At 47.0% G+C, this 57,671-nt stretch carries 60 protein-coding genes (2 of these 60 only partly in view); all 60 read right to left on the reverse strand.

All coding sequences use genetic code 11. The features are described 5' to 3' along the window. Nucleotides 1–66, reverse strand: partial view of a translation initiation factor IF-2 gene (gene infB / locus M1E03_RS12465; protein WP_020451432.1) — the 5' end (the start) only. Its footprint begins 2,091 nt before the window's first position; the window shows 66 of its 2,157 coding nt (coding positions 1–66); the start codon lies at nt 64–66; its stop codon lies beyond the left edge, outside the window. Between the two features lie 19 nt (nt 67–85). After that, nucleotides 86–388, reverse strand: a complete 303-nt coding sequence (locus M1E03_RS12470) for a YlxQ family RNA-binding protein (RefSeq protein WP_020451431.1) — start codon at nt 386–388, stop codon at nt 86–88. A 4-nt stretch (nt 389–392) separates the two neighbouring features. Beyond that, complete coding sequence (gene rnpM / locus M1E03_RS12475; protein ID WP_020451430.1) at nt 393–665, reverse strand: RNase P modulator RnpM; 273 nt, start codon at nt 663–665, stop codon at nt 393–395. Between the two features lie 13 nt (nt 666–678). Further along, nucleotides 679–1,797 carry a transcription termination factor NusA gene (nusA, locus tag M1E03_RS12480; RefSeq protein WP_020451429.1) on the reverse strand — a complete coding sequence of 373 codons (1,119 nt, stop codon included), beginning with the start codon at nt 1,795–1,797 and terminating at the stop codon, nt 679–681. A 31-nt stretch (nt 1,798–1,828) separates the two neighbouring features. Continuing rightward, a complete protein-coding gene (gene rimP, locus M1E03_RS12485; protein ID WP_023857195.1) occupies nt 1,829–2,302 on the reverse strand; it encodes a ribosome maturation factor RimP in 474 nt (157 codons plus the stop codon). A 360-nt stretch (nt 2,303–2,662) separates the two neighbouring features. Then, nucleotides 2,663–6,979 carry a PolC-type DNA polymerase III gene (locus M1E03_RS12490; protein WP_020451423.1) on the reverse strand — a complete coding sequence of 1,439 codons (4,317 nt, stop codon included), beginning with the start codon at nt 6,977–6,979 and terminating at the stop codon, nt 2,663–2,665. A gap of 87 nt (nt 6,980–7,066) precedes the next feature. After that, nucleotides 7,067–8,785, reverse strand: a complete 1,719-nt coding sequence (locus M1E03_RS12495; RefSeq protein WP_458110464.1) for a proline--tRNA ligase — start codon at nt 8,783–8,785, stop codon at nt 7,067–7,069. Nucleotides 8,786–8,893: 108 nt separating this feature from the next. After that, nucleotides 8,894–10,159, reverse strand: a complete 1,266-nt coding sequence (rseP, locus tag M1E03_RS12500) for an RIP metalloprotease RseP (RefSeq protein ID WP_096748095.1) — start codon at nt 10,157–10,159, stop codon at nt 8,894–8,896. 6 nt (nt 10,160–10,165) lie between these two features. Then, on the reverse strand, nt 10,166–11,317 hold the full coding sequence (gene dxr / locus M1E03_RS12505) for a 1-deoxy-D-xylulose-5-phosphate reductoisomerase (protein WP_025811397.1): 1,152 nt from the start codon (nt 11,315–11,317) through the stop codon (nt 10,166–10,168). Nucleotides 11,318–11,363: 46 nt separating this feature from the next. Next, nucleotides 11,364–12,167, reverse strand: a complete 804-nt coding sequence (locus M1E03_RS12510) for a phosphatidate cytidylyltransferase (RefSeq protein ID WP_020451419.1) — start codon at nt 12,165–12,167, stop codon at nt 11,364–11,366. Between the two features lie 12 nt (nt 12,168–12,179). Then, complete coding sequence (locus tag M1E03_RS12515; RefSeq protein ID WP_020451418.1) at nt 12,180–12,962, reverse strand: isoprenyl transferase; 783 nt, start codon at nt 12,960–12,962, stop codon at nt 12,180–12,182. A gap of 129 nt (nt 12,963–13,091) precedes the next feature. After that, nucleotides 13,092–13,634 (reverse strand): ribosome recycling factor, encoded by a 543-nt coding sequence (gene frr, locus M1E03_RS12520; RefSeq protein WP_154495759.1) that lies wholly within the window; start codon nt 13,632–13,634, stop codon nt 13,092–13,094. A gap of 16 nt (nt 13,635–13,650) precedes the next feature. After that, nucleotides 13,651–14,373 carry a UMP kinase gene (gene pyrH / locus M1E03_RS12525; RefSeq protein ID WP_020451416.1) on the reverse strand — a complete coding sequence of 241 codons (723 nt, stop codon included), beginning with the start codon at nt 14,371–14,373 and terminating at the stop codon, nt 13,651–13,653. A gap of 149 nt (nt 14,374–14,522) precedes the next feature. After that, entirely contained in the window at nt 14,523–15,404 is an 882-nt protein-coding gene (tsf, locus tag M1E03_RS12530) for a translation elongation factor Ts (RefSeq protein WP_020451415.1), read from the reverse strand. A 100-nt stretch (nt 15,405–15,504) separates the two neighbouring features. Further along, nucleotides 15,505–16,245 carry a 30S ribosomal protein S2 gene (rpsB, locus tag M1E03_RS12535; RefSeq protein WP_025811393.1) on the reverse strand — a complete coding sequence of 247 codons (741 nt, stop codon included), beginning with the start codon at nt 16,243–16,245 and terminating at the stop codon, nt 15,505–15,507. 153 nt (nt 16,246–16,398) lie between these two features. Further along, a complete protein-coding gene (locus M1E03_RS12540) occupies nt 16,399–16,908 on the reverse strand; it encodes a DUF6115 domain-containing protein (protein ID WP_145608117.1) in 510 nt (169 codons plus the stop codon). 95 nt (nt 16,909–17,003) lie between these two features. Next, entirely contained in the window at nt 17,004–17,768 is a 765-nt protein-coding gene (locus M1E03_RS12545) for a FliA/WhiG family RNA polymerase sigma factor (protein ID WP_003181822.1), read from the reverse strand. Nucleotides 17,769–17,790: 22 nt separating this feature from the next. After that, complete coding sequence (locus M1E03_RS12550) at nt 17,791–18,297, reverse strand: chemotaxis protein CheD (protein WP_003181820.1); 507 nt, start codon at nt 18,295–18,297, stop codon at nt 17,791–17,793. Then, nucleotides 18,294–18,923 (reverse strand): chemotaxis protein CheC, encoded by a 630-nt coding sequence (locus tag M1E03_RS12555; RefSeq protein ID WP_149169453.1) that lies wholly within the window; start codon nt 18,921–18,923, stop codon nt 18,294–18,296. The genes M1E03_RS12550 and M1E03_RS12555 overlap by 4 nt, the downstream gene beginning before the upstream one ends. 10 nt (nt 18,924–18,933) lie before the next feature. After that, nucleotides 18,934–19,410: a chemotaxis protein CheW gene (locus M1E03_RS12560; protein ID WP_003181816.1), complete on the reverse strand. Its 477-nt coding sequence runs from the start codon at nt 19,408–19,410 to the stop codon at nt 18,934–18,936. A 23-nt stretch (nt 19,411–19,433) separates the two neighbouring features. After that, a complete protein-coding gene (locus M1E03_RS12565; RefSeq protein WP_095290479.1) occupies nt 19,434–21,455 on the reverse strand; it encodes a chemotaxis protein CheA in 2,022 nt (673 codons plus the stop codon). 5 nt (nt 21,456–21,460) lie between these two features. Continuing rightward, nucleotides 21,461–22,534: a protein-glutamate methylesterase/protein-glutamine glutaminase gene (locus M1E03_RS12570; protein WP_020451410.1), complete on the reverse strand. Its 1,074-nt coding sequence runs from the start codon at nt 22,532–22,534 to the stop codon at nt 21,461–21,463. Beyond that, on the reverse strand, nt 22,531–23,418 hold the full coding sequence (locus M1E03_RS12575) for a MinD/ParA family protein (RefSeq protein WP_020451409.1): 888 nt from the start codon (nt 23,416–23,418) through the stop codon (nt 22,531–22,533). The genes M1E03_RS12570 and M1E03_RS12575 overlap by 4 nt, the downstream gene beginning before the upstream one ends. A 2-nt stretch (nt 23,419–23,420) precedes the next feature. After that, the gene (gene flhF / locus M1E03_RS12580) at nt 23,421–24,533 is read right to left on the reverse strand and encodes a flagellar biosynthesis protein FlhF (protein WP_144497633.1); all 1,113 of its coding nucleotides are present in this window, start codon (nt 24,531–24,533) and stop codon (nt 23,421–23,423) included. Then, nucleotides 24,530–26,566 (reverse strand): flagellar biosynthesis protein FlhA, encoded by a 2,037-nt coding sequence (gene flhA, locus M1E03_RS12585; RefSeq protein ID WP_020451407.1) that lies wholly within the window; start codon nt 26,564–26,566, stop codon nt 24,530–24,532. Before flhA ends, flhF begins: the two co-directional genes overlap by 4 nt. Nucleotides 26,567–26,599: 33 nt before the next feature. After that, nucleotides 26,600–27,679 (reverse strand): flagellar biosynthesis protein FlhB, encoded by a 1,080-nt coding sequence (gene flhB / locus M1E03_RS12590; RefSeq protein ID WP_101560840.1) that lies wholly within the window; start codon nt 27,677–27,679, stop codon nt 26,600–26,602. Further along, nucleotides 27,679–28,455: a flagellar biosynthetic protein FliR gene (gene fliR, locus M1E03_RS12595; RefSeq protein WP_101560839.1), complete on the reverse strand. Its 777-nt coding sequence runs from the start codon at nt 28,453–28,455 to the stop codon at nt 27,679–27,681. The genes flhB and fliR overlap by 1 nt, the downstream gene beginning before the upstream one ends. Before the next feature lie 7 nt (nt 28,456–28,462). Further along, nucleotides 28,463–28,732 carry a flagellar biosynthesis protein FliQ gene (gene fliQ / locus M1E03_RS12600; protein ID WP_020451404.1) on the reverse strand — a complete coding sequence of 90 codons (270 nt, stop codon included), beginning with the start codon at nt 28,730–28,732 and terminating at the stop codon, nt 28,463–28,465. A 15-nt stretch (nt 28,733–28,747) separates the two neighbouring features. After that, nucleotides 28,748–29,413, reverse strand: coding sequence for a flagellar type III secretion system pore protein FliP (gene fliP, locus M1E03_RS12605; protein WP_020451403.1), 666 nt, complete (start codon nt 29,411–29,413; stop codon nt 28,748–28,750). Further along, the gene (gene fliZ / locus M1E03_RS12610) at nt 29,406–30,080 is read right to left on the reverse strand and encodes a flagella biosynthesis regulatory protein FliZ (protein WP_079289134.1); all 675 of its coding nucleotides are present in this window, start codon (nt 30,078–30,080) and stop codon (nt 29,406–29,408) included. The genes fliP and fliZ overlap by 8 nt, the downstream gene beginning before the upstream one ends. 12 nt (nt 30,081–30,092) lie before the next feature. After that, nucleotides 30,093–30,455 carry a response regulator gene (locus M1E03_RS12615; RefSeq protein ID WP_003181796.1) on the reverse strand — a complete coding sequence of 121 codons (363 nt, stop codon included), beginning with the start codon at nt 30,453–30,455 and terminating at the stop codon, nt 30,093–30,095. A gap of 26 nt (nt 30,456–30,481) precedes the next feature. Continuing rightward, nucleotides 30,482–31,618, reverse strand: a complete 1,137-nt coding sequence (gene fliY, locus M1E03_RS12620; protein ID WP_020451401.1) for a flagellar motor switch phosphatase FliY — start codon at nt 31,616–31,618, stop codon at nt 30,482–30,484. Further along, the gene (gene fliM / locus M1E03_RS12625; protein ID WP_020451400.1) at nt 31,608–32,606 is read right to left on the reverse strand and encodes a flagellar motor switch protein FliM; all 999 of its coding nucleotides are present in this window, start codon (nt 32,604–32,606) and stop codon (nt 31,608–31,610) included. The genes fliY and fliM overlap by 11 nt, the downstream gene beginning before the upstream one ends. A gap of 35 nt (nt 32,607–32,641) precedes the next feature. Further along, entirely contained in the window at nt 32,642–33,073 is a 432-nt protein-coding gene (fliL, locus tag M1E03_RS12630; RefSeq protein WP_020451399.1) for a flagellar basal body-associated protein FliL, read from the reverse strand. Further along, nucleotides 33,070–33,285: a flagellar FlbD family protein gene (locus M1E03_RS12635; protein ID WP_003181786.1), complete on the reverse strand. Its 216-nt coding sequence runs from the start codon at nt 33,283–33,285 to the stop codon at nt 33,070–33,072. The genes fliL and M1E03_RS12635 overlap by 4 nt, the downstream gene beginning before the upstream one ends. Before the next feature lie 42 nt (nt 33,286–33,327). Beyond that, complete coding sequence (flgG, locus tag M1E03_RS12640; RefSeq protein ID WP_458110465.1) at nt 33,328–34,119, reverse strand: flagellar basal body rod protein FlgG; 792 nt, start codon at nt 34,117–34,119, stop codon at nt 33,328–33,330. Between the two features lie 27 nt (nt 34,120–34,146). Further along, nucleotides 34,147–34,614, reverse strand: a complete 468-nt coding sequence (gene flgD, locus M1E03_RS12645) for a flagellar hook assembly protein FlgD (protein ID WP_023857206.1) — start codon at nt 34,612–34,614, stop codon at nt 34,147–34,149. After that, nucleotides 34,614–35,996, reverse strand: a complete 1,383-nt coding sequence (locus M1E03_RS12650) for a flagellar hook-length control protein FliK (protein WP_458110466.1) — start codon at nt 35,994–35,996, stop codon at nt 34,614–34,616. The genes flgD and M1E03_RS12650 overlap by 1 nt, the downstream gene beginning before the upstream one ends. A 1-nt stretch (nt 35,997) precedes the next feature. Beyond that, nucleotides 35,998–36,612 carry a MotE family protein gene (locus tag M1E03_RS12655; RefSeq protein ID WP_020451395.1) on the reverse strand — a complete coding sequence of 205 codons (615 nt, stop codon included), beginning with the start codon at nt 36,610–36,612 and terminating at the stop codon, nt 35,998–36,000. Between the two features lie 13 nt (nt 36,613–36,625). Next, a complete protein-coding gene (gene fliJ / locus M1E03_RS12660) occupies nt 36,626–37,069 on the reverse strand; it encodes a flagellar export protein FliJ (RefSeq protein WP_020451394.1) in 444 nt (147 codons plus the stop codon). A gap of 2 nt (nt 37,070–37,071) precedes the next feature. Further along, the gene (gene fliI, locus M1E03_RS12665; RefSeq protein WP_065644130.1) at nt 37,072–38,385 is read right to left on the reverse strand and encodes a flagellar protein export ATPase FliI; all 1,314 of its coding nucleotides are present in this window, start codon (nt 38,383–38,385) and stop codon (nt 37,072–37,074) included. Then, nucleotides 38,385–39,152: a flagellar assembly protein FliH gene (gene fliH, locus M1E03_RS12670; protein ID WP_318602050.1), complete on the reverse strand. Its 768-nt coding sequence runs from the start codon at nt 39,150–39,152 to the stop codon at nt 38,385–38,387. The genes fliI and fliH overlap by 1 nt, the downstream gene beginning before the upstream one ends. Then, nucleotides 39,136–40,152 (reverse strand): flagellar motor switch protein FliG, encoded by a 1,017-nt coding sequence (fliG, locus tag M1E03_RS12675; RefSeq protein WP_020451391.1) that lies wholly within the window; start codon nt 40,150–40,152, stop codon nt 39,136–39,138. Before fliG ends, fliH begins: the two co-directional genes overlap by 17 nt. Before the next feature lie 13 nt (nt 40,153–40,165). Beyond that, on the reverse strand, nt 40,166–41,767 hold the full coding sequence (fliF, locus tag M1E03_RS12680; protein WP_411202486.1) for a flagellar basal-body MS-ring/collar protein FliF: 1,602 nt from the start codon (nt 41,765–41,767) through the stop codon (nt 40,166–40,168). 50 nt (nt 41,768–41,817) lie between these two features. Further along, complete coding sequence (fliE, locus tag M1E03_RS12685; RefSeq protein ID WP_020451389.1) at nt 41,818–42,135, reverse strand: flagellar hook-basal body complex protein FliE; 318 nt, start codon at nt 42,133–42,135, stop codon at nt 41,818–41,820. Nucleotides 42,136–42,148: 13 nt separating this feature from the next. Beyond that, nucleotides 42,149–42,601 carry a flagellar basal body rod protein FlgC gene (gene flgC, locus M1E03_RS12690; protein ID WP_020451388.1) on the reverse strand — a complete coding sequence of 151 codons (453 nt, stop codon included), beginning with the start codon at nt 42,599–42,601 and terminating at the stop codon, nt 42,149–42,151. Continuing rightward, nucleotides 42,601–42,990: a flagellar basal body rod protein FlgB gene (gene flgB, locus M1E03_RS12695; protein ID WP_020451387.1), complete on the reverse strand. Its 390-nt coding sequence runs from the start codon at nt 42,988–42,990 to the stop codon at nt 42,601–42,603. Before flgB ends, flgC begins: the two co-directional genes overlap by 1 nt. Before the next feature lie 350 nt (nt 42,991–43,340). Further along, complete coding sequence (gene codY / locus M1E03_RS12700; protein WP_003181756.1) at nt 43,341–44,120, reverse strand: GTP-sensing pleiotropic transcriptional regulator CodY; 780 nt, start codon at nt 44,118–44,120, stop codon at nt 43,341–43,343. Between the two features lie 38 nt (nt 44,121–44,158). Continuing rightward, nucleotides 44,159–45,562 carry an HslU--HslV peptidase ATPase subunit gene (gene hslU, locus M1E03_RS12705; protein ID WP_020451385.1) on the reverse strand — a complete coding sequence of 468 codons (1,404 nt, stop codon included), beginning with the start codon at nt 45,560–45,562 and terminating at the stop codon, nt 44,159–44,161. Nucleotides 45,563–45,578: 16 nt separating this feature from the next. After that, nucleotides 45,579–46,124, reverse strand: coding sequence for an ATP-dependent protease subunit HslV (hslV, locus tag M1E03_RS12710; protein WP_020451384.1), 546 nt, complete (start codon nt 46,122–46,124; stop codon nt 45,579–45,581). Between the two features lie 13 nt (nt 46,125–46,137). Further along, nucleotides 46,138–47,052 (reverse strand): tyrosine recombinase XerC, encoded by a 915-nt coding sequence (gene xerC, locus M1E03_RS12715; protein ID WP_035338771.1) that lies wholly within the window; start codon nt 47,050–47,052, stop codon nt 46,138–46,140. A gap of 66 nt (nt 47,053–47,118) precedes the next feature. Further along, entirely contained in the window at nt 47,119–48,423 is a 1,305-nt protein-coding gene (gene trmFO / locus M1E03_RS12720) for an FADH(2)-oxidizing methylenetetrahydrofolate--tRNA-(uracil(54)-C(5))-methyltransferase TrmFO (RefSeq protein ID WP_020451382.1), read from the reverse strand. Nucleotides 48,424–48,498: 75 nt separating this feature from the next. After that, a complete protein-coding gene (topA, locus tag M1E03_RS12725) occupies nt 48,499–50,574 on the reverse strand; it encodes a type I DNA topoisomerase (protein WP_020451381.1) in 2,076 nt (691 codons plus the stop codon). A gap of 204 nt (nt 50,575–50,778) precedes the next feature. After that, a complete protein-coding gene (gene dprA / locus M1E03_RS12730; RefSeq protein WP_096748092.1) occupies nt 50,779–51,681 on the reverse strand; it encodes a DNA-processing protein DprA in 903 nt (300 codons plus the stop codon). A gap of 112 nt (nt 51,682–51,793) precedes the next feature. Beyond that, a complete protein-coding gene (gene sucD, locus M1E03_RS12735; protein ID WP_020451379.1) occupies nt 51,794–52,696 on the reverse strand; it encodes a succinate--CoA ligase subunit alpha in 903 nt (300 codons plus the stop codon). Nucleotides 52,697–52,714: 18 nt separating this feature from the next. Next, complete coding sequence (gene sucC / locus M1E03_RS12740) at nt 52,715–53,875, reverse strand: ADP-forming succinate--CoA ligase subunit beta (RefSeq protein ID WP_026579739.1); 1,161 nt, start codon at nt 53,873–53,875, stop codon at nt 52,715–52,717. A gap of 175 nt (nt 53,876–54,050) precedes the next feature. Next, complete coding sequence (locus M1E03_RS12745) at nt 54,051–54,335, reverse strand: FlhB-like flagellar biosynthesis protein (RefSeq protein ID WP_020451377.1); 285 nt, start codon at nt 54,333–54,335, stop codon at nt 54,051–54,053. Then, complete coding sequence (locus tag M1E03_RS12750; RefSeq protein ID WP_195258054.1) at nt 54,332–56,029, reverse strand: hypothetical protein; 1,698 nt, start codon at nt 56,027–56,029, stop codon at nt 54,332–54,334. Before M1E03_RS12750 ends, M1E03_RS12745 begins: the two co-directional genes overlap by 4 nt. A 24-nt stretch (nt 56,030–56,053) precedes the next feature. Then, nucleotides 56,054–56,821, reverse strand: coding sequence for a ribonuclease HII (locus M1E03_RS12755; protein ID WP_025811379.1), 768 nt, complete (start codon nt 56,819–56,821; stop codon nt 56,054–56,056). Nucleotides 56,822–56,898: 77 nt separating this feature from the next. After that, nucleotides 56,899–57,671, reverse strand: the 3' portion of a protein-coding gene (ylqF, locus tag M1E03_RS12760; protein WP_020451374.1) for a ribosome biogenesis GTPase YlqF. Its footprint extends 79 nt past the window's final position; only the last 773 of its 852 coding nucleotides appear in the window; the start codon falls outside the window, past its right edge — the gene reads right to left on this strand; it ends in the stop codon at nt 56,899–56,901.

The following is a 57,671-nucleotide window of genomic DNA, read 5'->3' on the forward strand; positions in this document are numbered from 1 at the left end:
CGCGATAATATCCTTACTTGAAACATTTATGGCTTTTGCATATTCATAAACTCTCATTTTAGCCATTCGTTCACCCCCAAAAAAATTAATCGAGCTTTCGGAGCAACGTATTCGCAAAACCTTGATCAGTGACAGCAACAACCACACGGGATTCTTTGCCGATTGAACGGCCCAAAAGCATACGATCTCCGACTTTTTTCACCGGTACATCGTAGTGCCTGCATTTGTCGGTTACTTTTTTCTCCGTGTTAGCCGATGCGTCGTCTGCAAGCAAAACAAGCTTTGCGCGCGAATGCCTGATTTCTTTCACAACCAGGTCTTCTCCGGACACGACCTTTCGAGCTCGATTCGCCAGACCCAGCAAGGAAAACCATTCTGATTCCGACATTTATCTAATTCTCCTTTTCCGCCAGTTCCAGCAGTTCATCAAAAATCTGATCATCAATCTGTGCTTGAAGCTGATTTGCTAAGCTGTTTTTCTTTTTTGCAGTTAAAATGACGTCTTTATCAAGAGTAAGGTAGGCTCCCCGGCCGTTTTTCTTGCCGGTCGGGTCTACGGAAACTTCCCCTTCTTTCGAACGGACGACGCGGATGAGCTCCTTTTTAGGCTTCATTTCCCCTGTTACGACGCATTTTCTAAGCGGGATCTTCTTTCGGCTTTTCACCAAAGGTCACCTCTTATTCATCCGATTCTGGAGTTTCGCTTTCAAAGAAAAGCTCTTCCGGCTCCTCTTCTTCAAGCTCCCTTGGATAAATTCCAAGCTCTCTTGCATCTGTTTCGCTTTTAATATCGATCTTCCAGCTTGTCAACTTAGCTGCCAAGCGGGCGTTTTGACCTCTTTTTCCGATGGCGAGCGACAGCTGGTAGTCAGGAACGACAACCGTTGTCGCCTTATCCTCTTCATTGACGATGACGTCGAGCACTTTTGAAGGGCTCAGCGCATTGGCGACGAATTCAACCGGGTCGTTTGACCAGTGAACAATATCAATTTTCTCGCCTTTCAATTCATTGACGATCGCCTGAACGCGCTGACCCTTCGGTCCGACGCAGGCGCCGACGGGATCGATGTCGGGATTATCCGTGCGCACGGAAATCTTCGAGCGGTCTCCCGCTTCTCTCGCCACGGATTTGAGCTCGACCGTTCCATCGTAAATTTCCGGGACTTCGATTTCAAAGAGACGTTTTAATAAACCTGGATGAGTTCTTGAAACGTAAATCTGCGGACCCTTCGTCGTTTTTTCGACTTTTGTAATGAACACTTTGATCCGGTCATGGGGCTTGTAGACTTCATTCGGCATCTGTTCTGAAACCGGCAGAAGCGCCTCGATTTTTCCTAAAGAGACATAGATGAACTTATTGTCGATCCGCTGAACGATGCCTGTCATGATATCTTCTTCGCGATCGATGAATTCAGAATAGATGACGCCGCGCTCCGCTTCGCGGACGCGCTGAGTCACGACCTGCTTTGCCGTCTGGGCAGCGATGCGGCCGAAATCCTTCGGCGTCACTTCGATTTCCACGACATCTCCGACAATGTAGTTCGGATTGATGTTTACGGCATCTTCAATCGAGATTTCAAGGCGCGGATCATACACTTCATCCACGACATCTTTGCGGGCGAAAACGCGGATTGAACCAGTGTCGCGATTTAAATCTACCCTGACGTTCTGCGCCTGGTTGAAGTTCCGCTTATAAGCGGAAATGAGCGCAGCTTCAATTGCTTCAATAATAATGTCCTTACTGATTCCCTTTTCTTTTTCAAGAACAGTCAGGGCATCTAACAACTCACTACTCATGTTTATGGTTTCCCCCTTAAACAGTCAAAAATTAATTGAACGAAACAGCCAGCCTTGCTTTGGCTACTTTATCATATGGAATATTGATCGTTTTCCGGCGCGTTTTGATCATCACCGCGACTTCCACGTTTTCACCGTCAAATGCGGAAAGCTCGCCTTCAAACTCTTTATTGCCTTCAATAGGTTCGTACGTTTTAATATATACGTTTTTTCCGAGCGCTTTCATGAAATCGGCTTCTTTCTTTAAAGGCCTCTCAGCTCCAGGTGACGATACTTCAAGAAAATAGTTTTGCTTGATCGGATCAGCCTCGTCGAGCTTTTCACTAAGAGCTTCGCTAACCTTGGCACATTCCTCGATGTCCACGCCGTCATCTGAATCAATAAACACGCGAAGAAACCAGCTCGGACCTTCCTTGACAAATTCGATGTCAACGAGTTCAAGCTGAAGATTGTCTAGTATAGGCTGGACCATTTCGCTGACGGTATCGATCACTTTGTTACTCATACTTTTCCTCCTTGTGCAGGCTCCCATTCATCAGCTCCCTCGTAAAAACCCTGCTTCAAAAGCAGGGGATTTTAGAAAAAACGATGAACATGTCGAGACAAAATTGCCTGTTCAATACAAAAGAGCGGGTTTCCCCACTCTTCGCCTCGGCTATCGTTAGCATTTCCAATAAAACTATACCATAACCATATTTTTATTGCAAATCATGACAGCGTTAGTTCAAGCTTTTTGCAGAACCTGGCTGAGACCCGGTTGATATTTCGTCATCCGGTTTTTTGTATGGGCATCAGATATACGATTCGAAAGCCGGCGATAATTCCTGTTAAAATCAGCTGCCTGCTTGAGCAGGCAGCATTAGAATTAGAATAATGACAGCTGGTTCTGATCTGGGAGCGACTCGAGACAGCCGTGGCGCTCCAAGTATTCCATGATCGTTTTTGACACCTTGCCTCTTTTTTGCAAATCTTCTTTGGAAAGAAATTCGCCTTCTTCCCTTGCTTTGACAATATTCAAAGCGGCGTTTGTTCCAAGCCCCGGTATTGAATTAAACGGCGGAATCAAGCTGTTTCCGTCAATGATGAATTCGGAAGCGCTCGATCTGTATAAGTCGACTTTTTGGAAAGAGAAGCCCCTTTCGCACATTTCAAGCGCCAGCTCAAGCACCGTGAGCAAACTTTTCTCTTTCGGAGAAGCGTCAAGGCCTTTAGAGTTGATGTCATCCATGACGGCTTTAATCGCTGTCGACCCTTTGATCATCGTTTCGATATCAAAGTCATCGGCCCGCACCGTAAAGTATGCTGCGTAGTAGAGCAGCGGATGATGGACTTTAAAATAAGCGATTCTGACCGCCATCAAAACATATGCCGCAGCGTGGGCTTTCGGGAACATGTATTTGATTTTTTTACACGAGTCGATATACCAGTCCGGAACATTATTATTCTTCATTTCTTCTTCCCACTCAGGTGTCAGTCCCTTACCTTTACGGACAAATTCCATAATCTTAAAGGCGAGGGATGGCTCAAGCCCCTGGTAGATTAAGTACACCATAATATCATCACGGCAGCCGATCACTTCGCTCAGCTCACAAATATTATTGTGAATCAGCTCCTGCGCGTTGCCGAGCCATACGTCCGTACCGTGTGACAGGCCGGAAATCTGAACGAGCTCGGAAAATGTCGTCGGCTTGGTGTCTTCGAGCATCTGTCTGACAAAGCGGGTTCCGAATTCAGGGATGCCAAGCGTTCCGGTTTTACAGCCGATCTGCTCCTCGGTTACCCCTAAAGATTCTGTCCCTTGGAAAATTTTCATCACTTCGGGATCATCGGTCGGAATCGTCTTCGGATCAATCCCGCTCAGATCCTGGAGCATACGGATGACCGTCGGATCATCGTGTCCGAGAATATCCAGCTTCAGCAGGTTGTCATGGATGGAATGGAAGTCAAAGTGCGTCGTCTTCCATTCGGAATCGGTGGCATCCGCCGGAAACTGGATTGGTGAAAAGTCGTAAATATCCATGTAATCAGGCACAACGATGATTCCGCCCGGGTGCTGCCCTGTTGTCCGCTTGACGCCTGTACAGCCTTGGACAAGGCGGTCGATTTCCGCCCCGCGCATATGCAAATTGTTGTCGTTAGCATACCCTTTGACATACCCGTAAGCCGTTTTTTCGGCGACTGTGCCGATCGTTCCCGCACGGTAGACGTTATCCTCTCCGAACAGGACTTTCGTGTAGTTGTGGGCGTGCGGCTGATATTCGCCCGAGAAGTTCAAGTCGATATCAGGAACCTTGTCCCCTTTAAACCCCAGAAACGTCTCGAACGGTATGTCGTGGCCGTCTTTTCTGTAGGCCGCTCCACACTTCGGACAGTCTTTGTCAGGCAAATCAAATCCCGAACCGACCGATCCATCGTTGAAAAACTCGGAATGGCGGCAATCCGGACAGACGTAATGCGGCGGCAGCGGGTTGACCTCGGTAATTTCCGTCAATGTTGCGACAAGGGAAGAACCGACCGATCCCCTTGAACCGACAAGATAGCCGTCATCAAGGGAGCGTTTTACAAGCTTATGAGAGATCAGATAGATGACGGCGAATCCATGGCCGATAATGCTTTTCAGCTCTTTTTCGATCCGCTTTTCGACGATTTCCGGAAGGTCGTCGCCGTAAATGCTTTTTGCTTTCTCATAGCTCATGCGGCGGATTTCGTCATCTGCGCCTTCGATCTTCGGTGTGTAAAGATCGTCTTTGATCGGCTTGATTTCTTCGATTCGCTCGCTGATCAAACGGGTGTTCTTGACGACGATTTCTTTCGCTTTTTCCTCACCCAAAAATGAAAAGGCCTCAAGCATTTCATCCGTCGAACGGAAATGAACGTTCGGCAGTTCGTGCCTGTTGAGCGGATTTGCGCCGCCTTGTGAGGAAACCAGAATCTTGCGGTAAATTTTATCCTCAGGGTTCAGGTAATGAACATTCCCCGTAGCTACTACCGGAATATTCAGTTTCTCGCCGAGCTTTGTGATGTTGGCGATGATTTCTTTTAACGCTTTTTCATCCCTGACGAGTTCAAGCTGGAGCAGGTGCCGGTAGACTTCAGGCGGCATGACTTCAAGATAGTCATAAAATGAAGCGATGTCTTCGACCTCTTCCGGCGATTTCTGCATCATGCCTTCGAATACTTCGCCTTTGTCGCATGCCGAACCGATTAAAAGGCCTTCTCTGTACTTTTCAAGCTGTGACCTTGGGATCCTCGGCACCCTGTAAAAATAATGGATATGTGAAAGCGACACGAGTTTGAAAAGGTTTTTCAAACCTGTCTCATTGACCGCCAAAAGGGTCGCGTGATATGGCCTTGAACGCTGATAGGCATTGGACTGCCCCATATTTTCATTCAGCTGATCGTGGTACATGATATTTTTTTCGGCCGCGTCTTTCAGCATTTTCACAAGGAGATAGCCCGTCGCTTCGGTATCATAAATCGCCCTGTGGTGCTGGGTGAGCTCGATGTCAAACTTTTTACAAAGCGTATTCAGCCTGTGGTTTTTGAATTCCGGATAAAGAAAACGGCCCAGCTCAAGTGTGTCAATGACCGGGTTCTGCACTTTCTCCGAATTCAGCAGACGCTTGTAGGCGACATTGATGAAGCCGATGTCAAAGCTTGCATTGTGAGCGACAAGCGTGTGATCTCCGACCCATTCTTTAAAATCTCGGATGACCTCTTCGGCTTCAGGCGCATCTTTCAGCATATCATCGGTAATCCCAGTCAGCTCGATGATCGTAGCCGATAAAGGGCGATGCGGGTTTGCAAACCTTTCAAAGCGTTCGATGATCTCCCCGCCTTTTACTTTTACGGCGGCCAGCTCGATGATCGTATCATAGACGGCCGACAGCCCCGTCGTCTCGACGTCGAACACGACATATGTCTCCTCTTCAAGCAGACGATGCACCGGATTGTAGGCAATCGGCACGCCGTCATCGACGAGATTGGCTTCAAGTCCGTAGATCATTTTCACGCCATGCTTTTTGCTCGCCGCGAATGCATCAGGAAACGATTGGACAACAGCGTGATCAGTGAGCGCGATAGCCGGATGCCCCCATTTTTTCGCCTGTTCGACAAGCTTGCCGATACTTGATACGGCATCCATCTGGCTCATCGGTGAATGGAGGTGGAGCTCGACACGTTTTTCGTCCTCCGGTGCTGTATCCTCACGGGTTTTCCCTTTGATTTCATTGACATCGTTGGCGATCATCACCAAATCGCGGACGAATGTATCGTTTTGTATGCTTCCTCTCGCCTTTACCCACATCCCTTTTTTCAGGGACTTCATCAAAACAGCGTCCTCTTTTTCACGTGCGAACATTTTGACGAGAATGCTGTTTGTATAGTCGGTTATCTTAAAGATACAAAGCGTTCTGCCGCTTTTCAGCTCTCTTGTTTCAGCGTCGAATACATAGCCTTGCACCGTAATTCTCCGCTCTTCATCCATGATGCTGTCAAGCGTTCTGATCTCTTCAGAGTCTTTAATCTGGTAGCCGATCTGAAGAGGGCCTGACGGCGCTTCATCGTCTTGGGCTTCCTTATCCTGCTTTTCCATTTCGATTAAAGCCTGAAGGGCTCTCTCTTGATCTTCGGCCATTTTTTGCTCTCTGAATTTCTGAATCTCTTGATCTGACACAAAGATTTCTGTGTCGAGCTGGAGCTCAGGAAAACCGAATGTGCAGTAGCTTGACTGGATGAGTGAGCTGTATTTCTTTTTTAAAGCGGATGCTTCTGTATCTGTTTTCGTTTTAAGCAGGATTTTGTTCCCTGTAAGCTTGGGCTTTTGGTCGTTCAAAAGCGTCAAAATCGGCGGGGAAATACCATCGAGTTCCTGGATGCAGCGCGTCCAGTAATCCTGAACAAGCTGCTCGTCAATCGAAGGGTTTTCCGCCTCGATGGAACAGGTGACCTGAGCGATATGGGAAAAGGTGCGGGTCAGCTGGGTGTGAAACCGTTCGAAGATTTGATAAGGCAGGACATTTTTCAATTTAAAGTGAAAGTGCCATGTCTTCTTGTTTTTATGAACGGTCAGCTTTATGATTTGTCCGCCTTCAAGGTGACGGATCATCGTATCTTCCGTTACATTCAGCTGCTGCAGAAGAATTTGAAACTGTCTTCTGTTGACAGAAAGCTGGTCTTCCAAGACAGATTCCTCCCTAAAAGAAAATCATAATTGAAGGTACCTTGGGACGATCCCCGAGGTACCTTCCTTTACTCTAGTTTAACATCTTTAAGAGTGAGAAGATAAGCTCTTGACTTGTTTTTCGATAAAGTCCAAAAGCTCTTCAGCGGCGACTTCAAATGATTCTCCGGTTTTGCGGATCTTCACTTCGACAACGCCTTCATCAGCTCTTTTTCCGACCGTGATGCGGATCGGCAGACCGATCAAATCGGAATCTGCAAATTTAACGCCGGCCCGTTCAGCACGGTCATCAAACAATACGTCATAGCCGTTCGCTTTAAAATCTTCATACAGCTTTTCGGCAAGCTGAACCTGCGCGTCATTTTTCATGTTAAGCACGAGGATGTGCAGGTCATACGGCGTCACTTCCAGCGGCCAGATCAAGCCTTTATCGTCATGATGCTGCTCAACGATGGCCGAAAGTGTCCGGGAAATCCCGATTCCATAGCAGCCCATCAGCATCGGCTGAGCGCGTCCGTTTTCGTCAAGGTATGTTGCGTCCATCGCTTCAGAATAGCGGGTGCCGAGTTTAAAAACTTGTCCGACTTCGATTCCTTTTGCAAAACGGATCGTTCCGTTTCCATCCGGTGAAGGGTCTCCTTCCTGGATCAAGCGGAGATCGGCGAATGTCACATTGTGCGCATCCCTACTGATATTCACGTTTTGATAATGGTAATCTGTTTTATTCGCTCCTGCAGCTGCGTTTGCCATCGCCTTCACAGCAAAGTCTGCAAAGATTTCGATTTCACGGTCGAGCCCCACCGGTCCGACAAAGCCAGGCTCAGTACCTGTTATCTCAGCAACCTCTTCGGCGCTCGCGAATTCGATCGTTTCTGCTTGAAGCAGGTTCTTCACCTTAACATCGTTGACTTCATGATCCCCTCTCGTCAACACGAGGACAAATCGTCCGTCTGCTTTCATCAGCATTGATTTCATGCAGTCTGACGGGGATATGCCAAGAAATGCGGCAACTTCTTCGATCGTTTTGACCGAAGGTGTGTGAACTTCCTGGAGCTCTTTCATTTCAGCCTGCTCGCCAGCACCTGCTTCCTTCACTTCAGCCATTTCGATGTTGGCAGCGTATGAAGACTGATCAGAATACGCAATTGTATCTTCACCGACATCTGACAGTGCCATAAATTCATGGGTATCCTTTCCGCCCATCGCGCCTGAATCTGCAATGACCGGTCTGAAATTCAAGCCGCAGCGCGTAAACACATTCGTATACGCCTGGTACATATCATTGTACGTTTCATCAAGGCTTTCGGCGGAAGAATGGAAGGAATACGCATCCTTCATGATGAATTCCCGGCCTCTCAACAGACCGAAGCGCGGGCGCTTTTCATCGCGGAATTTCGATTGGATCTGGTAAAGGGTCAGCGGAAGGCGCTTGTACGATTTCACTTCATCTCTGACGATGCTTGTGATGACCTCTTCGTGTGTCGCGCCAAGGGCAAATTCGCGGCCGTGGCGGTCTTTCAGCCTCATGAGCTCAGGACCGTACGTGTACCATCTTCCCGATTCCTGCCAAGTTTCCGCCTGCTGGAGCGCAGGCATCAGCATTTCGACGGCATTGATTTTCTCCATTTCTTGGCGGACAATGCTCTGGATTTTATGAATGACTTTATTGGCAAGAGGCATATAGCTGTATACACCGCTTGTGTTTTGTCTGATAAACCCCGCTCTGAGAAGAAGCTGATGGCTTTTTGCTTCAGCATCAGTCGGTACTTCGCGGAGCGTAGGAATTAAAGTCCTGCTCTGTCTCATTCGTTCGCACCTCATTTGTTTCAGTTGGTTACTTTTTGAGTCGGGAACGGCGTCCCTAAAAAAGAGCCTTTTAAAAGGCTTGGCTGCACTTAAAAAAGGCAATTGGTTTTACAGAAATAAGCGCTGGATATCGTTCCATGTGACGACAAGCATTAAGAGCATCAAAAATGCGACGCCGACAAAGACGACAAACGCTTCTTTTTCTCGGTTGATCGGCTTTCCGCGGATCGCTTCAATAAACAGGAACAACAGTCTGCCGCCGTCCAGCGCAGGGATTGGCAGAAGGTTGACGATCCCGAGGTTAATGCTTAAAAATGCGGCCAGCTTCAGCAGATTGATAATGCCTGTCTTGGCCACTTGGTCTGTCATGTCATAAATGCCGACAGGACCTGCCAGCATGTCGATTGAGAATTGTCCCGTGACGAGCTTTCCGAGATTGGTCACGATGCTCTGCGCTACTGTCGCCGTTTCGGTCGCACCGTAGGAAATTGATGTCAGGATTCCTGTTTTCATCGGGTTGTAAGCGCCGAATCTGCCGACGGTTTCGTCCCCTGCCTTGACTGCTTCAGGTGTTACGTATTTCGTCACCTTGACGTTGTCGCGCATCACCACGATTTTCAGTTCTTTTTCAGGGTGTTCCTTGACCGTGTTGACAATATCCGTCCACGATCTCATGTTCTCCCCGTTGATCGTTTGAATGCGGTCTCCTTCCTGGAGTCCCGCTTCCGCCGCCCGTCCGTTGTCTATCAACTTGCCGAGCACCGGCTCGTCAGACGGCACTCCCTGCATCAGGCCGAGCATTACGAGAATGACATAAGCCAAAATAAAGTTCATGATCGGGCCGGCCGCAATCGCCTTTATACGCTGCCAAACCGTTTTTGAATGGAATTGGCGGTTGTAAGGAGCGATCTGGACTTCTTCCCCGTCTACGATGAAAAAGGACGTTTCACTGACAGAAAAGGATGAGAGATGATCTTCATTGCCGTGCTCATAGCCCGTAATCCTCATCTGATGCTCCAGGTCAGCCTGCTCCACTTCGATGACCAATGCGTCAGGATACTTTTCTTTTTGGTTGATAATGATCTTTTCGACTTTGTTTTCACTGTCGAACAACAGCCCGACCGTATAACCGGGCTTCACTTCAATCATCTCAGGATCTTCGCCGGCCATTCTGACAAAGCCGCCGATCGGAAGAAGCCTGATCGTATAAACGGTCTCATTTTTCTTAAACGAAAAGATTTTCGGACCGAAGCCGATAGCAAACTCCCGGCACAGTATTCCGGCTCTTTGAGCAAGGATGAGATGACCAAGCTCATGGAAAAATACGAGCGTTCCAAAAATAAGAATAAACGCGATCACAGTATTCACGAACATACCACCTTATGTGAGTAATGTTTGGACAAACTTTCTGGCGTCTTTGTCCACTTCACGGATCTCTTGAAGGCTCGGCTTTGCGATCACCTGATGGCGTTCCAAAGCTTTTTCAATGATGTCTTCAATCCTGAGAAAGGAAATCCTGCCTGAAAGAAATGCCGCAACGGCTTCCTCGTTGGCCGCGTTTAAAACAGTCGGCATTGTACCGCCTATTTTACCTGATTCATAAGCGAATTGTAAGCAGCGGAACCTTTCAAAATCAGCTTGGGCAAAATTCAGCTGTCCGACTTCCCAGAGTTCGAGTGATTTGGCTTCATCAAACGGCAGGCGTTCCGGATAGCTGAGCGCGTATTGAATCGGCACTCTCATATCAGGTGTGCCAAGCTGGGCGATGACGCTTCGGTCGTGGAATTCCACCATTGAATGAATGATGCTTTCTTTGTGAAGGAGGACATCGATCCGGTCATAAGGCAGATCAAACAGCCAGTGCGCTTCAATGACCTCGAGCCCTTTATTCATCATTGTAGCCGAATCGATCGTAATTTTTGCACCCATCGACCAATTTGGATGATTGAGAGCTTCTTCCACTGTGACGCCTTCAAGTTCCTGTCTTGTTCTGTCCCTGAAGCTGCCGCCTGAAGCCGTGACGATCAGCCGTTTAATATGCTTCGGATTTTCCCCCTGGAGCGCCTGGAAAATCGCAGAATGCTCGCTGTCGACTGGCAAGAGCGGGACATCGTATGTTTGGGCGTGTTCTTTCACTATATGACCGGCTGTCACGAGAGTTTCCTTATTTGCAAGCGCGACTGTTTTTTTATGCTCCATCGCCTTTAAAGTCGGCAGAAGACCGACGCTGCCGACGAGAGCATTGACGACGACATCCGCTTCCGGACTAACGGCCGCTTCGATTAAAGATTCCTCCCCGATCCCTGTTTTAAAGGTGTAAGAAAAAGAATGCTGTTTTAATGCTTCATATGTATGCTCATCCCCTACGGATACATACTTCGGTTTAAATGTTTCAATGATTTCTGCCGCTTTTTCGGCGTTTTTTCCGAAAGACATGGCGGTCAGCTGAAACTTATCGTCATGCGCTTTGATCACATCAAGCGTCTGTTCTCCTATGGAGCCTGTCGCCCCCAATAGACATATGTTCTTCAAAATTGCCGCACCTCTGTTTCTTTCTAGCTATCAGTACCCTTTTCTATCATAGCCCGAACGGCTGAAAAAGAACAAGCAGGAAGTATAGAACCGGCATGACAAATAAAAAGCTGTCAAAGCGGTCCAGCATTCCGCCGTGTCCCGGAAGGATCCGGCCCGAGTCTTTCACTTTGTAGTGTCTTTTGAACGCAGACTCGGCCAAATCGCCGATCTGACCGACGATTGATAAAAGCACGGTAATGATCAGCACAAACAGATAAGCGTGCGGAAAACCTGTGGCAGCCTGATAAATCGCGGAAAAAACGACCGCTGTCAAAATCCCGCCCCAAAAGCCTTCAACCGTTTTGTTAGGGCTGATTTCAGGCCAGAGCTTCCGCTTTCCAAACGCCTTTCCGATAAAATAAGCGCCGGAATCCGTTGACCAGACGACACCGATTGCAAAAAAGACGTAGCTGAGTCCGATGTTTCTGATTTCAATAAAGTAATAAAACCCGAATCCGATATAAACTGCTGCCAGCGCCACGAATGCCGCTTCGTCAAAAGTAAACGAGTTTTTGCTGAGCACCGTGTATGCCAAAAGCAAAAGGACGGCCAAAAAGACGACCTCCCCTTTGGTTATGCCCAGCCCCGCGTCTTCCGCATATTGGCTTGGATACAGCAAAACCGCCAAAAGCAGCAGGCTGATGATACCCGGAGCGCTGATAAGCTTCAGGCCTTTCATTCTTAAAAGTTCAAATAGAGCGAGTATACCTATTGCATAAACTAGCAGGGTGAACGGCAGTTTGCCGAAAATCACGAGCGGCAGAAAAACCGCTGCCGCGATCACACCCGTCAATATTCTCTGTTTCATCTGCACCATCCTCTAAATTCCGCCAAACCTTCTCCCGCGACGCTGATATTCTCCGATAGCCTGAAGCAAGTGAACGTCTTTAAAATCAGGCCACAATACATCGGTAAATAAAAATTCGCTGTAGGCAAGCTGCCAAAGCATGAAGTTGCTCAGCCTGATCTCGCCGCTTGTGCGAATCAGCAAATCAGGGTCCTGCAAAGCTTCTGTCATTAAATAATCGGAAAATAGCTTTTCGTCGATTTCCTCGGTATTCAATGTGCCTTTTTTCGCTTCTTCGGCAATTCTCTTTGCGGCTCTGACGATTTCTGCACGTCCCCCGTAATTCAATGCAAAATTAAGAATAAGTCCGTCATTGTTCTCCGTATCACGGATGGCTTTTTCAACCGCGCGGATCGTGTGGGGCGGCAGTCCTTCCCTATCGCCTGTCAAGCGGACCCGGACATTTTCTTCGACCAGCTCCGGGAGATACGTTCCCAGGAACTCTTCAGGCAGCTTCATCAGAAAGTCAACCTCAAACTTAGGACGCTTCCAATTTTCCGTCGAAAAGGCATACAGCGTCAACGCTTTGACACCGAGCTCATTGGCAAGCTTTGTCGTCTGTCTGACTACCTTCATGCCTTCGTGATGACCCGCGATGCGGGGCATCGCCCGTTTCTTTGCCCAACGGCCGTTTCCGTCCATTATAATGGCGATATGTTCAGGAATTTCTCCTTTTAAAATATTTTCTTTTGTGTAACATTCCATGTTGGAAGCAGCTGAATGCTGATTCTTCCAATTTTTGAGTATATTGAGCATGAGAGTCCTCCATCACCCAAAAGGTTGCTTTCCTGTTATATCGTTCTTGATAACAACAGTATTAACAAAAAAACCCCCTGTAAACATGAGAGGGTCTTTTCACTATTATCTATTGTACAGAGTTTTTCATTAAACTTCCATGATTTCTTTCTCTTTATCTTTTGTGATCTCATCAATTTTTGACACATATTCATCTGTCAGCTTTTGTACGTCTTCCGTTGAAGAGCGCAATTCATCCTCAGTCATTTCACCATTTTTCTCTAGTTTTTTCAGATCGTCATTGGCATCGCGGCGGATGTTGCGAACCGCGACTTTAGCATCTTCCGAATATTTTTTCACGAGCTTGGCAAGCTCTTTTCTGCGCTCCTCAGTTAGAGGAGGGATCGTGATCCGGATGATGTTGCCGTCGTTTGATGGAGTTATGCCGAGGTCGGCTTTTTGAATCGCTTTTTCAATATCGCCGAGCGCTGTTTTGTCATACGGTGTGATGAGAAGCATGCGCGCTTCCGGAACCGTAATGGACGCGATCTGGTTTAAAGGCGTCTGCGCTCCGTAGTATTCAACTGTCACTTTGTCCAGTAAAGACGGATTTGCACGTCCTGCACGTACAGTCGCCAATTCGCGCTGATAAGCGCCTATCGCTTTTTCCATCCGTTCTTTTGTTTCATTCATCACTTGAGTTGACACGTTATTTCCCCCTTACGATTGTACCGATTTGTTCGCCTAAAACGGCTTTTTTAATATTTCCTTCTTCCATAATAGAAAAGACGATCAGCGGGATGTCGTTATCCATACAAAGTGAAGAGGCGGTTGAATCCATGACGGCCAAACCGTCTTTTAACACATCGAGATAAGACAATTTTTCATATTTTACGGCTGTTTCGTCAGTTCGAGGATCGGCATTGTATACACCGTCGACATTATTTTTAGCCATTAAGATGACGTCGGCTTCGATTTCAGCCGCTCTGAGCGCTGCTGTCGTATCCGTTGAGAAGTATGGATTGCCTGTACCGGCAGCGAAGATGACGACGCGCTTCTTTTCAAGATGGCGAATCGCTTTTCTTCTTATGTATGGCTCAGCGACCTGCCGCATTTCGATGGATGTCTGAACTCTTGATTGAATGCCGAGCGTTTCAAGGCTGTCTTGCAGCGCAAGGGAATTCATGACCGTTGCAAGCATTCCCATGTAGTCCGCTGTTGCGCGGTCCATTCCGAGATCGCTGCCCGTTTTTCCGCGCCACAGGTTGCCGCCGCCGACGACGACTGCCACTTCAACATCAAGCTCGGCGATTTCTTTCACCTGTTTGGCGATGGACTGGATCACTGTCGGGTTGATGCCGTTTCCCTGTTCACCCGCAAGGGCTTCTCCGCTAAGCTTTAATACGATACGATTATACTTTGGTTTTTCCATATTAACCTCCAAGTGCATGCTTGCCGTTATTTATTATGCAAGAGAAAAAAAGGTTTGTAAACTGTTTTAAAAATAGGGACACAAATTGTGTCCCCTATTTTCTTTGAAAAGATCCTGCCGTGTGTTTTAAGGCAAGCGGCTTTTCAATCTTATTTTTTCACTTGGTTCATAACTTCTTCAGCAAAGTTTTCTTGGCGTTTTTCGATACCTTCTCCAACTTCGTAGCGGACGAATGTTTCAACTGTTGCATTTTTCGCAGCAACGACCTGTTTCACTTTTTCATCCGGGTTTTTAACGAATGCTTGATCAAGCAGGCAGATTTCTTCGAAGTATTTGTTCAGGCGGCCTTCAACCATTTTTGCGACGATGTTTTCAGGCTTTCCTTCTTGAAGCGCCTGCTGAGTCAAGATTTCGCGCTCGCGGTTCGCTTCTTCTTCTGACACTTGGTCACGGGAAATGAAGCGAGGGTTTACAGCTGCAACGTGCATCGCGATGTCTCTTGCTGTTTCTTCGTCAGTTGTGCCGTTAAGGACAGTCAATACGCCGATTTTTCCGCCCATGTGCAGGTATGCGCCGAATGCAGCGTCATCGCCTTTTGTCAGGACAGTGAAGCGGCGAAGCGTGATTTTTTCTCCGATTTTAGCAACCGCGCTTGTGATGTATTCTTCTACAGTTGAACCGTTAGCCATTTTTTGAGCCATAGCAGCTTCAACGCTTTCAGGCTTTTCAGCAAGAATGTGGTCAGCAAGGTCGTTCAAAAGCTCTTTGAAGCCTTCGTTTTTCGCAACGAAGTCCGTTTCGGAGTTCACTTCAAGAATAACGCCTGTGTTGCCGTCGGTTTTGATCAAAGTCAAACCTTCAGCCGCGATGCGGTCAGCTTTTTTGGCAGCCTTTGCGATTCCTTTTTCTCTTAGAAGATCGATCGCTTTATCCATGTTGCCGTCAGTTTCAGTTAACGCTTTCTTGCAGTCCATCATGCCTGCGCCAGTTTTTTCACGAAGCTCTTTTACCATTTGTGCAGTAATTGCCATTTTTGATTTCCTCCTTATATATCAAACAAAATATGTAAGTGTTGATCTGGTGAAAAAAAAGGTGATAAAAGGCAGACCCCCTTATCACCTTTTGACCAGGTTAAGCAGTTGTTGTTTCAGTTGTTTCTGCTTCTTTCGCTTCTGTTTCAGCTGCTTCTTCACCTTGTTTTGCTTCAAGGATGGCATCTGCCATTTTAGAAGTCAGCAATTTAACAGCGCGGATGGCGTCATCGTTCGCAGGGATGACAACATCGATTTCATCAGGATCACAGTTTGTGTCAACGATTCCGATGATCGGAATGTTCAGCTTGCGCGCTTCTGCAACCGCGATGCGCTCTTTGCGAGGATCGATGATGAACAGTGCGTCAGGAAGCTCTTTCATTTCTTTGATTCCGCCGAGGAATTTTTCAAGACGCTCTAATTCTTTTTTCAATTGAACAACTTCTTTTTTAGGAAGTACGTCAAATGTGCCGTTTTCCTGCATTTTTTCGATATCTTTAAGGCGTTTGATACGCTTTTGGATCGTTTCAAAGTTTGTTAACGTACCGCCAAGCCAACGTTGGTTGACATAGTACATTCCAGAACGTTCCGCTTCTTCTTTAACAGAGTCTTGAGCTTGCTTTTTCGTACCGACGAAAAGGATTTTTCCTCCGTCAGCTGCAAGGTTTTTCGTGAAGTTGTATGCTTCTTCAACTTTTTTGACTGTTTTTTGAAGATCGATGATGTAGATTCCGTTACGCTCCGTGAAGATGTAACGCTTCATTTTTGGGTTCCAGCGGCGCGTTTGGTGGCCGAAGTGAACACCAGCTTCAAGCAATTGCTTCATAGAAATGACTGACATGTGTTATTTCCTCCTAATATAATGGTTTTTTTCCTCCGCTTAGGTCATTTTTATGCAGGACTGTACGCGAGAACCGCACAGCACCGCTTGCATAAATCGTTAAGCGTGTGTAATTAACACCAAGAAATAATATAACATAAGCTTTCACGACAATCAAGAATCGTTTTTCAGCTTTCCGCGAAATTTTAAGAAAAGCTCGATTTCTGTTTTCCCGCTTTTCAGCTGTCTTGCGATTTCCTCCGGAGAGAGCCCCTTTTCATATAATGCGAGAGCTTCTTTTTCATAGGATACGGATTCCTGCTCTTTTTGATTGAGCTCATCCTCTTCCTGCTCCACCTCATTGATCATCGCTTCGATGTGAAGCGGCAGATCGCGCGATTCGTCCGCTTCCGGAAGGGCGGGGGTTTGAGCAGGAATGTCAGGCTGTGTTTGCACTCTTTGCGGCTCTTCTTCGGCATTCGCCCGAATCTCGCGAACGAGTTTTTCATTTTCGTCTTTTAGCTCCATCAAAAAAGCGGTCAATGTATTCTCGGTTTCTTCCAAAAGCTGTTTTTGCTCTTTCTCCGCCGCCTTAAAAGCGCTGAGCCTCGCATTCAGAATGATGACGAAATAAATCAATATACCGTGGAGCGTAAAGCTCACAAGCCATAATATTGTTGACATATTTTTCACTCGCTAACCATGAAATTTAATCAAAAAAAGACTTCCCTGTCGGACGCTTAAAAAATGCTGCCGGGTTCATGCCGGCAGCTTACATGTTATTGTACCACTTTATCCAGCAGATGCTTCAGTTTCAAAAGCGCCTTGGAGTGAATCTGTGAAATGCGGGAAGTCGACAAATTCAAAACCTGTCCGATTTCCGTCAGGGTCAGCTCTTCTTTATAGAATAAGCTGATCACGAGCTGTTCTTTTTCTGAAAGCTCGTTTATTTTTTCCGCAAGCTGGGAGATCAGTTCGTCTTTGAGCATTTTTTCTTCCGGCGTGCTCGTTTTGTCGTCCCTGATCATCACCTGGACGTTCTCCCCGTCTTCATGGTCGTGAAGCTTCTCATCAATTGAAAGGAGATTCGCAAAGAAACCTTCATTGATTGTGGTCACGACGTCTTGCTCGCTCATTCCCAGCTCAGCGGCGATTTCGCTCGGCGAAACATTTCTTAAGTAGCGCTGTTCGAGCTTTTCGATCGCAGCTTCCACTTTCTTCGTTTTTTCACGGGATGTTCTCGGAAGCCAGTCTTCTTTGCGAAGGCCATCGATAATAGCGCCTCTGATTCTGAAGGAAGCGTATGTATCAAACTTCAAATCCCTTCCCGGATCAAATTTTTCAAGGGCGTCATACAAACCCAGCATGCCAAGGCTGACCAAATCGTCTTTATGAACGGACTTGGGCAAGCCGACGGCTATCCGGCCGACATGATATGTCACAAGCGGCATATAGCGGCGGATTAAATCATCGCCTGCCTGAGGATCTTTCCATTCTTTCCACCGCGACCAAAGCATCTGATCTTCATAGTTCAAGGATTGCATCTTTATCCCCCTATATTGCATATTAAATCGTCGTTACACCTTGTTTAACTGTCCGGATGACAAGTTCGGCTGACTGCGGATCGAACTCGATCGTTCTTCCGCTGTTTCCGCCTGTATCCTCGCTTACAATCGGAATGTTTAAGAGAGATAGATGTTTTTTAATCGCAAGCACATTTCTTGGCCCGACTTTCATCAAATCATTTGTCATCTTAAATTTAAACATTTCGGCTCCTCCGGCCATTTTCGCTTTCAAAGCGTATTTTCGGCATCCGGCTTCAAGCAGCATCTTGACCGTCGCTTCGACAGCTGTGTCCGCGTACTTTGCCACATTGATGTCCGGTGTCTTGGATAAGGAAGAGTCGGGAAGCATGACGTGGACGAGACCGGCCGTCTTCGCTTCCAAATCATAGAGCACGAGTCCGACGCACGAACCGAGACCCGATGTCCTGATCTTGTCGGGAGTGCGGACTATTTTCACATCGGCAATTCCCACTCTGATAATCGATGTTTCTTTTTCTAAGATTTTCATAGAGCTGCACCCAATGCATGAAAGAGCTTTTCAAAAGAATCATAGTCCGGCAGAAGGAACAAATGCGCTTTTACTTTCCGGTTGTGCTCCTCGTCAAAAATGGAGTTGTCGATCACGATAACCTGGTCTCCGACTTGGCTGAGCTCGATCAGCCCTTCGCTGATGACGGCTCCGAACATATCAAGCGTCAGTTCAGGGACGCTCGGATACATTTGCCGGTTTGTCAAATCAGCGAGAGCGGTCAAATAAGATCCCGCCATAATATTCCCGAGTTCGTGCAGGGCGGAGGCTCCGATATCGTTCGGCGTCATGCTTTCAATCTCGAATTCCGGATTGCCGACAAGCTCCCTGATCAGCTGCTCGGCCTCTGAAAAAGGCATGATCACGAACATAGAACCGGGAAAATCCCCTTCCATGCGCAAAAAGATGCTTGCGACAGGAAGGTCTGCACCGCCGAATAGGTTGACAAGCTCATCAAACGACATCAGCTTGACAAACGGCACTTCCATTTCGATTTTCCTGTTCAGCAATAGAGCCAGGGCAGAAGCGGAATGACCCGCTCCGATATTCCCGACTTCCCGCAATATATCAAGATGCTCTTCTCTAATTCCGTTAAATACGCTCATCATAGGCTCCTTATTTCTTCACATTTTCAGAAGCGGCGGCAAGGCTCGACTTCCGGTTTAAAACAGCTTCAGAGTCAATCAGATTGAGAAGTCTGGACCCTTGCTTGACGATGCCTTTAATCCATTGCCTGCCGTCTTTTCCTACCGTTTCGGGAGCCGATTCAATTTCCTCTTCCTCGACAGTGATGACATCGTTCGCCTCGTCCACCACCCAGCCGACTTCAATGTCCTGATGGGTGATGATGATGATTCTCGTTTCATCTGTAATCGTATCTCCAGGCGCTTCAATCCGCTTTCTTAAATCGATGACAGGCGTGACAACACCTCTCAAATTAATGACGCCGCAAATATACGGTTCCACTCCCGGCACCCTTGTTGGCTGCTGCCATTTTTCAATGGACATCACTTCGGATACAGAGATGGCATACTCTTTATGATTTACTTTGAACACAATCATTTTTTCACCGGTGGTAGTCTGTGTGGTCAAGAGGATCGCTCTCCTTTCGCTTTCTATTTGATAAGGGCGTTGCAGTCGATGATCAGGGCTACTTGTCCGTCTCCCAAAATCGTCGCGCCGGAAATGGCAAAGACGTTTGTTAAATAATCGCCGAGTGATTTTAGTACGACTTCCTGCTGGCCGATAAAGGAGTCGACAACAAATGCCGTCAGCTTGTCTCCTTTTTTCACGACGATGGCGTGAAGCTGATCAAGATCATCCGAAGAATCCTCAACATTAAACTGTTCTTTCAGGTAAACCACCGGTACGATATGGCCCCTGAAATCGATCACTTCGCGGTCGTGCGTCTGAAGAATATCTTTCTTATCGATGACAGCCGTTTCTATAATAGAAGAAATCGGTATCGCAAACGTTTCGTTTTCAAGTTTGACTAGCAGCACGGATATGATCGACAGTGTAAGCGGAAGCTGAATGGAGAAAAGCGAACCTTCGCCTTCGCTCGACCTGATGCTGACAGAACCGCCCAAAGATTCCAGCTTGCTTTTGACAACGTCCAAGCCGACCCCGCGTCCTGAAATATCCGAGATTTGATCTGCGGTTGAGAATCCCGGTGCAAAAATGAGTGCGTCGATTTCATGATCTTCGATCGTTTCGGCGTCACGTTCGGTAATGACGTTGCGTTCAAGCGCTTTTTCAAGCACCTTTTTGCGGTTGATGCCGGCTCCGTCATCCTCGACCTCGATAAAGACGTGGTTCCCGCTGTGATATGCTTTCAGACGGACTTGACCCGTTTCAGGCTTACCATTTTTCACCCTGACTTCAGGCGCCTCGATCCCGTGATCAAGGCTGTTTCTCAAGAGGTGGACAAGCGGGTCGCCGATCTCGTCTATTACCGTTCTGTCAAGCTCGGTTTCCGCCCCGAAAATCGACAGCTCGATCTTTTTATTTAATTCTTTTGTCAGCTGGCGGACCATGCGCGGGAAGCGGTTGAACACCGTTTCTACCGGAACCATTCTCATGTTGAGGATGATCGATTGCAGGTCGCCTGAAATTCTTGTCATCCGTTCAACGGTATCTGTTAATTCGCCGTGTTCAAGCTCTTTGGCGATCTGCTCTAAGCGCCCTCTGTCAATGACCAGCTCCTCAAACAGGTTCATTAATGAATCGAGGCGGTCGATGTTGACGCGGATCGTCTTCGTTCCGCCGCCTGCTGCAGGTTTCGCCGCTTCTTTTTTGCCGTCCGGCTGCTTAGCCGGGGTTTTCTCCGCGTCTTTCGGTGCGGTTTCTTTTTCAGGCGCTGCAGGCGCGGCTTCTTCCTGTGCCGAAAAATCGTTTTTCAGCTCGGTTACTTCAATTTTTTCGATTTCAGATACGCCGTTGATTTTGTTGAAAATCTCTTCTTCCCCGTGTTTGCTTAAAAAGCACACGACGAATTCGGAATCAAAATCTTCCGACTCGAGAACTTCCGTTTCCGGAATCGTTTTGACGACTTCGCCGATTTCGTTCAGCTGTTCAAATACCATGTACACCCGAACGCCCTTCAACAGGCAGTCCTCTTTCAACGCAACATTGATTTCGTAACATTTAAAGCCTTGTTCCTCAGCTTCGGCGATGACCGTCCGCTGAAATTCGTCATAGGCCCATTTCGTTTCAGACGACGCAGCTTCAGGCGCTTCTGCCGATGCGGCCGCCTCCTTGTTTGCGCCTGTCACATCAAGCTTGGCGCAGACTTCTGAAACGTCTCTTTTGCCGTCGCCCCCTTCAATGATCGAAAGGACAATCGCTTCAAGGTCATCGAGCGCTTCAAACATGACGTCCATCCACTCTGACGTAATGGTCATTTCTTCATTACGGATCGCGTCCAGCACGTTTTCCAGACTGTGCGTTAAATGAGCCATATCTTCATAGCCCATCGTAGCGCTCATCCCTTTCAAAGTATGAGCCGCTCTGAAAATATCATGGACAAGCTGCAGGTCTGTCGGATTTTTTTCGAGTTCGAGCAATTTTTCGTTACAGGTTTGCAAATGTTCTCTGCTTTCTTCAATAAAGACGTCTAAATATTGATTCATATCCATATGAGTCACGCCCTCTCTTTTTTCATATACGTCATAATGGCTGCGGCAATCTCATCAACATGCTTGATGTCGTTTGCAAGCCCGTTGTTAATGACCGATTTCGGCATTCCGAAAACGACGGACGACTCGGCTGCTTCGGCGATCACCGTTCCGCTTCCATGTTTCAAAAGGCCTTTTACGCCTTCTGTTCCGTCGCTTCCCATCCCCGTCATAATGACGGCGATTTTTTCAAACTCCCGAAGTGAGGCCAGGGAATGGAACAAATAGTCAACAGAAGGCTTGTGACGGCTCTCTGTGTCGCGGTCATCGAGCGTGATCACCAATTCGCCCTTTTCAAGGCCGACTGCCATGTTTTTCCCTCCGGGGGCAATGTAAACCCAGCCGTCTTTCGCTCTCTCACCGTTTTCAGCCTCCTTCACGGTTACTTCTGAGAGGTGGTTCAGCCTGTTCGCTAATGAGGCTGTAAACCCCTTTGGCATGTGCTGAACGACAAAAACAGGCGCCTTCAACGTTTTGGGAAGCTTGGGAAGCACTCTTTGCAGCGCTCTCGGTCCCCCTGTCGATGTACCGATGCAGATGAGCTGTTTTCCAGCCCGAACACGGACTGAATCGCTGCCGCTCACCGGCGGCCGCTTTGCCGTCTCGATGGCGGGTTTTGAAATCGGAACAGGCCGGCCTTTCAGTTTCACCCGCCCTGCTGTCAACACTTTCTCAATCAGCATGTCTCTTACTTTATATAAATCAATTGAAATTGAACCCGACGGCTTTGCGACGAAATCGATCGCCCCCAGCTCAAGACATTCGATCGTGATATCAGCCCCCTGCTGCGTCAGACTCGATACCATGACAACCGGAAGCGGATCGCTCGCCATGATCCTTTTCAATGTTTCTTTTCCGTTCATCACAGGCATTTCAATATCCAATGTGATCACATCCGGGCGGAGCTCCTTGATTTTTTGGAGCGCTTCCTCGCCGTTTCTTGCCGTTCCTGCTACAGCAATCTCGTGATTGGATGTTAAAAACTTGGTGATCATGTTTCTCATAAAAGCAGAGTCGTCAACGACAAGAACACGAATCATAATGTATTGCCCCTCCTCAGGAATGAAGATAATTTATCGATAAAGGACCGGTTTTCGCCTATTTCCGTTCTGCCGTTATCAAGCAGCGATTCTGCCAGCAGGTAAACCGCCCTGCTCGGCTTGGAACGCGGGTTCTTCATCAGAAACGGCTGCTGCTCCACAACGGCTCTTGGTACCAGGGGATCCTCAGGAATCGGCCCTGCATATGCAAGCTTTTGCTGTAAAAAAGCGTTTACCGTGTTGGAAAGGCGGAGAAAGGCGGAAATTCCGTCTTTTTGGGTTGTACAGCGATTGACAGCGACTTTCAGCTGAAGATCGCGTCCCGTTAATGCCAAATGCTTGATCGCGCTGTAAGCGTCCATAATGGATGTCGGCTCCGGCGTGGTGACGACCAGAATTTCATCCGCTGACAGGACGAATGGCAGCTGATCTTTTGACAGCCCCGCTCCCATATCAAATATGACATAATCGAAGCTTATCAAAGCCCGCGTTAATTCTTTCAGAAAGAACGCCCAGTTTTCCCCGTTCAATTCGAACATCGCATCCAGTCCCGTTCCGCCCGAAATGTATTGAAGGCCACGCGGACCGGCTGACAAGGCGCGCTCAAACGGTATTTTTTGCTGAAGGAGATCCATCACGGTGCAGAGCGATTGCCGGCCGATCAAAATATCGATGTTCCCCATTCCGACATCTAGATCGATCAACAGCACGCTCTTTCCTTTTTCTAAGAAGGCGAGAGCCGTATTCAGCGATATATTCGACTTCCCGACGCCTCCTTTTCCACTCATAACAGCGAGCGTTTTCGCTTTTGGATGAGCGACAGGGGCGGGCGGTTCGGCGAAGCGCTGCCCCATCCGCCTTCGTAAGCTTTCTGCCTGATCCATGTTCAACACCCCGTAAGCAGTCTGACAAATGATGCATTTGACAAGTAGCGGATATCTTCCGGAACATTTTGTCCGTTTGTCATATAGCCGAGGCCGATTCTCGATTCGGCGAGCAGATTCAGGACGCTTCCCAATGAATCGGTTTCATCCACTTTCGTGAATATCAACTGATCGATCGGAATGCTTGAGAACTGCTTAATGAGCTCCTTCATATCCTCGTACTTGCTCGTCGCGGACATGACGAGAAACGCCTGTATCTTACGCTCAAACGGAATGATTTCCTTCAGCTCCCTGACATATTGCCCGTCTTTGAAATTCCGGCCCGCCGTATCGATGAAGACGTGGTCAAAATCGGCGAACTTTTGCTGGGCCGCTTTAAATTCTTCTTTCGTGTAGCACACCTCGAGCGGCGCATTCAGAAGCTCGGCATATGTCCTGAGCTGTTCAACCGCTGCAATCCGGTACGTATCCGTCGTGATAAAAGCGATTTTTTTCTGCTTTTCCAGCACGGAAGAAGCGGCAAGCTTTGCCAATGTCGTCGTTTTGCCGACTCCGGTCGATCCGAAGAGCACGACATATTGGGAATGAATCGCCACGTCCTGTTCCCGATTATCGGGAAGAAGATCGGCCAAAGCATCTGTTAAGTGGGCCAGCGCCTTTTCATCCGTCCATTCTTCGCCGTTTTTTAAAGAAGTGCTGATCAACCGGCCGAGCGCTTTCGTACGGATGGCCGGCGATACCCCTTGCTTTGCCAGAAGCTGGTCCGCCTTTTTCAGCGGCTCAGGCAGCACATCAACAGGCTGCTCATGATGCCGCATTTCCAGCAGTTCTTTCAGCTCTTTCACTTGGCTTGCCAAATCGAGGTGGTCCGGCTGCGGGACAGGCGAAGGGCTTTGTTCACGTAAAACTGGCTTTTGCCGCTCCGGTTTCCTCGCGTCGGAAAAGTCCTGGTCGACAACCGCAATCACTTCAACCCCGGCTTTTTTCACAAAGCCGAGAAATTTTCTCGTATGAATTTTTTTAGAATTCAAGATTACGGCGTCATTCCCGAGCTCTTGTATAATTTGCTTTGTGGCTTCCTGCATAGAACCAGCTACAAATTTTTTAATTTTCATTGAATATCCACCACTCCGATGCTTTGAACTTCTACATTGGCTTCCAGTTCGTTATAAGAAAGAACCGGCAGATCAGGGAAATAGCGCTCTAACAGCTGTTTGACATACATTCTGACAGGCGGTGAACATAGAAGGATCGGCACTTCCTGCCTTAATGAGAGCTGTTCGATTTCTCTTGCTACAGATTGAATGATATTTTCGGATAATGCAGGTTCAAGAGATAAAAAGTTGCCGTGTTCCGTCTGCTGAATTCCTTCCGCCACGGCCTTTTCGACACGGCCCGAACACGTCACCACTTTCAGCGTCTCATTTTCCTTCGCATATTGGGCGGTGATCTGCTTGGCAAGCGCCTGTCTTACATACTCGGTCAGCATATCTGAATCCGTCGTCAGCTTTCCGTAGTCGGCCAGTGTTTCAAAGATTGTCACCAAGTTCCTGATCGATACTTTTTCTTTCAGAAGTTTGGCCAGCACTTTCTGAATATCACCGACAGACAGCGGATTCGGCGAGACCTCTTCGACCAGTACAGGATAAGATTCTTTCAAGTGGTCGATCAGCTGTTTTGTTTCCTGTCTTCCGATCAGCTCATGGGCGTGCTTTTTCACCTGCTCTGTAATGTGGGTCGACACGACTGAAGCCGGATCGACAACCGTATATCCGAGCATTTCGGCCTGATCTTTCTGAGATTCCGGTATCCATTTTGCCGGGAGGCCGAAGGACGGTTCGATCGTGTCAATTCCTTCGATCTGATCGTCTTCGCCTGTCGGAGACATCGCCAAAAAGTGATCGAGGAGAAGCTCGCCTTTCGCGACTTCGTTTCCTTTAATTTTGAGCCTGTACTCGTTCGGCTGAAGAGCGATGTTATCCCTGATTCTGACGACCGGAATGACGAGACCGAGTTCAAGCGCAAGCTGACGCCTGATCATGACGATTCTGTCTAATAGGTCGCCGCCTTGATTTGCATCTGCAAGCGGAATCAATCCGTAGCCGAATTCAAATTCGATCGGATCAATATCGAGCAGATGAACGACGCTTTCGGGACTTTTTAATTCGTCCACTTCAGCTTCTTCCTCAAGGATATCCTCCACTTTTTCCTTCTCTTCACCGGCTTTGGAGAGCGTATAGCCGCCGATGGCGAGAAGAAGAGCCAGAGGGCCTGTCAGGAGAATGCCGATCGGTGTGAAAATCCCGAGCAGCAAAATCGTTCCCGCCGTCACATACAAAAGCTTTGGATAAGCAAACAGCTGGCCTGTAATATCGTGTCCGAGGTTCCCGTCCGACGCTGCTCTTGTGACGACGATACCCGTCGCCGTTGAGATCAAGAGCGCAGGCAGCTGAGATACGATTCCGTCGCCTACAGACAAGAGCGTAAAGTGTGAAGCGGCTTCCTGAATGCTCATTTGTTTTTGCAGCATGCCGATGACAATTCCGAAAAGGACGTTAATGAGGACGATGATGATCCCTGCGATCGCATCCCCTTTCACGAATTTGCTCGCACCGTCCATCGCGCCGTAGAAGTCGGCTTCACGGGCCACTTTCTCACGGCGCACTTTCGCTTCCTGTTCGGTCACCATTCCGGCGTTCAAATCGGCATCAATGCTCATCTGTTTCCCCGGCATGGCATCGAGCGTGAATCTGGCAGCAACTTCAGAAACCCGTTCCGCCCCTTTCGTTATGACGATAAATTGGATAATGATCAAAATGATAAAGACAACGAGACCGACCAAAACGTTTCCGCCGACAACGAAAGACCCGAACGTCTCGACTACTTTTCCCGCATCACCGTTGGACAGAATCGAACGTGTCGTCGATACATTCAGCCCGAGGCGGAACAGCGTCAAGAGGAGCAGCAAAGAAGGAAATATCGAAAATTGCAGCGGTTCTTGCATGTTCATTGTGGTGAGAAGCACGATTAACGCAAGAGAAATATTCACGATAATTAAAACGCTCAACAACCATGGTGGAAAGGGTATGATAAGCATTGCCACAATGAGGACAACGCCTGATAAAACTGATAAATCTCTTGCTGACATGCTGTTTCTCTCCTTTTAAAACTGAAAAATTCACTAGATTTTTTGCTTTGTTTTGTAAACATACGCCAGGATTTCGGCTACGGCCTTAAAGAATTCTTCCGGAACGGCCTGGTCGATCTCAACCTGGTCATAAAGCGCCCTCGCCAAAGGTCTGTTCTCGACTGTCATGACATCGTGTTCTTTGGCGATCTGCCTGATTTTCAGAGCCATCAGATCGACCCCTTTTGCGATGATAAACGGCGCATCCATTTTGTTTTCGTCATATTTCAGCGCGACGGCGTAATGGGTCGGGTTTGTGATGATGACATCCGCTTTTGGCACATCCTGCATCATGCGGCGCATCGCCATTTCCTTTTGCTTCTGCTTGATCTTCGACTTAATCAGAGGATCGCCTTCGGTTTTTTTGTATTCGTCTTTAATGTCCTGTTTTGACATGCGAATATTTTTTTCATAATCAAATTTTTGATAGAGGTAATCGAGCACCGCGAGAAAAATCAGGGCGACTGCAGCGGAAACCCCCATTAAAAAGGTGAGCCAGCCGACATATGACAAAGCCTCGCCCGCGGACAGCGCCGGGATTCTGAGAATTTTGTCAAAGTTCAGCCATAGAACGGCGAATGTCACGCCGCCGACAATCACGATTTTTAAAATCGATTTAAGCAGTTCAACGATCGCTCTGATGCTGTAAATCCGCTTGAATCCTTTAAGCGGGTCAAGCTTTTTCAAATCAGGCTTGATCGCTTCAGGGGAAAATAAAAACCCGACTTGCAGATAGTTGCTCAAGACCCCGGAGACGACGGCTGTCAGCAAAAGCGGTGCCATAATGAAGCCAGATTCAAGCACAAGACTTTGAAACAGGCCGGGAATATTGGCGACTGACACCTTCATCGTGATCAACTCTTTGTAATACTTTTCGATCAGGGCGAGCAGGCGGTCTCTCATAAAAGGTCCGACGAATAAAAACGCTAAAAACACGATAAGAAGCGTAACCGCTGTATTGACATCTGCGCTTTTGGCAACCTGTCCTTTTTTTCTGCTTTCCCGCCGTTTTTTCGGCGTCGCTTTTTCCGTTTTTTCACCTGCGAAAAATTGCAAATCTAACGTCAGCTTCATCATGCCACCCCAAGCAAAGTTAATAGATCTCTCATTGTCCGAATGGCAAATTCGAAGACGTGCTGCATCATGCTGAACATAATGGCCATGCAGATGATGAGCATGATAAAGGTGATTGCGATTTTCAAAGGAAGCCCGACGACAAACACGTTGAGCTGCGGCACCGTTCTCGCCACAATCCCCAATGCCAGATCGACTAAAAACAAACAAGCCACAACAGGCGCAGACAATTGAAATGCTGTTATAAACATCGTGTTGAAGCTCTTTGCAATAAACTCGGCAAATCCTTCGCTTCCAAACGACAGCGCCATCTTATCGACCGGGATGTATTGGTAGCTGTAATAAATCCCGTCAAGCAGGAGATGATGCGCATTCAGGCTCAGCATGAGGAGCAGCGCCAACGTATATAAAAACTGGCCGACAAGCGGGCTTTGCGCTCCTGTCTGGGGATCGATCACATTCGCTACCGCAAATCCCATTTGAAAATCGATGAATGATCCGGCGATTTGAACGGCCGAGATCATCATGTAGGCGATCAGCCCAAGCAGAAGCCCGATCAGCGCTTCCTTCATGGCCAGCATCATGTAAACTCCGTCAACATCAAGCTGAGGAGGCTTTTCAATCGCCTGAAAACTGACGAGCGCAAGAAAAAATGCAAAACCTATTTTATGAACGGCCGGAATTGACCGATAAGAAAATAGAGGCACCGTTACATAGAATGCTGTGATTCTGACAAATACAAGTAAAAAGGCTGGAAATGATTCAATTATTGACATGTTAAAACTACCCTGCAAAACGGTTTAAATTAGAGAACAGCTCAGTCGCGAATGACAAAATCGTCGACAGCATCCACGGGCCGAAAATGACGAGCCCGACCAAAACGGCGACGATTTTCGGAATGAATGCAAGAGTCTGTTCCTGTATTTGGGTGGTTGCCTGAAAAACGCTGACGATCAGCCCGACGAGAAGAGCGAGCGCCAAAAGCGGCCCGCTGATAAGCAATGTAACGTATACAGCCCTTTCAGCCATCGATATAACAAATTCTGAATTCATGTATTAGCACCTACTCTAAAAGCTTTGCAGCAAAGATTTAACGATTAAATACCAGCCATCTACAAGCACAAACAGCAAAATCTTAAACGGCAGTGAAATCATGACCGGCGGAAGCATCATCATCCCCATCGACATCAAAACACTTGCCACAACCATATCGATAATCAGAAACGGTATAAATATCATAAATCCCATTTGAAACGCGGTTTTCAATTCCGAGATGACAAACGCGGGAACCATCGTTGAAAGCGGAATATCTTTAATGGATTCAGGCGTCTCCATCTTTGCGTAATTCATAAATAAAGCCAGATCTTTCTGTCTTGTATGCTTGCTCATAAAGGTTTTGATCGGGGTTTCCGCTTTTGTGTAAGCTTCATCCAAGGTGATTTTATTGTTCATTAACGGCGTCAGCGCTTCTTTATTAATCTCGGAAAAAGTCGGCCCCATAATGAAAAATGTCAGAAACAGTGCAAGTCCGATCAGCACCTGGTTTGGGGGCATTGACTGTGTTGCCAGCGATGTCCGGACAAAGGACAATACGATGACAACCCTTGTGAAACACGTCATCAGGATCAAGATCCCCGGAGCGATCGAAAATACTGTCAAAAGCAGCAAGAGCCGGACGCTGGCGCTGACGTTTGCCGCATCGCTTGAATTAAATAAATCCATAAACTCATTCATGTTGATTTTGGCCTTTCTTTCTGCCTTCTGCGCGATTTTGTTTCAGTTCCGCGAGCTGTGCTTTTAACGACTCGGAAAAAGATGCCGTGCCGCTTTGCTTTTGCACGCCTGGAACTTTGACTTGATCCATCCATTTCTGCCACTCAATCTTGCTGTTCATCGCAGCTTCATGCTGCGTGAGAATTTCTTTATATTCCTTTTCATCATCGATCTCTTTCAGCAGCTGGATATTATCGCCGACACCGACGACCAGCACCCTGTTCCCTACTTTAATCAGCTGTACGGACTTGTTTTGCCCGAGCGAAGTTCCGCCGATGTTTTCGACATACTGGAAGGGTTTTAACAGGCGGTTGCGTTTATTCATGAATTTGACCAAAGCGTAGATCAGAAAAATGACGAACAGTAACGCGCCGATCATTTTCACAAAATCAAATATGGAAACGGAAGGAGACGGGGGTTCGGCCTCCGCCTCTTCCTTAAGAGAACTTTTTTCCTCGGTTTTGTCTTTGTCTTTTGCTTTTTCTTTCTCTTTGCCCGCACCTTTTTGCTCAAACAGATGGTCAACGGTCTGATCCCCCGATTCCTCTGCGAGAGCCGGAGCGTACGGCAGCACGAGAAAGGCAAATAGACAAAGGCCGGCTATGAAAATAAGAGGTTTCTTAAACAAGTTGTACACCCTTTAGCTTAGCGTTTTATTGATCGCTTCCATGACGCGGTCAGCCTGGAACGGTTTGACGATAAAGTCTTTCGCTCCCGCCTGAATAGCGTCGATAACCATCGATTGCTGGCCCATTGCCGAACACATGATGATTTTTGCCTGCGGATCGATTTCCTTGATTTCTTTAAGAGCCGTGATTCCGTCTTTTTCCGGCATCGTGATATCCATTGTGACAAGATCAGGTGAATGCTCTTTATATTTTTCAACAGCCTGCGCTCCGTCTTGCGCTTCTGCGACGACTTCAAAGCCGTTTTTCACTAAAATGTCTTTAATCATCATTCTCATAAATGCTGCATCATCAACTACTAAAATCTTGTAAGCCATTATTAATCTCTCCAATCAATCTGTTATTATCGTAATTTGCTGATTCGTTCCGCCTGACTTAAAATGTCTGTCACCCTGACGCCAAAGTTTTCATCGATGACGACGACTTCGCCTTTGGCAACGACGCGCTGGTTGACCAGGATGTCGACAGGCTCGCCTGCGAGTTTGTCAAGCTCAATGATACTGCCGGTTGACAGTTCAAGCACCTCTTTGACGCTGCGGTTTGTCCTCCCCAGCTCGACTGTGACGGACAAAGGAATATCCATGAGCATGTCAAGGTTTTGAAGGTGCGGCTGCGCGTCAGTCTGAGGGGCAAAGGATTGAAACTCTGCCGGTGCCACCTGCACAGGCTCTGAAACTTTTGCCGTCCCTTGCCGTTTAGGCGCAGGCTCCTGTCTTTGTGTCTGAGCAGGTGCCGGACTCGGACTAGGCGCCGGGTTTTCCTGTACGGGCGGCTGCTTTACCTCTTCAGTCTGCACAGGCTCTTCTCCGCCGTCCTGATTCGTTAATTCATCGATCAGGTCTTTTGCAAAGGTCAGCGGATAAAGCTGCATAATATGCGAATCGATCAGTTCTCCGACTTTCAGTCTGAAAGATACTTTGACGAGCGGGTCCTCTTTCGGAATTTGCTCTGTTCCTTCCCCTTCATTCACATCAAGGAGGTCAACTTCCGGCGGAGAAATATCAATCTTCTTGCTGAAGACGGTGGACATCGACGTCGCTGCGGAACCCATCATTTGGTTCATCGCTTCCTGAACGGCGCTTAGATGAATTTCGCCAAGCGACGGATCTGCGTTCGTCCCGTCTCCACCCATCATCAAATCAGCGATGATCGCGGCATCTTCCTGCTTGATGACGAGAAGATTGTTTCCTGAAAAACCTTCCGTATAGCTCACACCGATTGAAACATACGGGTGCGGGAACTCATCATTTAAATGGCTTTTTTCAATCACCGAAACAGTCGGTGTTGTAATTTCGACTTTTTGATTCAATAAAGTGGACAAAGCTGTTGCAGAGCTCCCAAAGGAAATGTTTCCGATTTCCCCGATCGTATCCTGTTCCATCAGGGACAACCCTGATTCCGGCTGCTCTTGAGCCGTATCATCGCCGCCTTTAAGCAGCGCATCAATTTCATCCTGTGATAACCTATTGTTATTCTCCATATTCTTCACCTCTTATGTCGTGATCTAGAATTTGAATCGCAGTCTTTCGATTCATTCGGCCGGCTTGTGCTAGAAATTTCGGTTTATCTCCGACCAAAACAGTAAGAGGTTCTGCTACTGATTTGTCCAAAGTGATACAATCTCCAATTTCTAAATTTAAAAACTCTTCAATGGTTAATTCCGATGATCCGAGTTCTGCGACAATTGGAATTCGCGCCGTCATAATCCGCTTTTCTATCGACTTTGTTTCCTCCGGTTTTGGTTCTATTCTGTCTGATTGCATCCAGTAGTGAACGGAAAGCTTAGGAATGATCGGTTCCAGGACGACGTGCGGGATGCACAGGTTGATAACCCCGCTGATGTCTCCTATTTGCGTGTTCAGCGAAATGACAACGACCGTCTCATTCGGCGATACCATTTGCACAAACTGCGGATTCACTTCAAAATCGGACATTTCCGGCTCGATTTCCGTGATGGATTCCCACGCATCTTTATAATTCGAGAGGCAGCTTTCAAATAAATTGGACATGATTTTCGTCTCAATTTCCGTCATGCTGTCAATTTTGTTGTGGCTCGAACCGATCCCGCCCATCACCCGGTCCATCATCGTATAGGCGATGGTCGGGTTGATCTCCATCATGATTCTTCCTTCAAGAGGGCGAACCTCAAACAGATTGAGGATCGTCATATTCGGAATGGATCTGATGAATTCCTCATAAGGAACCTGATCAACCGAGCTGACCGAGATCTGGATATAGGTTCTCAGCTGAGCCGAGAAATAAGTCGTTAGCAGCCTTGCAAAGTTATCATGAATCCTTGTCAAGCTGCGGATCTGATCCTTTGAAAAGCGGAGCGCCCGTTTAAAGTCATAGACTTTTACTTTTTTAACGGACTCTTCTTTTTTCAGCTCGTCGGCGTCCATTTCACCTGTCGATATCGCTGAAAGCAGTGCATCGATTTCATTTTGGGAGAGTACTTCTCCTGCCATCTGTTTTCACCTCCATGGTTCTGTCATCTATGTTCCTACTGCAGATTAAAGGAGGTAATGTATACAGTTTTCACTTTTCCCTCTTTCATGTAGTTCGTGTTCAGCTTTTCTTTCAGCTGCTCTTTAAACTTTTCTTTTCCTTTTTGTCCTTCAAGATCATCTGCGTTCGTGTTTGCCAAAAGGGAGATGACTGAATCTTTAATTTGGAAATCCCGCTTTTCAAGCTCTTCTTTCGCCTCTTTCGAATCGGTTTCAAGCTTGATTGACAAACGGACCACATTGTCCGATTTCAAGTTTGTCGTGATTTCGGCGACTTCAACTGATGATTCGACCACTTCATCGATCGAAGGTTCTTTCGTTTGATCTTTTTCACTTGCGCTTCCCTTAATGACAAAGAACGCAGCGGTTCCTAACACAGCAATTGCCAGAATAATCGTCAGCATAATTCCTAGAAGTTTTTTATTCATTCAGATTCCTCAATTCTTTGGTCACAAGAAAGTATTTGGATTTTTTGATAGAATGACACGATTGTATCCACAACTGTATCTTCATCTTCTTTGACAACAAACTTTTTTCCGTTTGACAGCGTAATTGTCGTATCCGGAAAACATTCAATTTGCTCAATGAATAGCGCGTTCAGAATAAAAGGCTGTCCGTTTAATCGCGTAACTTTGATCATGTGTTTTCAAGAGGCGCCTTTACGAGGGCGCCTCCTTCCCTCCTATCGCTTCAGATTGACGAGTTCCTGAAGAATTTCATCAGAGGTTGTAATGATTTTCGCATTGGACTGGAAGCCGCGCTGCGCGATAATCATTTCGGAAAACTCTTCTGAAAGGTCGACGTTCGACATTTCAAGCGCACTCGTTTGAATCTTTCCTGAGCCGTCTTCTCCAGGCACAACGACTTGCGGAGCTCCAGAACTCAATGTTTCGCGGTAAAGGTTGTCCCCCGTTTTTGTTAAACCGGATGTATTGTTGAATGTCGCAAGCGAGATTTGGCCGGCGGTCTGGTTCTCGTTGTTTTGATCGACATAAGACACGGTTCCGTCAGGCGCGATGCTGAAGCTTTGCGCGTCTTGCGGGATATTGATCCTTCCGTTGTTGGCCGTTAAGACGAACAGCCCATCAACAGTGACGAGGTCACCTTCATCAGAACGGTAGAAGTTTCCGGATCTTGTGTAGTACACTTCATCTCCCGATCCGACACGGAAATAGCCGTCTCCTGTAATGGTCATGTCAAGCTGGCGGCCTGTTGTTGAAGGCGCTGCGTTTGTGTGAATGATATCGATCGATCCGGTCGTCGCACCAAGCCCGACCTGCTGGCCGTTGACAGAGCCGCGGTTTGCAGTAGACGACGTCGCACCGGAAAGCTGCTGGCTGACAATATCTTTAAACGTAATCCGGCTTTTCTTATAGCCTGCCGTATTGACATTCGAAATGTTGTTTGCGACGACATCAAGCTTTGTCTGAAAGTTTTTCATGCCGCTGATTCCTGAGTATAGTGAACGTAACATAATTATTCCTCCCTGAATTATCTGTTTTTATTTGTCAGAATGACTGACCGCCGTCACATTCCACGGATTGACTTCGGTTCCATCGTCAAGGACAAGCAGATACTGTCCGTCTGAGCTTTTAACTGATTTGACGAGCGCTGTTTTTTCTTCGCTGTCTTCACCTTCATAGGTGACTTCTTTTCCGATCCAGCTGACATACATCGTCATCGGGTCCTGAAGACCGACGAACGCCGACATCGTTGTGTTCAGATTCGTTAGTTGCTCAAGGCTTGAAAAGGTCGCCATTTGCGCAATGAATTCACGGTCTTCCATCGGATTTAAGGGGTCTTGATACTGCAGTTGTTTCATGAGCAGTTTCAAAAATTCATCCTTGCCAAGATTGGAGCCGCTCCCTGCTTTTTCGGCTTTTTTTGCCTCGGATAAAAAATCGGATGTCGTCGATTTCGTGTTTGTTGTCCCTATGGCAGTTCTTGTATCAATTGAAGTGTCAGGCATTAGATCTCCTCCTCGCTGTCCAGTGATCGAGTCTCGATAAGCTCATCCAGAAACTCCTGAAAATCCTCATTTTCCTGCTCTTTTTGCTGATCTTCCTTCGGCTGATGTTGGTTTTTCTGTTCGTCCGCCAGCTGTCCGAAGGTCTGATCGCCGTTTTGAAGCGGCACACCGAAGCGGTCAATTTGTACAGACATGTTGGGCAGCGCCTGTTTAAGGTACGCGAGATTGTGTTCGAGCAGCTCTTTAGCCGACTGGGTCGATGCGATGATTTTGCTCGAAAACATCCCGTGCTGTTTGACGAGTTTGATCGTGATAAAGCCGAGATTTTCAGGATTCAGGCGGATTGTGAAACTGCCTGTCGATCTGCCGAACGGTGTATACTTCATCTGTTTCCATGAGCTGAGAATTTGTTCTGAAAAGCTTTTCGGCTGAGCGGAAGATTCCTCTGCCGCCGCGGTTTGGAGACCCTGGATCAGCACTGCGCCTGTCCGATGATTGGCCAGTACAGAGGACTGAATCGGCTGTTCCTTTTGGCCTTGCTTTCCTTCAGTTTGAATTTCCCTTCCGTTCAAAACAAAGGACAACGGCTTCTCGGAAAGAGAGACATCGGTTTTTTTGCTCATGAGCATTGCCTTTAGTTCGCTTTCCGCCATTTTCCACTCTTTTGGATCCGGTTCAGCGTTTGCGCTCATCATCTGCTCCATTACACTTTTCAAGCTTTTCAGCTCGGCGTTTGACATGGACAAAAGCTGCGACTCACCCGGATCTTTTGTGAAAAATTGGCGTTTAAGTTCATCAATCAGCCCTTCTGTTCCCGCCTTTGTCTGAAGAGCGGCGAGAAATTCCGGCGCTTGTTTCAATATTTCTGCGATTTGTGAAGTTTTGAGTGCCGGTTGATTTTCATTTACGATCACAGCGAGCAGCTGCTGAATCTGACCAAGAATTTGCAGGTCAGGCAGTTTCGGCTCTTCTGTCCCGCTTTCGTCAGTAGGCAAAGCTTCAATAGCATCAGCTGTTTTACCTGATTGTCCAGGCAGAGCGGCATTTTCAAGCAGCTCTTTTATTTGCTGTAACAGCTGTTCTGCCAATGCGAGTTCATCCGGAGATGGATTCAGCTCTTCAACATGCTGGAGGGAATTCAGCCAGCCTTCATTGAAGGAGCCGCCTTCATTATTTAAAAGCCATTGCTTCAGTTCATGCAAAAGCCCTTCCAATGACGTGTCCTGAGAAGGTTCTTCTCCCTTTTGAAAAGGGGAAACTGAGCTATTTTCCTTTTGGAGCACATTTTGAAAGAGTCCGCCCAGAGGCGTCCTGCTCGTTTTTGCAGTTGCGGTATCCGCCGCAGGCTTGGCATCAAAAGAGATTGCGTCAAAAAGCCTCAAGCTATTCCCCCCCTTCTTTTTTCTTTTCATTTTTCGCTTCGTTTTTCACAAGCTTTTCTGTGAATACAGCCGCTTTATCAGGAGACATTTTGGAGAGGATCTCAGTCACTTTCTTTTTGCTTAAAGAATCTAAAATGTTGATTGCCTCTTCTTCTTTTAATTCGCTTAAAATTTTTGCAGCTTTATTGCTTTGCATGCTTTCATAAATTTTGACGACTTTTTTTCCGTCTCCTTGACCTTCGGCGTTCTTTTCTTTCTGCTCTTTTTCATCTTTTTCCGTTTTTTCGAACGAGCTGATTTTTTGTTTCAGCCTTTTAATCTCTTGATCACTCGTTTTCAAGTCACTCGTCAGCGTTTCGATTTCGCTTTTTTGTTCATCGATCGTCTTTTGGAGCTTTTCTGCTTTGTTCTCCTGCTGCTTTGCTGCGTGATCTTTGTCCTGATCCTCGCCGTTTTTCACAAGCTCTTTAACAACGGGGATTTTGGAGGCTGCATCCTGGAAATTGACGCCCAAAAGCCACATGCCGACAAACGCTACAACGATTAAAAAGATCAGCGGAATGACGATGACAAACAAAAATGTCTGAAATTTACCGGCTTTTTTTTCTTCGGTCATCGTTTTTCTACCCCTAGCTTCCTTGAGTTATGTACTGGGCAATGGAGATATCGTCCATTTCCTTTAACTCATTTGCTTTGTTTTGCAGCGAATACATTTCAAACTGCTTTTCTTTCATTTTTTCAAATTTTTTCAGCTCGATATTTTTTTCCGTCAGATCGTGCTGTTTTTCATTCATTTCATTTCTCTTCATCATGACGAGCTTTTGATAATGGTAGATAGTCGTTTCAAGATTTGTGACAAATTGCTGATAATGCCGCATTTCCTGAACGCTCATTCCTGTCTGCATCTTGATTTCCTTGTTTTTTTCTAGCGTTTCTTTTTGGTTCATGCTTTCATACAGCTTTTCCGCGACCTTTTCGAATTCGGAAACTGAGTGCTGATATTCAGCGAATGATTGGTCTTTTTCATTTTCTTTAAGCTCGAGGAGCTTTTGAAATTTAAATGAATAAGCCATTCTTAATCCTCTCTTCCTGTAAGACTCTTTAATAAAGAAATGCTCTCTTCCAGCGACGCCGCTTCATCCACTTCCTGCTTGAGGAAGCTGATCAGCTTAGGGTGGAATTGTATGGCCTCATCAATTTCTCTGGAAGACCCTTTTTTATAGGCTCCTATGTTGATCAGGTCCTCTGAGTTTTGATAGGTTGACAGCATTTCCCTGAACCGGTTCGCTGCTCTTATATGATCTTTCCCGGCGATGTTTGACATCACCCTGCTGATGCTTTTTAAGATGTTGACTGCCGGAAACTGGCCTTTATTCGCAAGGCTCCGGTCAAGAACGATATGACCGTCCAAGATTCCCCTGACAGTATCGGCGATCGGTTCATTCATATCATCACCGTCGACAAGAACCGTATAGAAAGCAGTTATTGACCCGTTTTCCGTCGTTCCTGTTCGTTCTAAGAGCTTAGGTAAAATAGCGAACACTGAGGGTGTATAACCTTTCGTCGTCGGCGGTTCGCCCGTCGCCAGGCCGATTTCCCTCTGAGCCATGGCAACCCTTGTCACCGAGTCCATCATGAACATCACATTTTGTCCTTTGTCGCGGAAGTACTCGGCAATCGCTGTTGCTGTATAGGCCGCTTTCAGCCGCATCAATGCCGGCTGGTCGGACGTAGCCACTACAACGATCGTGCGCTTCAGCCCTTCTTCGCCGAGATCTTTCTCAATGAACTCTCTGACTTCGCGGCCCCGCTCTCCGACAAGAGCGATGACATTCAAGTCTGCGGCCGTCTCTCTTGCTATCATGCCCATGAGCGTGCTTTTTCCGACGCCGCTTCCGGCGAATATCCCGACTCGTTGTCCTTTTCCGACGGTCAGCAGACTGTCGATTGATCTGACGCCGACCGCCATTTTTTCTCTGATTGGCGGTCTTTTCATCGGATTAGGTGGCGCCTGGTCTGTCGAAACTTGAGCCAAACCTTTCGGAAGCGCGCTGCCGTCGAGCGGATTGCCGAATGCATCGACAACTTGCCCGATCAAGCCGGAGCCGACTTTAACTCTGAGCGATTCTCCCGTCGCTTCGACAATGCTGCCGGGTGCAATATTGGCCGCTTCCAAATATGGCATGAGAAGAATATTTTGGTCTTTGAAGCCGACGACCTCAGCTTTGATGGCCTTTGGCCCGTCACCTTTTGTATAGATTTTGCAGACATCACCGATTGAGCATTCAGGTCCTTTGGATTCAATCATCAGGCCGACCGCTTGTTTGACTTTTCCGTAACGTTTGTAGGAGTCTGCGGTTTCTATACATTCAAGCAGCTGCTCAAGCATCACTGGACAACACCTGCCGTTTCAAGCAGGCTGAGCAGTTTTTGTTTCAGCTGCTGTAATTGAGTGTCGATTCCTGCATCAATTCTTCCGAAGGCCGTTTCAACATAGCACGTTCCCTTTGGCGCTATTTCATCGGCGTATATCGCGAGATGGGCGCCATATTGGAGGAGCTGCTCAAGTTCGTTTTTGTGGCTTTGAACCTCTGTGTAATACTCCGGATCCACATAGACGGCAATGTCATCGAACTCTTTCATTTCGGACAGCACCTGTTTGACGAGGGCTGAAAAAGCTTCTTTGTCGTCAGTCTTTTGATTCCAAACTTTTTTAGCCAGCGACACGGCAAGTTCGACAATTTCTTCGGAAGATTGTTCGATTTTTTCTTCATAGTCACGCCTCGCCGCTCCGACGATGGCGTTGGCTTCATCCAAATAGGATTGATAAGTGCTTTGGGCCTCGGCCTTTCCCTGTTCAAACCCCGCTTGAAAGCCTTCTTGTTTCGCCTGGTCTATCAGCGCTTCGCGTTCTGTTTCCCAGCTTATCCTTTCCTCTTCGATTTGCCGTCTGACCTGTTCGAGTTCAGCGTTCGCTTTTTCGTATATTTTCCCTGCTTCCTGTCTGGCATGATCGAGGAGGAATTCCGGATCCTGTCCGGTATCAAGTTCAGTTTCTGTTTCAGGAAATTTGACTTCCTTTAATGAAATCGTCCGCCTTTCTTTTGGCGGTATTGATGATAATCGCTGTTTAATAATGTTAGACAATGATATCATCTCCTCCACCTCTGGCGATTACGATCTCACCTGCTTCTTCAAGTCTTCGGATGACGCTTACGATTCTGGATTGAGCTTCTTCTACGTCACGCAGACGCACAGGGCCCATGAATTCCATTTCTTCTTTAAATGTTTCAGCCATACGCTGCGACATATTGCTGAAGACGATGTCTTTGACCTCTTCGCTGGCCACTTTGAGGGAGAGAAGCAGATCGTCGTTTTCCACATCGCGGATAACCCTTTGAATGGCGCGGTTATCCAGCGTAACGATATCTTCAAAGACGAACATCCGCTTTTTAATCTCGTCGGCAAGCTCAGGATCCTGGATTTCAAGGGAGTCAAGGATCGTTTTCTCTGTACCTCTGTCAACTCCGTTCAACACTTCGACAACGGCTTCAATGCCGCCGGTCTGCGTGTAGTCCTGAGTGAATGTGGAGGATAACTTTTGCTCCAAAATCTGTTCGACTTCATTGATGATTTCCGGCGACGTCCTGTCCATGACAGCGATCCGTCTTGCAACCTCTGCCTGCACATCCTGATTCAGTTCTGACAATATCTGACCGGATTGCACGGGATCGAGATAAGACAGAATCAATGCGATCGTCTGCGGATGTTCATGCTGGATAAAGTTCAGAATCTGCTCGGGATCCGCTTTTCTGGCAAAATCGAACGGTCTGACTTGAAGAGACGATGTCAGCCTGTTGATAATGCTGGCGGCTTTGTCTTCGCCGAGCGCTTTGTCAAGCACCTGCTTGGCGTAGTGAATGCCGCCTTGTGATATATATTCTTGAGCAATAGCCGTTTCATGAAATTCCTGAATAATTTCATCTTTTTTCTCTGGTGATACAGCTCTGACATTTGATATTTCAAGCGTCAGCCTTTCGATTTCTTCATCTGTTAAATGCTTGTAAACGGAAGCTGACACATCAAGCCCTAAGGATATCATGAGAATGGCCGCTTTTTGTTTGCCTGTAAGCCTGTCTTGTTTCATTTTTGCCATTTCAATACTCCTCCTAATCCTCGGTCAGCCAGCTGCGCAACAATTTGGCGAATTCTTCAGGCTTATCTTTCGCCATTTTTTCAAGCTGTTTTCGTCTGACAGTTTCTTCCGTCTCTTTTTCATTGTTCACATCAGCAACACGAATCGGTTCCTGAGGCGTTTCATACCATTCTTCCTCGTATTCGTCATCTCTATTTTTACGTCTTCTGACAAGCCAGATGATGAGGCCGATTACAGCAACAAGCGCTGCTCCGCCTGCGATGTAAATCCACATCGGTATACCGCCTGTTTCCGTTCCTTCATCGATTGTCTGCTTGCCGTCGAACGATTGGACAGAAACAACGATTTTATTTTCAATATCCTCATCTGTCAGCGGCTCTTCTTCATACTTCTTGTCGATCGATGTTTTCACAATGGTTGAGAGGATTTTCTTAATATCATCTTCTCTTTCAGCAGGCAGTGACTGCGGGTTCTTCGCATCAGGCGGTTCAACCATGACCTGGACGCCCAGATCTCTGATTTTGTACGGACTTTCGGCGATTTCTTTATGGATTTTGTTGACTTCATTGTTGATTCGTTCTTCGCTTTTTTCGTAGTCTCCGTTGCCTGTTCCGCCTTCTGTCTCCGCATAGTTTGTCACATCGTTTTCACCTGTTCCGTTGACGCCTCCAGCTTGCGCTCCCTGTCCGGAATACGTTTCACTGACGCGCTCTGCGCTGACCGTGATCCCTTCCATATTTTCTTTGTCGACAGGTTCAACCAGATCTTCCGTCCTGTTTTCTTTTGTGAAGTCGATGTCGGATGTGACGGATACAACTACTTTATCCTGTCCCATCATCGTGCCGAGCATGGTTTGAATTTGTCTCTGCAGATCCTTTTCGATCTGAGCTTTGACTTGCCTTTGTGAAGAGTAGCTGTCAGCGTATGAACCTGAATCTTTGCCGGTTTGATCGTAATACGTGGAGTTTTGATCCATGATCACGATGTTTTCCGGATCAAGGTTCGGCACGCTTTTCGATACGAGATGATAAAGGCCGTTGATTTCATTTTGATCAAGCGTGTGGCCGGGCTTCACCTGAAGAACAATCGAAGCGGATGCTTCCGGCTTTTCCTCTCCGACAAAGACGGATTCCTTCGGCAGGTTAATCATGACCTTTGAATCTTTAATCCCGTCTATTCCTTTGATGAGGTTGGATAGCTCGGTTTGCGTTGCTTTCACTTTCAATACGTCAAATTCGTTGTCCGTCATACCGAAACCGGCATTTTGACCAAAGAACGAATAATCGATGCTTCCGCTTTTCGGAAGACCCTCTGCCGCAAGATCGACTTTCAGCCCGTCGACTTTTTCTTCCGGAACTTTAATGACTGAACCGTCAGCTGCAACCTCAGATGGAACACCTTTTTCATCGAGCACTTTTTTGATTTGGCCGGTTTCTTCAGCTGACAAGTCTTTATAGAGCGGCACCATTTTATTCGACGAAGCAACAATTCCAATGACGATTGACAGGATCACTGCCAGAGCGACGATGCCGATCATCAAAAACTTCTGCAGCTTTGATCTGTTTTTCCAAAAATCTGTTATTTTCGTTTTGATTTGCAATAAAGTACGATTCATCTTACTCCCCCGGTAGTTACACTAATTCTCTTCGCTTTCAGACTCCTTTCTTACATTTGCATTCTCATGATTTCCTGATAAGCTTCAACCGCTTTGTTGCGGAATTCCGTCGCAGCCGTCAATGTAATATTTGCCTTCTGGGCTGCAACCATCACTTCATCAAGGTTGACATCCTGACCGAGAGCAAGCGCGTTTGTCAGTTTATCAGATTCATTTTGAGATTGATTCAAAGCATTGATAGAATCTTTCAGCACGTTGGAAAAGCTGACTTGGTTCTCTGAACCGTCCTGCTTGTTCGTGATCTGATTTGTTGCATTCGTTCCCGCCTGCACGGGTTGAATTCCAAATGGAGAGATTCCATTAACCATTCGTGTCATCACCCTACTTTCCGATTTCTAGTGCTTTCATCAGCATTCCTTTTGTCGCGTTCATCGCTGTGACATTCGCTTCATATGACCTTGTGCTGCCCATTAAATCAACCATCTCTTTTAGCGGATCGACATTCGGCATCTGCACGTATCCGTCTTCGTTTGCGTCGGGATGCGTCGGATCATAAACGAGTTTAAACGGTGTTTTGTCTTCGCTGATCTTGGTCACCTTTACCCCTTCACCGACTCTCGCCGATGCATTCATCGATGATTGGAGCACGGATGAAAAAGATTCGCCTTTCGGAGCCGTCGATACAAGCTTTCTTCTATACGGCTGCCACTGTCCGTCGACCAGCTTCGCTCTTGTTGTGTCCATGTTTGCCAGGTTGGAAGAAACGGTATCCATTCTGACTCTCTGTGCAGTCAACGCCGAAGCTGAGATGTTGATGCTATTGAATACCCCCATTATTTACCTCCTGTAATCGCGGTCCGCAGCGAGTTGAATTTGCCGCTTATTCTTTCAACCAGCGCTTGATACTGGATTTGATTTTTCGCCATTTCACTCATTTCCTGATCAACGTCCACGTTGTTCCCGTTTTCCTGATAACTTGTATTCTTTCTCGACACAACTGAATAATTAGACTCATTGCCTTTGAAGTCAATGTGTCTATAGTCTGTTTTTATAGCATTAATTCGGGAGGACTCCTCATTCAGCACATTTTTGAAGGATACTTTTTTCGCCTTGTAGTTCGGTGTATCTACATTGGCCAGATTGTTCGTTATGACTTTTTGCTTAATGTTCGCTTGATTCAAGGCTCCCTCTAGTCTATGTATTGTTCCTGAAAATATATCCATCGCCAAATACCTCCAATCTTTTTCCATCTGTCTCAAAATCTTGTCGAGAATTGTAAAAACCATAAGCCTATTGTAAGGAATAATAGGCTTAAAGTCTATGATCTGGGCGCAAAAAAAAATCGTAATAAATATCTATTTTATGAATAGGTATTTCGACCTAGATTATAAGAACTATGTAATGTTACGTTTGTAAAGTTTCAAAACATTATGTTAGTATATTTTTTATTCAAGCAACGCATTGATTCAGAACCGCATTTTAGTTGTTTTTGATATGAAAAAATTACGATAATATAGTTTAAAATGTGAAATAAAAAAAGCCGCAGAACGGCATGTTCTGCGGCTTTCGTCTTTTAATGAGACTTTAGTTTTTCTAATTCCATTAAAAATTTGTTGTTCAGGACTTTAATGTATGTGCCTTTCATCCCTAATGACCTTGATTCAATGACACCGGCGCTTTCAAGTTTGCGCAGCGCATTGACAATGACCGAGCGGGTGATGCCGACGCGATCTGCAATTTTACTTGCGACAAGCAGACCTTCATTTCCGTCAAGCTCTTCAAAAATATGTTCAATTGCTTCAAGCTCACTGTAAGATAATGAACTGATCGCCATTTGAACGACCGCTTTGCTGCGTGCTTCCTCTTCGATCTCTTCAGCTTTCTCTCTGAGAATTTCCATTCCTACGACCGTTGCGCCATATTCGGCAAGGATCAGATCGTCATCCTCGAATTTCTCCTGAAGGCGGGACAGAATCAAGGTGCCGAGTCTTTCGCCTCCTCCGATGATCGGAACGACTGTGGTCAGACCCGCTTGGAACAAATCGCGGTTTTCCACAGGGAAAGCCGTATATTCGCTGTTAATGTCAAGGTTGGATGAAGTTTCCGGAATGTTGAACAGACTTTTTGTATAGTCTTCAGGAAACTGGCGCTCTTCAAGCATTTTTTTCATCCGGTCATTTTCGATCTGCTGGTTGATCGAGAAACCGAGAAGCTTTCCTCTGCGGCTGACAACGAAAATGTTCGAATCAATCACATCGCGAAGCGTTTCGGCCATTTCTTTAAAATTAACCGGCTTCCCTGCCGCATTTTGCAGCATTGCATTAATCTTTCTTGTTTTTTGTAATAAAGCCATAATAAATTGATCCTCCTAAATTACTCTTATTTAATTGTTTATAAAATAAACTGGCTTAAATCCTTATTCTTAGCGATCGAACCGAGCTTTTCTTCAACATATTGAGGCGTGATGACAACTTCCTCCATCGTTACATCCGGAGCCTCGAACGACAGTTCTTCCAAAAGCCGTTCCAAAATGGTGTGAAGCCTTCTCGCCCCGATATTGTCTGTGTCCTGGTTCACATGATAAGCCACTTCTGCAATCTTACGAATAGCATCGTCAGAAAATTCAAGAGATATACCTTCCGTCTTCAATAAAGCCTTATACTGCTTTAGAAGAGCGTTGTCAGGCTCAGTTAAGATTTTCACAAAATCATCGATGCTCAGCTTTTGAAGCTCAACGCGGATCGGAAAGCGTCCCTGCAGCTCTGGAATTAGATCTGAAGGCTTCGCCATATGGAATGCACCTGCAGCGATGAACAGCACGTGATCCGTTTTGACCGCACCGTACTTTGTCATGACGGTAGAGCCTTCTACAATCGGAAGAATATCGCGCTGCACGCCCTCTCTTGAGACGTCGGCCGATGAAGAAGCACCGCTCTTTTTGGCGATTTTATCGATCTCATCGATAAAGATGATTCCCGACTGTTCGGCTCTCAGGACGGCCTCCTGGGCAGCTTCGTCCATATCGATGAGCTTTGCCGCTTCTTCATTCGTCAGCACTTTTCGTGCTTCCCTAACCGTCAGCTTGCGGCGCTTTTTCTTTTTCGGCATCAGGCTGCTGAGCGCATCCTGCATGTTCATGCCCATCTGTTCCATACCCGAGCCTTGGAGCATATCAAACATGGATGGCTGCTGCTCCTCCACCTCAACGGTGACATAATGGTCTTCAAGCTCGCCGAGAGCAAGCTGATGTGCAATCCGCTTCCGGTTGTTTTCGATATCCGTGTCTTCATGCTTTTCCGCTTCATTCGTCTCTTGATCCTGATTTCCGCCAAACAGCATTTCAAAAGGATTTTTCGCACCTGACTGTTTTTTCCTTCCCGGTACAAGCAGGCGAACGAGGCGTTTATTTGCGTTTTCTTCGGCGATGCCTTTCACTTCGTTCATTTTTTCCTCTTTGACGAGGCGGATTGACGTTTCCACAAGATCCCTGACCATCGATTCAACATCTCTGCCCACATAACCGACTTCCGTGAACTTCGTCGCTTCGATTTTGACGAACGGAGCGCCGACGAGCTTCGCGATTCGTCTTGCAATCTCGGTTTTTCCCACACCTGTCGGACCCATCATCAATATGTTTTTCGGAACGATTTCTTCGCGCAGTTTTTCATCAAGAAGACTTCTTCTGTAGCGGTTCCTCAATGCCACGGCGACCGCTTTTTTCGCATCGAGCTGGCCGACGATGTATTGATCAAGCCTTTCGACGATCTGCCTAGGAGTCAGCGGCTTTTTTTCCATATGCCTCATATCCTTTCTATTCAAGTTCTTCTACAATGATCTGATCGTTCGTATACACACAGATTTCGCCCGCGGTTTCAAGTGAGGCCCTCGCAATCGCTCTTGCGTCAAGCTGGCCGCCTGCATGACGTTTCAACGCCCTTCCGGCTGCCAGGGCATAGTTTCCGCCTGAGCCGATCGCCAAAATGCCGTCGTCAGGTTCAATCACCTCGCCTGTTCCGGAAACGAGCAGCATGCTGTCAGCGTTCATGACGATCAGCATCGCCTCAAGCTTTCTGAGGACTTTATCGCTTCGCCACTCTTTTGCAAGCTCGACTGCCGCACGCTGTAAATTGCCGTTGTACTCTTCAAGCTTCGCTTCAAACATTTCAAAGAGCGTGAAAGCGTCCGCAACAGAACCGGCAAAGCCGGCAATGACTTTCCCGTTGAAGAGCTTTCTTACCTTTCTAGCGGTATGCTTCATGACGACAGCCTGACCGAACGTAACCTGGCCGTCTCCCGCCATCGCGCTTTTTCCGTTGTGCTGGACGGCGAATATCGTCGTTGCGTGAAAAGATGACATAAAAGAACCTCCTTTATTTCCCTTTATGTGCCCGAGGGTGATGAGACATATATGTCTTTCTGAGCATATCTTTAGATACATGCGTATACACCTGGGTTGAAGAAAGGTTTGAATGCCCAAGCAGTTCCTGAACGCTCCTGAGATCCGCACCCTCATTTAACAAATGGGTGGCAAAAGTATGGCGGAGCATATGCGGATGTATATGTAATGTACCCGAAGTCTTCTTGACCAGTTCTCCCAAAATGTAACGAACCCCCCTCGGGGTTAAGGGCCCGCCCCTTTGATTCAAAAAAATAAAAGGGCAGGGCTCTTTCGCTTTTAACAGAAGGATGCGTCTTCCATTTTGCATATACAGATCCAAAGCCTCCCGGGCGAATGAACCAAATGGAATATACCTTTGCTTCCTGCCTTTCCCGTGAACCAAAACCGTATCTAAAAACAGATCCAAATCGGATTCCTTCAGGCTGCAAAGTTCGCTTACCCGCATGCCTGTTGCGTAAAGAAGTTCCAAGAGCGCCTGATTCCTTTGGCCGAGCGGTGTACTCAAGTCCGAAACCTCAAACAGTTCTTCAAGTTCTTTTTTATATAAAAATTTTGGAATCCGTTTATCCTGTTTCGGAAGACTGACAAGCAGAAACGGGTTTTCTTTTACCATCTTTTCCCTTAATAAAAATTTATAGAAGCTTCGCAGAGCCGAAATTTTCTTGCTGATCGTCCTGCGAGTAAGCCCTTTTTCATGCGCTTCCGTCAAGAAAATTCTCACATCCGGATAAGTCACGTCTTCAAAACCTTTTATGCCCTGAACTTGTAAAAAGCGTTCAAAGTCTTCAATAGAAGAAATGTAACCCACAATTGTATATTTTGAATAATTCTTTTCTATTTGTAAATATTCAATGAATAAAGTTAAAAAATTCTTAACATTTGCCATCATTACACCTCTTCGAAAAGGGCTTTTAAATGTTATCACATAACAAGTTCATCTGGCAATGAATAACTATAGCGTTTTCGAAATATTTTGAATTGTCTCCAATGCGCGCGAAGCATACTGTTCATTTCGTTCCTGCTTGTTTTTAATTTTAACCCCCAATTCCTTGAACAGACCGAAGTTCGCATTCATCGGCTGGAAGTTTTTCTTGTTTGTTTCCGTGATGTAATGGGCCATGCTGCCGATCGCTGTTTCATTTGAAAAAGTGACCGGTTCTTTTCCCTGGATGAGCCGAGCCGCATTTATTCCTGCAACAAGACCTGAAGCCGCTGATTCAACATACCCTTCAACACCTGTCATTTGGCCGGCGAAAAACAGATCGTCCCGTTTTTTAAACTGGTAGGTCGCTTTTAAAAGACTCGGCGAGTTGATGAACGTATTTCTGTGCATTACGCCGTAGCGGACGATTTCAGCTTGTTCCAGTCCCGGAATGAGGCGGAGCACTTCCTTTTGGTCGCCCCATTTGAGGTGGGTCTGAAAACCGACGATATTGTAAAGCGTGCCGGCTGCATCATCTTGGCGCAGCTGCACAACGGCGTATGGACGCTTTCCTGTTTTGGGATCTTCAAGGCCGACAGGCTTCATCGGGCCGAACAGCATCGTTTTTTTGCCGCGCTTCGCCATGACTTCAATCGGCATGCAGCCTTCAAAGAAGATTTCCTTTTCAAATTCTTTCAATGGAACAGTTTCTGCAGACACAAGGGCGTCATAAAATCTGTCAAACTCTTCTTCAGTCATCGGACAGTTCAAATACGCTGCCTCCCCTTTGTCATAGCGGGATTTCAAATAGACTTTATCCATATCAAGGCTGTCTTTCTCAACTATCGGCGCAGCGGCGTCATAAAAGTACAGATAGTCCTCTCCTGTCAGCTCCCGGAGCTTCGCGGAAAGCGATTCTGACGTCAGCGGTCCTGTTGCAATAATAGTCGGTCCTTCCGGTATTTCCGTGACTTCTTCATTGAGCACAGTCACATTCGGATGATTCTTTACTTTTTCGGTAACGTTTGCGGCAAATTCATGCCTGTCTACGGCAAGCGCACCGCCGGCAGGAACAGAACATTCGTCAGCGGCAGCGATGATGGCCGAGTCAAGAACCCGCATTTCTTCCTTTAATACACCGACAGCGTTCGTTAATGAATTCGCCCGAAGCGAGTTGCTGCAGACAAGTTCTGCGAATTTATCTGTATGGTGTGCCGGCGTTTGTTTAACAGGCCTCATTTCGTATAAACGGACATTGATACCTCGCTTGGCAAGCTGCCATGCAGCTTCGCTTCCGGCAAGTCCTGCACCGATGACATTTACTGTTTGATTCATATTCACATCTCCTAATTTATGAGTTGACTTCATCTTTTAACACAACAAAGAAGGTGAGCAAAGCCCTGCTCACCGCTACTTTTGTTGTTCTTCCTTATAATCGCAATTCACGCACTGCACTTGAACGCCTTTTTTGAGCTTTTTCTCGACAAGCATGTCCTCGCATTTCGGACATTTCCGTTCAAGCGGTTTATCCCATGATACGAATTCGCATTCAGGATAGCGGTCACAGCCGTAAAAAATACGGCGTTTTTTCGATTTGCGCTCGACGATGTTGCCGGTTTTGCATGAAGGGCATTTGACCCCGATCTCTTTTACAATCGGCTTGGTGTTGCGGCAATCCGGAAAATTGGAGCAGGCCATAAATTTGCCGTAGCGGCCCATTTTATAGACCATCGGGTGGCCGCACTCTTCACAATCCACACCCGCATACTCCGGTTCGATTTCCACTTCCTGCATCTCGGCTTCCGCCTTTTCAACGCGTTTTTCAAAGTCCTTGTAAAAGGAATCGATGATCTGCACCCATTGAATGTTTCCGTCTTCAACGTCATCAAGCTCTTTTTCCATTTTGGCGGTGAACTCAACATTAATGATCTCAGGGAAAAACTCCATGATCAAGTCAAGCACGATTTGACCGAGTTCAGTCGGGATAAAGCGTTTGTTATCAAGGGCGACATACCCGCGCTTTTGAATTGTGTCAAGCGTCGGCGCGTAAGTCGACGGACGGCCGATTCCCAGCTCTTCAAGCGTTTTGACCAGCCTTGCTTCCGTATAGCGCGGAGGCGGCTGTGTGAAGTGCTGTTCGGGTTCGATATCTTTTGAAAGAACGGTGTCGCCTTCAGCGAGATCCGGAAGCATCTTATTCTTCTCTTCCATCTGATCGTCTTTTCCTTCAACGTACACCTTCATGAAACCTGAAAACTTGACTTTACTGCCGTTCGCCCGAAATGTCAACCCGTTGTTTTCAAGATCGACGCTCATCGTATCGAGTGTCGCCGGAGCCATCTGGCTTGCGACAAAGCGCTCCCAGATCAGCTTGTATAGTCGAAGCTGGTCTCTTCCCAATACCGCCTTCAGATCGGAAGGCTTTCTGAGCACCGAGGTCGGCCTGATCGCTTCGTGGGCATCCTGGGCGTTTTCATTCTTTTTGGCAGGTTTTCGCTTGCTCCCCAAAAATTCTTTTCCGTACTGTTCGCCGATGAATGATGCCGCTTCTTCTTGAGCTGTATTCGAGATGCGGGTTGAATCCGTTCTCATATAAGTGATTAACCCGACAGTTCCTTCTTTGCCGAGATCGATTCCTTCATAAAGCTGCTGGGCGATCATCATCGTTTTCTTTGCCCGGAAATTTAATTTACGCGCCGCTTCCTGCTGAAGCGTCGATGTTGTAAACGGGAGCGCAGGGTTCCGCTTCCGTTCTTTTTTCGTAACCTTTTTAACCTCAAATTTGTTCCCTTTGATCTGGGAGAGGATTTGTTTTACATCTTCTTCGCTTTTCAGCTGGTGCTTTTCGCCGTTTATTCCGAAGAAACTCGCTTCAAATGTTTCTTTGCCTTTGAGAAAAGACCCTTCAATGGTCCAATATTCTTCAGGTTTAAAATCGTTGATTTCTTTTTCTCTGTCAATGATAAGGCGGAGTGCAACAGATTGGACACGTCCCGCACTCAAGCCTTTTTTTACTTTTTTCCATAAAATCGGGCTGATTTTGTATCCTACAAGGCGGTCCAGAATTCTTCTCGCCTGCTGGGCGTCGACAAGATCCATATTGATCATGCGCGGATGCTTAAATGAATCTTTGATCGCATCTTTTGTAATCTCATTAAATACGACGCGGCAGTCGGAATTCAGATCCAGATCAAGGCTGTGTGCCAAATGCCACGCGATCGCTTCCCCTTCCCTGTCGGGGTCGGCTGCGAGATAGACTTTTTTTGCCTTTTTGGCGGCCGTTTTTAATTCTTTTAACACGGGGCCTTTCCCGCGGATCGTGATGTATTTTGGTTCAAAGTTCTGCTCGATGTCAACGCCCATCTGGCTTTTCGGCAAGTCTCTGACGTGTCCCATCGAAGCTTTCACTTTATATTTTTTTCCTAAGTATCGCTCAATCGTTTTTGCCTTTGCAGGCGATTCCACGATGACTAAGTATTCGGACATAACATTATCCCCCTCAAGAGGTGTTCTCTCTCTTTTCAATTTAGCCTTTTTATTGTATTCAGCATAATCGTCGTTTATATAATCATTATTTTTACGAAAAGTGTCTGATTTAATCCTTCTATATGTTGAACGCCGATTAAAGCGTTTAAACTTGAAATCCTCACTATTATTAAATATTACAATACAGTTTGTCAAACGATAATTCTAAACAGGTTCCGGATATTGAGTGCGTGAAGGCGGCAGTTCGCTCAAAATATCTTCAATATTCAATACGAGTTTCGCCCCTTCCTGGATCAGCCTTGAAGGACCGCAAGAGTTGGCGTCAAAGATCGGACCAGGCACGGCGAACACCTCCCGCCCCTGCTCAAGGGCTTGATATGCTGTGATGAGCGACCCGCTCTTTTCCTTTCCCTGGACGACAACGATTCCTTCCGTTAATCCGCTGATCAGCCGATTTCGCATCGGAAAGTGCCATTTTTGAGGTTTAACGTGGGGAGGGTGCTCTGATACCAGCAGGTGGTTTTCGGCCATTTGACCGGCGAGCTGGCGGTGTTCACGGGGATATATGCTATTGAATCCGCCCGCGATGACGCCGATTGTCCTTCCCTTTGAACAGATGCTCTCCTGATGTGCAAGACCGTCAATTCCTTTTGCAAGGCCGCTGACGATCGTCCAGCTTTTTTTGCAAAGCTCCCTGACAAGGTGAACCGCTGCTCTTTTTCCGTATAATGACGGGCTGCGGGTTCCGACGATTCCGATCAGTCTTTGTTCATTGAGAAGTTTAACATCTCCTTTTAAAAAAAGGACGGGAGGCGGGTCATGAATGATTTTCAGGCTGGCTGGATAATCGGGGGAACATATGGCGGCCATGCGGACTCCGGCCGCTTCGTAAGAACGGATGAGCCGTTTAACATTAGACAGTTCTTGTTTCGCCAGTTTTCGTATGGAGCACAAGTCTGATCTTTTTAATGAAAGCTTCGTTAAAAGATGGTTTTTTTCGCCCGTAAGAGACAAGGAAGGATCCTGCTTCCACCACTTGGTCAGCAGAGAAGGGGAGAGTGTGCCGCGAAGGCGGAGCAATATCAAAAGCTCGCTGCTGTCGTTCATTCAAAAACCTCCAAACATTTTTAAAACAAAACAATCTGAAAGTACTAAACGATTTAACCAGTTATGAAAAAGCAGGAATAGACCAATCGGACTATTCCCGCTCATGTTGAGATCAATGTGTTTTACACGTTTCGTAAAGGCCTTTTTCCTTCAGCACTTTAATCAATGTTTCTCCCATAACAGAAGGCGTTTCAGCCACTTCGATTCCGCAGGCGTTCATCGTTTTGACCTTTTCGTCCGCCGTTCCTTTTCCTCCGGAAATGATGGCGCCGGCATGCCCCATACGCTTGCCAGGAGGCGCTGTTTTTCCTCCGATGAAACCGACGACAGGTTTGGTCATGTTGGCTTTCACCCATTCGGCCGCTTCCTCTTCAGCTGTTCCGCCGATTTCGCCGATCATGATTACCGCATGTGTATCAGGATCTTCATTAAACGCCTTCAGCACATCGATGAAGTTTGTCCCGTTGACAGGGTCTCCGCCGATGCCCACTGCCGTTGACTGGCCGACTCCTGCTTCTGAAAGCTGATGAACCGCTTCATATGTAAGGGTTCCTGAACGCGACACAACGCCGACATGGCCTTTTTTATGGATATATCCGGGCATGATCCCGATTTTACACTCCTCAGGCGTAATGACTCCTGGACAGTTCGGACCGATGAGCCTTGTTTTCTTGTCTTCCATATACCTTTTAACTTTTACCATATCCAGCACCGGAATGTGCTCAGTAATACAGATGACAAGATCAAGCTCAGCATCTGTCGCTTCCATAATCGCATCGGCTGCAAAAGCCGCAGGAACGTAAATGACAGACGCATTTGCCCCGGTCTGCTTTACAGCCTCTTCGACCGTGTTGAACACAGGCACCCCTTCAACCTCTGTTCCGCCTTTGCCCGGTGTGACTCCGCCGACAATTTTCGTTCCGTATTCAAGCATCTGCTTTGTGTGAAACAAAGCGGTTGAACCCGTTATCCCCTGAACAATGACTTTTGTGTCTTTATTAATAAATACACTCATTTTGGTCCCCTGCCTTTCTTACTTCACTAAGGATACGATTTTCTGCGCGCCGTCAGCCATTGATTCCGCAGACGTAATATTGAGTCCTGAATCATCGAGGATCTTCTTGCCGAGATCGACATTGGTGCCTTCAAGGCGAACGACAAGCGGCAATGTCAGACCGACTTGTTTCGTCGCTTCAACAACACCTTCTGCAATGACGTCGCATTTCATGATACCGCCGAAAATATTGACAAAGATCCCTTTGACGTTTTGATCAGACAAAATGATCTTGAACGCTTCCGTTACCTTTTCAGCTGTCGCGCCGCCTCCAACGTCAAGGAAGTTGGCCGGTTCCCCTCCGTAGTGCTTGATAATGTCCATGGTCGACATCGCAAGCCCCGCTCCGTTGACCATGCAGCCGATGTTTCCATCGAGCGAAATATAGCTTAAATCATACTTGGATGCTTCGATTTCCTTCGGATCTTCTTCATCGAGATCTCTGTACTCCAAGATGTCTTTTTGTCTGTATAGCGCATTGCTGTCAAAGTTCAGCTTGGCGTCAAGGGCCATGACTTTTCCATCACCTGTGACGACGAGCGGATTGATTTCAGCAATGGAACAGTCTTTTTCAGTAAACGCCTTGTACAATCCCATCATAAACTTAACAGCCTGGCCGACAAGCTCTTTCGGGATATTGATGGCGAAGGCGATTTTTCTCGCCTGGTAACCCTGCAGTCCGACAGCCGGATCGATCACTTCTTTGACGATTTTTTCCGGCGTTTTTTCAGCGACTTCTTCAATTTCCGTGCCGCCTTCTTCGGATGCCATCAGCACGATGCGTGAAGTCGCCCTGTCAAGAACCAGACCGACATAGTATTCTTTTTTGATATCGCAGCCTTCTTCAATAAGTAAGCGTTTTATTTGCTGGCCGTCAGGACCCGTCTGGTGAGTGACAAGCGTCTTCCCCAACAATTCATCCGCATAGGCTTTGACTTCTTCTTTTGATTTTGCAATTTTAACCCCGCCAGCTTTACCGCGTCCGCCGGCGTGAATTTGAGCTTTCACGACATAAACCGAGCTGGACAGCGCTTCCGCTGCTTTGACCGCTTCATCTGCTGTAAATGCCACTTTACCTTCCGGAACAGCCACTCCGTATTGTCTGAGTACTTCTTTCCCTTGGTACTCATGGATATTCATTTCCCATCCTCCTAACTTATGTAGCAAAAATAAAAATAGACTGCGCTTTCATTTTATATAATCATAGATCGATTGTCTAGGTTTCGATGAGAAATCGTAAAATCCTTCTAAACATTCACACTTTTATTTTATTAAAAATATAAAATTAATAGAGGAAACGGCTTTTTTTCAAAAGTCATTCCCTCTTTTTCAATTTTTCATCAAGCGTATAGACGAATGAAAAGATCTCGGCGACGATTTCGTAAAGCGCTTCAGGAATGTGATCGTCAAGCTCCAAGTGGCGCATTAATTCGACAAGCGTCGCATCTTCCTGAATCGGAACGCCGGCTTTCTGCGCCTCTTCAATGATCTTCTCCGCCGTGTATCCCGATCCTTTGGCAACCACCTTCGGCGCCTTATCCTTCATTTCATCGTAGTGAAGCGCAACAGCTCTTCTTAATGGAACAGATTCTTCCTTCATATTTTCACATCCACTGCGCTCTCTGTAATTTGTTCAAAGCGGGCGTCCAGAAAAGGAGCAAGCTTCATGTTTTCCCGTTTTTTTGCTGTGACGCCTGACAAGCTGTAGCCCAGTTCTTTCAGATTTTCCTTTAAAGCGGGGACCAGCGGTTCAAGCAAAGGCTCCAAGTCGAATCCTGTTTCAATTGTAACCGTCATGACGTTTTGCTGGATTAAACAATCGATCACCGTCTCTTCCAAGGCCTCCAACTGAAGGTAAAACACAAGGCGGCACTGGGAAGGGTCGATCTTTCCGTCGTCCTTTTTCTGCCCTTTTAAGAAAACGGTCAAATCCTGAACGCCGTTCTTTGAAAACAAAGGGTACGACAGAAAAAGCTGGCTCTGGGCAGGCTGATCATTTTGCAAAAACAGCTGTCCGTTTAAACGGTGAAAGATTTGATCAGCTTCCTGTTTTACAGGAGCGGGAAGATCGGAAGCATGCCTCATTTCATTCAGCACGAGCTTTAAAGATTGAAGGCCCTGATCTTTGAGAACAGCGCCGTTTTCCATCGCTCTCAACAATGAGAGTTCATCTCTGACGCCTAAAAGGTCCTTGATCTTGAGGAGAACGGAAAATACATCGGCTTTATTCGTTAATGCAGGTGCTGTTTCTTTCATGATATGCTGCAATAATTCCGTCTCTTTTGGCGTAAATCCGCCCGGAACGGCCGGAGCTTGTCCTAGAGATCCGCTCGATTCAAGCGCTCTGATGACGCCTGCCGCTTCTTTTACAATATGCGTCCCGTTCGTTTCGGCTTGTGCCGCCAATTTAGCGAGCAGGTCTTTAGCTGCCGCGATTTCTGCGTTTTGCGGCTGCTGCTGAACAGCTTTTGCTTCTTGTCCTTGGGTGCCGCCGGCGTCAGCTTTTTGCAAAGGATTCCCGATTTCTGACTGAACCTGCGGCTTTAATGGCTGAACGCCCTGCAGTTCTCCTTTTTCTAGCGACCTGACGTGTTCTGCAAGCTTTTGAATCAGCCTTTCGGCATGCACCTCGGTCTCCGCTTGTAAAACAGGCAAAAGCGCCTGCTTCAGCTTTTCCATGCCTGCGGATTGCTGAGTGGCGTTCGTGATCATATCAAATGTTTTGGCAATCTGCTCGTTCAGCGGTACGGGGTTTTTGACGGCCAAAATCGAATCGAGCACGCCGGGATGGACGGGAAGTTCGCGTTTAAGAGCGAACATGACGGCATCGGCGCCTTTTTGGGCGTCAGACTTCGGCAGATTTTCAAGCCACTTGATGGCGGCTCTTAAATCGTTTTCCCTGATCGGCTGCTGCTCCTTCAGCAACGCTCCGACCAGAAAGACAGCTTCCTTCGTCCGCTTCAGAGAAAGCCCGTTCAACAGCTTAAAAGCGGCATCCTGCACTGTCTTCGGGTTTTTGTCAAACGCTTCAACGACCTGAAGGCGGCCTGTCGCTTCGTCAGGCTTCTTTTCATACGAAAACCAGTAATGAGCGCCCGCTTTCAGGGGTGCCTCAAGCTTCCCCTGCCATTTCGTATTGCCGATTTGTATTTCGGCGAAATGCTCGCTGATAAAGCGGAGCACTTTGCCGAGCATCAGCCTTTTCTGATCCGTCTCCGTTCCGCTGATCCGCTGGAGAGGATCAGCTTGTTCAAATTGTTTTCTTAAGCTGTTATGTACATCGTTCAGCATCATCAAAGTCATTCTTCCTCCGGAACGTTATTCATGTGCTTTAACAGGGGCGAACGATCTTCGGTGTATCGGCGACGGGCCGTATTTGGCAAGGGCATGCAGATGCTCTTTTGTTCCGTAGCCTTTATGCTTTTCAAAGCCGTAGAGAGGATACTTTGCGGCGTATTCATCCATCAGCCTGTCTCTCGTCACTTTTGCGATGCATGCGCCTGCCGCTATCGATGCGCTTTTTGCATCCCCTTTAATGATCGATGACTGCTCTGTATCGACTGCAAGCGACATGGCGTCGATTAGAAGATAATCCGGAGCGACGTCCAGCGCTTGGACCGCTTTCAGCATCGCCGCTTTCGAGGCTTCATAAATATTCAGCTCATCGATCTCATCAGCGTCAGCGATCCCGACGCCGACTGCTGCGGCTTCTTCCATAATGTATGAATAATAGTCTTCTCTTTTTTGCTTTGACAGTTTTTTCGAATCTGTCAGCCCTAATATTTCACAGTCTTCTTTGAGGATGACAGCGGCGGCAACAACAGGCCCTGCGAGAGGCCCTCTGCCCGCCTCGTCGATTCCGGCGATATATTGATAGCCCCGCGCTCTCAGCGACCGTTCGAAAGACGTCATCACCTGCCACTCTTCCCGCATGGCCGAAAGCCTTTTATTTTTCTTCAGCCAGGCGTCGACAAGCGCTTGGACGCTTTTCCGCCCATCATTTTTGCACTGCTCTATAAAAGGGTCTTTTTCATCACTCACCGATTGAAGATGTTCTTTAATTTCTTTGACGGTTAATGTTTTCACTTTCTCTTCTCCCCTAATGTTCTTATCGGCGCATCTCCTGCAAAAATAAAGGCCCGCTCTTTTAAAAGCGCGCCTTTTTACATATCCTCCGGCTTTTCAAAAGAAAGCGGACCGAACTTTTCGGTGCGGATATCGCGGATGATGACTTCTGTCGTCTTGTCGTAATTGATCTCGCCTCCGGCCATGAGACAGCCGCGTTTTTTTCCGATCTCATCAAAAAGCGCTGCAATCTCTTCTGGAATCTCTTCCAGATCGTAGCGCTTTTTTAAGCGCTCAGGGTAATTCTCTTCCAAAAAGCGCAAACCGTAGACGGCGACATCCTGCAAGTTGATAATCGAATCTTTAATTGCACCTGTTGCCGCAAGCCTCAGCCCGACAAGCTCGTCCTCAAACTTCGGCCATAAAATCCCCGGGGTATCGAGAAGCTCGAGCTCTTTTCCGACCTTCACCCACTGCTGCGCCGTTGTGATCCCGGGTCTGTCGCCCGTTTTGGCGATGTTTTTTTTCGCCAGCCGGTTGATTAAAGTCGATTTGCCGACGTTCGGAATGCCGACGATCAACGCTCTGATCGCGCGCGGCTTTACACCTTTTGCTTTCATTTTATCAAACTTTTCTTTCAGCAGCTCTTTTGAAGCGGGAAGAATTTGATTGAGCCCCTGTCCGTTGACCGAGTTGATGGCGAGAGAAGGAATCCCGTCTTTTTCAAAGTGCTGCTTCCAAGCCTTCGTCACGGAGGAGTCCGCTTTATCCGCCTTGTTGAGCAGCATGATCCTCGGTTTGTTTTTTAAAATCTCTTCAATCATCGGGTTTCTTGAAGACATCGGAATTCTGGCGTCGACCAGTTCGTATA

The organism is Bacillus sp. PK6-013 (assembly GCF_054161445.1).

Excerpts from the sequence above, each read along its gene's own strand:
- M1E03_RS12470 (WP_020451431.1), bottom strand. The coding sequence starts at position 388 with ATGTCGGAATCAGAATGGTTTTCCTTGCTGGGTCTGGCGAATCGAGCT.
- nusA (WP_020451429.1), bottom strand. The coding sequence starts at position 1,797 with ATGAGTAGTGAGTTGTTAGATGCCCTGACTGTTCTTGAAAAAGAAAAG.
- rimP (WP_023857195.1), bottom strand. The coding sequence starts at position 2,302 with ATGAGTAACAAAGTGATCGATACCGTCAGCGAAATGGTCCAGCCTATA.
- M1E03_RS12495 (WP_458110464.1), bottom strand. The coding sequence starts at position 8,785 with ATGAGACAGAGCAGGACTTTAATTCCTACGCTCCGCGAAGTACCGACT.
- rseP (WP_096748095.1), bottom strand. The coding sequence starts at position 10,159 with ATGTTCGTGAATACTGTGATCGCGTTTATTCTTATTTTTGGAACGCTC.
- M1E03_RS12510 (WP_020451419.1), bottom strand. The coding sequence starts at position 12,167 with ATGAAACAGAGAATATTGACGGGTGTGATCGCGGCAGCGGTTTTTCTG.
- M1E03_RS12515 (WP_020451418.1), bottom strand. The coding sequence starts at position 12,962 with ATGCTCAATATACTCAAAAATTGGAAGAATCAGCATTCAGCTGCTTCC.
- frr (WP_154495759.1), bottom strand. The coding sequence starts at position 13,634 with ATGAATGAAACAAAAGAACGGATGGAAAAAGCGATAGGCGCTTATCAG.
- pyrH (WP_020451416.1), bottom strand. The coding sequence starts at position 14,373 with ATGGAAAAACCAAAGTATAATCGTATCGTATTAAAGCTTAGCGGAGAA.
- tsf (WP_020451415.1), bottom strand. The coding sequence starts at position 15,404 with ATGGCAATTACTGCACAAATGGTAAAAGAGCTTCGTGAAAAAACTGGC.
- rpsB (WP_025811393.1), bottom strand. The coding sequence starts at position 16,245 with ATGTCAGTCATTTCTATGAAGCAATTGCTTGAAGCTGGTGTTCACTTC.
- M1E03_RS12540 (WP_145608117.1), bottom strand. The coding sequence starts at position 16,908 with ATGTCAACAATATTATGGCTTGTGAGCTTTACGCTCCACGGTATATTG.
- M1E03_RS12545 (WP_003181822.1), bottom strand. The coding sequence starts at position 17,768 with ATGCAATCCTTGAACTATGAAGATCAGATGCTTTGGTCGCGGTGGAAA.
- M1E03_RS12550 (WP_003181820.1), bottom strand. The coding sequence starts at position 18,297 with ATGAAAATCTTAGAAAAAGAAACATCGATTATCAGAGTGGGAATTGCC.
- M1E03_RS12555 (WP_149169453.1), bottom strand. The coding sequence starts at position 18,923 with ATGAGCGTATTTAACGGAATTAGAGAAGAGCATCTTGATATATTGCGG.
- M1E03_RS12565 (WP_095290479.1), bottom strand. The coding sequence starts at position 21,455 with ATGGATATGAATCAATATTTAGACGTCTTTATTGAAGAAAGCAGAGAA.
- M1E03_RS12570 (WP_020451410.1), bottom strand. The coding sequence starts at position 22,534 with ATGATTCGTGTTCTTGTCGTTGACGACTCTGCTTTTATGAGAAACATG.
- M1E03_RS12575 (WP_020451409.1), bottom strand. The coding sequence starts at position 23,418 with ATGGATCAGGCAGAAAGCTTACGAAGGCGGATGGGGCAGCGCTTCGCC.
- flhF (WP_144497633.1), bottom strand. The coding sequence starts at position 24,533 with ATGAAAATTAAAAAATTTGTAGCTGGTTCTATGCAGGAAGCCACAAAG.
- flhA (WP_020451407.1), bottom strand. The coding sequence starts at position 26,566 with ATGTCAGCAAGAGATTTATCAGTTTTATCAGGCGTTGTCCTCATTGTG.
- flhB (WP_101560840.1), bottom strand. The coding sequence starts at position 27,679 with ATGAAGCTGACGTTAGATTTGCAATTTTTCGCAGGTGAAAAAACGGAA.
- fliR (WP_101560839.1), bottom strand. The coding sequence starts at position 28,455 with ATGTCAATAATTGAATCATTTCCAGCCTTTTTACTTGTATTTGTCAGA.
- fliQ (WP_020451404.1), bottom strand. The coding sequence starts at position 28,732 with ATGAATTCAGAATTTGTTATATCGATGGCTGAAAGGGCTGTATACGTT.
- fliP (WP_020451403.1), bottom strand. The coding sequence starts at position 29,413 with ATGAATGAGTTTATGGATTTATTTAATTCAAGCGATGCGGCAAACGTC.
- M1E03_RS12615 (WP_003181796.1), bottom strand. The coding sequence starts at position 30,455 with ATGGCTTACAAGATTTTAGTAGTTGATGATGCAGCATTTATGAGAATG.
- fliY (WP_020451401.1), bottom strand. The coding sequence starts at position 31,618 with ATGGAGAATAACAATAGGTTATCACAGGATGAAATTGATGCGCTGCTT.
- fliM (WP_020451400.1), bottom strand. The coding sequence starts at position 32,606 with ATGGCAGGAGAAGTACTCTCCCAAAATGAAATCGATGCACTGCTTTCA.
- fliL (WP_020451399.1), bottom strand. The coding sequence starts at position 33,073 with ATGAATAAAAAACTTCTAGGAATTATGCTGACGATTATTCTGGCAATT.
- M1E03_RS12635 (WP_003181786.1), bottom strand. The coding sequence starts at position 33,285 with ATGATCAAAGTTACGCGATTAAACGGACAGCCTTTTATTCTGAACGCG.
- flgG (WP_458110465.1), bottom strand. The coding sequence starts at position 34,119 with ATGTTACGTTCACTATACTCAGGAATCAGCGGCATGAAAAACTTTCAG.
- flgD (WP_023857206.1), bottom strand. The coding sequence starts at position 34,614 with ATGCCTGACACTTCAATTGATACAAGAACTGCCATAGGGACAACAAAC.
- M1E03_RS12655 (WP_020451395.1), bottom strand. The coding sequence starts at position 36,612 with ATGACCGAAGAAAAAAAAGCCGGTAAATTTCAGACATTTTTGTTTGTC.
- fliJ (WP_020451394.1), bottom strand. The coding sequence starts at position 37,069 with ATGGCTTATTCATTTAAATTTCAAAAGCTCCTCGAGCTTAAAGAAAAT.
- fliI (WP_065644130.1), bottom strand. The coding sequence starts at position 38,385 with ATGCTTGAGCAGCTGCTTGAATGTATAGAAACCGCAGACTCCTACAAA.
- fliH (WP_318602050.1), bottom strand. The coding sequence starts at position 39,152 with ATGATATCATTGTCTAACATTATTAAACAGCGATTATCATCAATACCG.
- fliG (WP_020451391.1), bottom strand. The coding sequence starts at position 40,152 with ATGGCAAAAATGAAACAAGACAGGCTTACAGGCAAACAAAAAGCGGCC.
- fliF (WP_411202486.1), bottom strand. The coding sequence starts at position 41,767 with ATGAATCGTACTTTATTGCAAATCAAAACGAAAATAACAGATTTTTGG.
- fliE (WP_020451389.1), bottom strand. The coding sequence starts at position 42,135 with ATGGTTAATGGAATCTCTCCATTTGGAATTCAACCCGTGCAGGCGGGA.
- flgC (WP_020451388.1), bottom strand. The coding sequence starts at position 42,601 with ATGGGGGTATTCAATAGCATCAACATCTCAGCTTCGGCGTTGACTGCA.
- flgB (WP_020451387.1), bottom strand. The coding sequence starts at position 42,990 with ATGGATATATTTTCAGGAACAATACATAGACTAGAGGGAGCCTTGAAT.
- codY (WP_003181756.1), bottom strand. The coding sequence starts at position 44,120 with ATGGCTTTATTACAAAAAACAAGAAAGATTAATGCAATGCTGCAAAAT.
- hslU (WP_020451385.1), bottom strand. The coding sequence starts at position 45,562 with ATGGAAAAAAAGCCGCTGACTCCTAGGCAGATCGTCGAAAGGCTTGAT.
- hslV (WP_020451384.1), bottom strand. The coding sequence starts at position 46,124 with ATGTCATCTTTTCACGCAACGACGATATTCGCCGTCCAGCACAACGGA.
- xerC (WP_035338771.1), bottom strand. The coding sequence starts at position 47,052 with ATGGCAAATGTTAAGAATTTTTTAACTTTATTCATTGAATATTTACAA.
- trmFO (WP_020451382.1), bottom strand. The coding sequence starts at position 48,423 with ATGAATCAAACAGTAAATGTCATCGGTGCAGGACTTGCCGGAAGCGAA.
- topA (WP_020451381.1), bottom strand. The coding sequence starts at position 50,574 with ATGTCCGAATACTTAGTCATCGTGGAATCGCCTGCAAAGGCAAAAACG.
- dprA (WP_096748092.1), bottom strand. The coding sequence starts at position 51,681 with ATGAACGACAGCAGCGAGCTTTTGATATTGCTCCGCCTTCGCGGCACA.
- sucD (WP_020451379.1), bottom strand. The coding sequence starts at position 52,696 with ATGAGTGTATTTATTAATAAAGACACAAAAGTCATTGTTCAGGGGATA.
- sucC (WP_026579739.1), bottom strand. The coding sequence starts at position 53,875 with ATGAATATCCATGAGTACCAAGGGAAAGAAGTACTCAGACAATACGGA.
- M1E03_RS12745 (WP_020451377.1), bottom strand. The coding sequence starts at position 54,335 with ATGAAGGAAGAATCTGTTCCATTAAGAAGAGCTGTTGCGCTTCACTAC.
- M1E03_RS12750 (WP_195258054.1), bottom strand. The coding sequence starts at position 56,029 with ATGATGCTGAACGATGTACATAACAGCTTAAGAAAACAATTTGAACAA.